The sequence below is a fragment of the Streptomyces mashuensis genome (assembly GCF_014654785.1).
Taxonomy (GTDB): Bacteria; Actinomycetota; Actinomycetes; order Streptomycetales; family Streptomycetaceae; genus Streptomyces; species Streptomyces mashuensis.
On record NZ_BNBD01000003.1, the window covers coordinates 1 to 56,052 of the forward strand.

A 56,052-nucleotide genomic window follows, 5' to 3' on the forward strand; every position below is an offset into this window, starting at 1 on the left:
TCCTTTGTACTCACCCGAGTTTCTCGGGCTTTCCTCCGGGCGCTTCCCTTCGGTGTTTCCCACTCTATCAGGACTTTTCCGCCCCTCTCACCCGCTGTCGTTCGCACGACAACGTCGGAAGAGGAAGTGGGGGTCCCGCCGGTGGGCAGGGACCCGACAGTACATCCCCCTCCGGGGCGAGGCAAATCGATTACGCACCGCACACGGCGACGGGGCTCCTCGCGGGCTCGCGCGCCCGCGCACGCTTGTGCGGAACGGTCAGTTCCTATGACTTAGGCTTCTGATCCAGTGCGCCGTCCAGGACAGGTAGTGACGGCGCGTGATGATTCTCCACCCCTGGGAGGCTTCCCATGACCACCGTGACGTCCCCGATCGCCGGACGTGCCATCGGCCTGGCGGCAGTGCCCGACCCGGTCTTCTCCGGCGCGATGGTGGGCCCCGGTACGGCTGTCGATCCCGTGCGCGAGCCGCACGCCGCCGTCGCCCCCGTCGACGGCGTCATCGTCTCGCTCCACCCGCACGCCTTCGTCGTCGTCGACAGCGAGGGCCACGGCGTGCTGACGCACCTCGGCATCGACACGGTCCAGCTCAATGGCGAGGGCTTCGAGCTCCTCGTCAACAAGGGCGACACCGTCCAGCGCGGCCAGGAGGTCGTGCGCTGGAACCCGGCCGCCGTCGAGGCCGCCGGCAAGTCCCCGGTCTGCCCGGTCGTCGCCCTCGAGGCCACGGCCGACGTGCTGGCCGACGTCCGTGAGGACGGCGACGTCAAGGCCGGCGACGTCCTCTTCTCCTGGCAGTGACCTTTCACCTGCGGTGAATCCCGCCGTCGCGACAGTCCGGCAGCCGCGGTACCGGCGCCGGGCGACGGCACGTACGACATCCCCCGCGACGGCGTCGCCGTCGCACGCAACCGGAGACAGGTGAAATGGAGACAACGCTGCGAGGCGTCGGCGTGAGCCACGGTGTGGCGATCGGCGAGGTCCGGCACATGGGCACGGCGATTCTGGAGCCGCCGGCCAAGCAGATTCCGACGGACGAGGCGCCGCGCGAACAGGGGCGCGCCCGCCAGGCCGCGGAGGCTGTCGCCGCCGACCTCGTCGCACGCGGCAACCTCGCCGGTGGCGAGGCCCAGCACGTGCTGGAGGCCCAGGCCATGATGGCGCAGGACCCCGAGCTGTTGGCCGACGTCGAACGGCGCGTGGCCGTGGGCAGCACCGCCGAGCGCGCGGTGTACGACGCGTTCTCGTACTACCGCGAGCTGCTCGCGGGCGCGGGCGAGTACATGGCCGGCCGTGTGGCCGACCTGGACGACGTGCGCAACCGCATCGTGGCGCGGCTGCTGGGCGTGCCGATGCCGGGCGTGCCGGACAGCGACGAGCCGTACGTGCTCATCGCGCGTGACCTGGCGCCGGCCGACACGGCGCTGCTGGACCCGGCGCTGGTGCTCGGTTTCGTGACCGAGGAGGGCGGGCCGACCAGCCACAGCGCCATCCTGGCGCGGGCCCTGGGTGTGCCGGCCGTCGTGGCGCTGCCGGGCGCGGGCGAGCTGGCGGAGGGCACGGTCGTGGCCGTGGACGGCAGCACCGGTGAGGTGTTCGTCGGCCCCAGCGAGGAGAAGCGGGCCGAGCTGACGCGGGCCGCGGAGGAGCGGAAGGCGGCGCTGGCCGCGTCGTCGGGCCCGGGTGCGACGTCGGACGGGCACAAGGTGCCGCTGCTGGCCAACATCGGTGGTCCGGCGGACGTGCCGGCCGCGGTGGAGGCGGGTGCGGAGGGCGTGGGCCTGTTCCGTACCGAGTTCCTCTTCCTCGACGACGACAAGAAGGCGCCGTCGCAGGAGAAGCAGGTCGAGGCGTACCGCAAGGTGCTGGAGGCCTTCCCCGAGGGCCGTGTGGTCGTGCGGGTGCTGGACGCGGGTGCGGACAAGCCGCTGGACTTCCTGACGCCGGCGGACGAGCCGAACCCGGCGCTGGGCGTGCGGGGGCTGCGGACGCTGCTGGACCACCCGGAGGTGCTGCGGACGCAGCTGGCGGCGCTGGCCGAGGCGGCCGAGGGCCTGCCGGTGTACCTGGAGGTCATGGCGCCGATGGTGGCGGACCGTACGGACGCCAAGGCGTTCGCGGACGCGTGCCGTGAGGCGGGGCTCCGGGCGAAGTTCGGTGCCATGGTGGAGATTCCGTCGGCCGCGCTGCGGGCGCGGTCGATCCTCCAGGAGGTCGAGTTCCTGTCGCTGGGCACGAACGACCTGGCGCAGTACACCTTCGCCGCGGACCGTCAGGTGGGTGCGGTCTCGCGCCTGCAGGACCCGTGGCAGCCGGCGCTGCTGGACCTGATCGCGCTGTCGGCCGAGGCGGCGAAGGCCGAGGGCAAGAGCTGTGGCGTGTGCGGTGAGGCGGCGTCGGACCCGCTGCTGGCGTGTGTGCTGACGGGTCTGGGCGTGACGAGCCTGTCGATGGGTGCGGCGTCGATTCCGTATGTGCGGGCGGCGCTGGCCAAGCACACGCTGGCGCAGTGCGAGCGGGCCGCCGCGGCGGCCCGTGCGACGGACTCGGCCGAGGAGGCGCGTCTGGCGGCGCAGGCGGTGCTGTCGGGCGAGTGACCGCGTCGCGGTGCTCCGGTCGAGGGGCGTCCCACCTTCCGGTGGGGCGCCCCTCGCGCGTTCTGCGGTCGTCGTGCGTCATTCCAGGGGGTGGCCCGCCTCGTACTCCACTCCGGGTTCGGGCGGTACGGGTTCGCCGGTGAGGGGGTCGGTGCAGTAGGCGGCGAAGACTTCGCTCGCCGTCAGGGGGCGCAGGCGGCCGTCGCGGAGCAACCAGCCGCGCACCGTGTCGGGTGTTCCGGTGGTGCGCAGGACGATGCCGCCGGAGGCGCCGGTGGCGAGGCCGGCGGCGAGGACGGTGCTGAAGACGAGGGCGGACGCCTCGCCGAGGGACAGGCGGTCGTGGTCGCGGGTGGTGTGGAGCGCGGCCGTGAGGGTGGTGTCGGGGAGGGGGACGCTGCACACGAAGTGGTGTGTGCCGGGGCCGGCCGCCTCGACGAGGGTGCGCAGCAGGCGCGAGGCGTGGGAGAAGGCGGTGCGTCCGTTGTCCGCGCCGGTGCGGGCGAGGAGGGCGGCGGCGTACTCCCAGGTGGCCTGCTGTTCGGCCTCGTGGACGAGGTCGGGCAGCAGGCGGGTGAGCGGCCGGCCGTCGTAGACGAGGCGGGCTCCGGCGGAGGCGACGTCGGCGGTGTAGCGGGTGCGGCTGGCCGGGGTGTCGGGGTCGAGCCGGAGGCCGGTGCAGTAGTCCTCGTAGTCGGTGGGGTCGAAGAGGGTGACGTTGGTGTGGGTGCCCTGGGCGGCCAGGGCCCGCAGCAGGCCGTCGACCTGCCGCAGGTAGGTGGCGTGGTCGTCGAAGCCGAAGGAGCGGTAGCGCCGCATGGCGGCGAAGTCCCGCTCGTCGGCCAGGACGGCCACGGTGCTGGGTGTCTCGTGGCGCAGTGTGCGTCGCGCGGTCGGTCGCCTTCCCGCGTTCGCCTTTTTCCCCGTGTTGCGTGGGCTGCGTTTGCGGTGGGTGTGCGGCATGGTTTCCCCCTCGGCGCGAGTGATCGACACTCACCGACCGTAACCGCTACCACTGACAACGGTGACCGGCCGCCGCGTCGCCGCAGGTCAGGCGGGCGGGCAGGCAGGCAGGTCGGGCAGGGTCGGTCAGCCGCGTGCCGCCGCCCGCTCCCGGCCCAGGCGCTCGTAGAAGGCCAGCAGCCCGATGTCGTCGACCGAGCCGGGGTTGACCGCCTTCTCCAGCGGGACGCCCTGGAGGAGCCGCTTGACGGGGACCTCGATGCGCTTGCCGGTGAGGGTGTGCGGGACGGCGGGGACCGCGATGACCTCGTCGGGGACGTGGCGCGGGGAGAGCTGCTCGCGGAGGGTGCGCTTGATCTTGTCGCGCAGGGTGTCGTCGAGGGTGGCGCCGGGGGCGAGGTGGACGAAGAGGGGCATCCAGTAGCCGCCGTCGGGTTCCTCGACGCCGATGACGAGGGATTCGCGGATCTCGGGGAGGCGTTCGACGGCTTCGTAGATGTCGGCGGAGCCCATGCGGACGCCCTGGCGGTTGAGGGTGGAGTCGGAGCGGCCGTGGATGACGACGGTGCCGCGCGAGGTGAGGGTGATCCAGTCGCCGTGCCGCCAGACGCCGGGGTAGGTCTCGAAGTAGCTCTCGCGGTAGCGGGTGCCGTCGGGGTCGTTCCAGAAGCGGACGGGCATGGAGGGCAGGGGTGCGGCGACGACGAGTTCGCCGACCTCGTCGACGAGGGGTTTGCCGTGCGGGTCCCAGGCCTGGAGGTCGGTGCCGAGGCAGGGGGCCTGGAGTTCGCCGATGTACACGGGGAGGGTGGGGACGGCGCCGGCGAAGCAGCTGCAGACGTCGGTGCCGCCGCTGACGGAGGCGATCCACATGTCGGCGGAGACCTCGTCGTGGATCCAGCGGAAGCCGTCGGGGGGCAGGGGGGAGCCGGTGGTGGCGACGCAGCGGACGCGGGAGAGGTCGAGGTCGCGGCCGGGGTGAAGGCCGGCCTTGCGGCAGGCCATGACGTAGGCGGCGGAGGTGCCGAAGAGGGTGGTGCCGGTGCGTTCGGCGGCGCGCCACTGGGCGGCGGTGTCGGGGTGGCCGGGGCTGCCGTCGTAGAGGACGACGGTGGTGCCGACGAGGAGGCCGGAGACGAGGAAGTTCCACATCATCCAGCCGGTGGAGGTGTACCAGAAGAAGCGGTCGCCGGGGCCGAGGTCGCAGTGCAGGGTGAGCTGCTTGAGGTGTTCGACGAGGATGCCGCCCTGGGACTGGACGATGGCCTTGGGCAGGCCGGTGGTGCCGGAGGAGTAGAGGACCCACAGGGGGTGGTCGAAGGGCACCTGCTCGAAGAGGGGTTCGTCGCTGCCGGAGGTGACGTCGTCCCAGGCGAGGGCGCCGTCGGGGGTGGGGGTGCCGAGGAGGGGGACGTGGACGACGGCGCGCAGGGTGGGCAGGCCGCGGCGGAGCTCGGCGACCACGTCGGTGCGGTCGTGGCGCTTGCCGGCGTAGTGGTAGCCGTCGACGGTGATCAGGACGACGGGTTCGACCTGCTGGAAGCGGTCGAGGACGCTGCGGGCGCCGAAGTCGGGGGCGCAGGAGGTCCAGACGGCGCCGACGGCGGCGGTGGCGAGGAGCGCCACGACGGCGTGCGGGGTGTTGGGCAGGTAGCCGCTGACGCGGTCGCCGGGGCGGACGCCGAGGCGGCGGAGCTCGGCGGCGAGGGAGCCGACGGCGCGGCGCAGCTCGGCCCAGGTGACGGTGCGCACCTCGAGGGTCTCGTCGGTGTGGAGCAGGGCGGGTTCGGTGGCGTGGGCGGGGTCCTCGGCGTGCCGCAGGGCGTGTTCGGCGTAGTTGAGGGTGGCGCCGGGGAACCAGGTGGCGCCGGGCATGGTGCGGTCGGCGAGGACGCGCTCGTAGGGGTGGCCGAAGCGGACGCCGCACCATTCGGTGAGGGCCTGCCAGAAGTGTTCGGGCTGCTCGACGGACCAGCGGTGGAGGGCGGCGTAGGAGGCGGCGGGGTCGCCGGGTACGGGGGCGGGGGCGCCGTGGTCGGTGGCGGCGCGGGCGTGGAAGCGGGTCACGGCGGCGCGGGCGACGCGGTCCTCGCCGGGGGTCCACAGGGGTTCGGGCCGGCCGGTGGGCTGGGGTGCGGTGGTCATGTGGCTGCTCCCGGGCTGTGCGCGTCGTGGGCGGCTCCACGCGCACGGGCGGGGTGTGCGCGTGGCGTGGCTGTGAGGACGATGCCATGTGATCGACTCCGGCACCAGGGTGGCGGGGGAAGATCGCCGGTGCTGTGGGGCGGCGGGCGGGTGACGGCCGGGGCCCTGCGGGGGTGAACGGTGGAGGAACTGTGCCCGTACCGGTGCGGAGCGGTGGCAGGGTGAGCGGCATGGACGCGGGTGACGTGGTGCGGTCGGCGAAGTGGATGGCCTCGTTGCGGGCGGTGGGCAGCGCCCAGGGGCTGCGGACGGTGCGGTCGGCGTGGCGCAGGCACCGGGTGGATGCGGTGGGCCTGCCGCGGCAGGGGACGGAGCGGGCGCGGGTGCCGGGGCCGGCGGAGGGGGCGGAGCCGGGGCCGGGCGGCGGGGTGGTGCGGTTCGCGCGCTCGTCGCTGCGGGTGCGGGTGACGGTGGGCGGTGCGGTGTTCCTGGGCTGGGACGGGGCCGGGCCGGAACCGTCGTACGCGCTGGCGGGCGCGGCGCCGGAGGCGGACGAGCGGGCGGTGCTGGAGCCGGACACCGACGGGGGCTGGCGGGTGGTGGCCGAGCGGGCACTGGTGGTGGTGTCGCGGCACGGCATGGTGGAGGTGCGCACGCCGGGCGGGGCGTTGTTGCGGCGGGACCTGCCGCCGCGCTGGTGGGAGCCGGCGGCGCGGTCGGGCGGGCGCGGGGGGCGGTGGGTGCAGCGGTCGCAGGTGCCGGCGGACGCCCGGTTCTTCGGGCTGGGGGGCCGGTCGGCGGGGCCGCGGCTGCGGGACGGCTGGTACCGGCTGTGGAACACCGATCCGGGGGGTGCGTTCGAGCCGGGTGACGATCCGCTGTACATCACGATGCCGGTGCTGCTGACGGTGGCGGACGCGGGCACGCACCTGGTGTTCCACGACACCACGTGGGACGGGCGGGTGGCGTTGTGGGAGGGCGAGGAGGGGGCCGGGTCGGGGCACGACCGGCCGGGGCGGTGCGAGGTGCGGATGGACGGCGGTCCGCTGCGCTCGTGGGTGCTGGTGGGGTCGCCGGCGCGGGTGCTGCACGGCTGGGCGGGGCTGACGGGCGGGGCCGCGGTGCCGCCGGCGTGGGCGCTGGGGTACCAGCACGCGCGCTGGGGGTTCGGCAGCGAACGGGAGGTGCGCCGGGTGGTGGCGGGGTACCGGGAGCGGGGGCTGCCGCTGTCGGCGGTGCACCTGGACATCGACCACTTCCGGGGGCACCGGTCGTTCACGGTGGACCGGCGGCGGTTCCCGGACCTGCCGGGGCTGGCGGCGGACCTGCGGGGGCAGGGGGTGCGGCTGGTGTCGATCGTGGACCCGGCGGTGAAGGAGGAGCCGGGGATGGCGGTGTACGACGGCGGGGTGGAGGCGGACGCGTTCGTGCGGGACGTGCGGGGGCGGGTGGTGCGGGGCGAGGTGTGGCCCGGCCCGTGCGTGTTCCCCGACTTCACCGACCCGGAGGTGCGCCGCTGGTGGGGCGGGCTGTACGCGGAGCGGCTGGTGCAGGGGTTCTCCGGGGTGTGGCACGACATGAACGAGCCGGTGTCGTTCGCGGCGTTCGGCGACCCGACGCTGCCGCGGTCGGCGCGGCACTCCCTGGAGGGCCGGGGCGGCGACCACCGGGAGGCGCACAACGTGTACGGCCTGACGATGGCGCGGGCCGGCTACGAGGGGCTGCGGGAGCTGCGCCCGGACGAACGGCCGTTCCTGTTCTCGCGGTCGGGGTGGGCGGGGATGCAGCGGTACGGGGGCACGTGGTCGGGAGACGTGGCGACGGGCTGGCCGGGGCTGCGGGCGTCGCTGGCGCTGGTCCTGGGGCTGGGGTTGTGCGGGGTGCCGTACTCGGGGCCGGACGTGGGCGGCTTCACGGGGTTCCCGTCGCCGGAGCTGTTCCTGCGCTGGTTCCAGCTGGGCGCGTACCTGCCGTTGTTCCGGACGCACGCGGCGATCACGGCGGGGCGGCGGGAGCCGTGGGAGTTCGGCCCGGAGGTGCTGGAGCACGCGGGGGCGGCGCTGCGGGAGCGGACGCGGCTGTTGCCGTACTTCGTGACGCTGGCGCACCTGGCGCAGCGCACGGGGGCGCCGTACGTGCGCCCGGTGTGGTGGCGGTCGCCGGAGGACCGGGCGCTGCGGGACTGCGAGGACGCGTTCCTGCTGGGGGACGCGTTGCTGGTGGCGCCTGTGCTGGAGGCGGGCGCGGACCGGCGGGCGGTGCGGTTGCCGCGGGGGCTGTGGTACGACACGGCGACGGGCCGGGCGCACGAGGGGCCGGGGCAGGTGCTGCTGGACGCGCCGTTGTCGCGGGTGCCGGTGCTGGCGCGGGCGGGTGCGGTGGTGCCGGTGGCGGGTGCGGACGGGGCGGTGGAGCTGGAGGTGTGGCCGCCGGCGCCGGGGCGGACGGGCGGCGGGGTGCTGGTGCCGGACGCGGGCGACGGCTGGAAACGGCCGGACGCGGTGCGGTTCGTGACGCGGTGGCGGGACGGGGTGGTCGCCGTGGAGCGGGAGGGGGCCGCCGAGGTGGGGTTCCGGGTGCGGCTGCGGGGCTGAGCCGCCCCGCGTCTTCCCCACGTCTTCCCCCCTGCGCCGTGCGGCTGGTAAGGAGGCGGCATGCCGAGACTGCGCGCGCTGTGGCGCTCCCTGGTCCTGCCGTTCACCGTGCTGCTGGCCGTGGTGTCCGTTCCGCCGGCCGTCGCGGACGCGCCACCGGCGGGGGTGCCCCGCGGTTTCGTGGCGCTGTCGGACGTGGACCCGACGATCCTCCAGGAGATGCGGTACGTCACGCCGCACAACTTCACCGGGCACCGGGTGACGGGCTACGAGGAGCCGGTGTGCCTGCTGACCCGTCCGGCGGCGCGGGCGCTGCACCGGGCGCAGCTGGCGCTGTTGCGCCGGGGGTACGGGCTGAAGGTGTACGACTGCTACCGGCCGCAGCGGGCGGTGGACGACTTCGTGGCGTGGGCGGAGGACCTGGCCGACGTGCGGATGAAGGGCGAGTTCTATCCGCGCGTGGACAAGTCACGGCTGTTCGCGGACGGGTACATCGCGGCGAAGTCGGGGCACAGCAGGGGCAGCACCCTGGACCTGACGGTGGTGCGGCTGCCCGCGTGGCCGACGCGGCCGTACGTGCCGGGCGAGCCGCTGGTGCCGTGCTTCGCGCCTCGGGGTGAGCGGTTCCCGGACAACTCGATCGACATGGGTACGGGGTTCGACTGCTTCGACACGCTCGCGCACACGCTGGACCCGCGGGTGACGGGCCGGCAGCGGGCGCACCGGCTGCTGCTGAAGTCGGTGATGGAGCAGGCGGGGTTCACCAACCTGCCGGAGGAGTGGTGGCACTACACGCTGCGGGACGAGCCGTACCCGCAGACGTACTTCGACTTCCCCGTGCGTTCTCCACGACGGTGACCAGCACGTCCTTCACCGATTCGCGGTCGCGGGCGTCGCACAGGACGACGGGGACGCCGGGGTCGAGGTCGAGGGCCTCGCGGACGGCCTCCTCGGGGTACCGGGCGGCGCCGTCGAAGCAGTTGACGGCGAGGGTGAAGGGGATGCCACGGCGCTCGAAGTAGTCGACGGCGGCGAAGCAGTCGCGCAGCCGGCGGGTGTCGGCGAGGACGACGGCGCCGAGGGCGCCGGAGGCCAGTTCGTCCCACAGGAACCAGAACCGGTCCTGGCCGGGGGTGCCGAAGAGGTACAGCACCAGCTCCGGGCGGAGGGTGATGCGGCCGAAGTCCATGGCGACGGTGGTGGTGCGCTTGTGCTCGACGCCGGAGGTGTCGTCGACGGGGCGGCCCGCCTCGGTGAGCAGTTCCTCGGTGCGCAGCGGTTTGATCTCGCTGACGGCGCCGACGAAGGTGGTCTTGCCTGCGCCGAAGCCCCCGGCGACCAGGATCTTGAGGGCCACGGGGGCCGGTGCGTGCATGGGCCTTCTCTCCGGGGGTCTCTCAGGGGTCTCTCTGGGATCTCTCTGGGTGTGCGGTGCCGCCGTCCCGCCGGGGGCGTCCGTCACAGGGCGCGCAGGCCGGCGATGACCTCGCGCAGGACGCCCTCGTCGGGGAGTTCCGCCGGCGGGACGGGACGGCTGACGTGGACGTAGCCGGCGGCCAGCAGGTCGCCGACGAGGACGCGGACGACACCGACGGGCAGGTCCAGGCCGGTCGCCAGGTCGGCGACGGACTGCGGGGAGCGCAGGGCCAGGTCGGCGATGTCCAGGTGTTCCGGGGACAGGCTGCGGTCGGTGAGGCCGTGGGCGCCGCCGGGGAGGGAGGTGAGGGGTTCCGCGGCGACGACCAGCGCGATGAGGTCGAGGCGGTCCTCGGCGGTGCTGACGGTGCGGCCGCGGGTCATGGCGTAGGGCCGTACGACCGGGCCGGCCGCGTCGTCGTACCAGCGGCCCGCTCCGTCCTCGGGTGCGGTCATGCCGGCGGTCACTCGTCGGCGGCCCGCGGGGCCGTGGCCATGTGGGCGCCGACGCGCTTGACGAGCAGCGTCATCTCGTAGGCGACCATGCCGATGTCGGCGTCGGCGTCGGCGAGGACGGCCAGGCAGCTGCCGTCGCCGGCGGCGCTGACGAACAGGAACGCCTGCTCCAGCTCGACGACGGTCTGGCGGACCTCGCCGGCCGCGAAGTGCCGGCCCACGCCCTTGGCGAGGCTGTGGAAGCCGGAGGCGACGGCGGCCAGGTGCTCGCCGTCCTCGCGGCCGAGGTCCTTGGACGTGCCGGTGGCCAGTCCGTCGCCGGAGAGGATCAGGGCCTTGCGGATGCTGCCGACGCGCTCGACCAGGTCGTCGAGGAGCCAGTTGAGTTCTCCCGTGCCGGACGGGGAGTTGCGTGTGGCGGCGTTCGGTGCGGTCATCGACCGTCCCCCTCTGTCGTCGTTCCTGGTGCGGTGGTGCCGTCCCGGCCGTCGGAACCGGGCGGGCCGGGCAGGCCGGCGGGGTCTGGGGCGTTCTCCTGTTCGCGGCCGCGCCGCCAGCCGCGCTGGAGGGCCCGCATGCGGGCGCGGGCCGTCTCCGCCTCGCGTTCGGCGGCCTCGTCGGCGGTGGGCGGGGCGGTGGTGGGTTCGGGGCGCGGGCGCGGTGCCTCCTTGAGCTGCGGCACCAGGCTGGCCTGGCGTACGCGCCGGGGCAGGCCGCCGGTGGGCGTCGGGTCGTCGCCGCTGCCCGGGGCGGGTGCGGCGCGGTCCACGGCGGGCGCGTCGTCGGCCTTGTGGTGCTGCTCGGGCGGGTGCACCGGCTTGCGGGGCCGCACCACCGGTACACCGGCGGGGCGGCTGCCGGTGTCCTCGTCGCCGCCCCGTTCCCCTGCGCGCGGCGGGGCCTCGGTGAGCAGGGCGGACGGGATGAGGACGACGGCGGTGGTGCCGCCGTACGCGGAGGGCTGGAGGGAGACGCGCACGTCCTGGCGGCGGGCGAGGCGGCTGACGACGAACAGGCCGAGGCGGTCGGTGTCGGACAGCTCGAACTCGGGTGTCCCGGTCAGCTTGAGGTTCGCCTCCTGGAGCGTCTCGGAGGTCATGCCCAGGCCGCGGTCGTGGATCTCCAGGGTGAAGCCGTTGGAGCCGTTCTCGCCGGTGACCTGCACGGTGCTGTGCGGCGGGGAGAACACCGTGGCGTTCTCCAGGAGTTCGGCGAGCAGGTGGGTGACGTCGGCGACGGCCGGGCCGACCAGGGCCAGGCGCGGCAGGCGGCGCACGTCGATGCGCTCGTACGCCTCGACCTCGGCGACGGCGGCGCGGACGACGTCCATGAGCGGGACGGGGCGGCGCCACTGCCGGGCGGGGACGGAGCCGGAGAGGATGACGAGGCCCTCGGCGTGCCGGCGCATGCGGGTGGTGAGGTGGTCGAGGCGGAAGAGGTCGGCGAGCTCGCCGGTGTCCTCGGTGCGGCGCTCCATGGCGTCGAGCAGGGTCAGCTGACGGTGCAGCAGCACCTGGCTGCGGCGGGCGAGGTTGACGAAGACGTCGGAGACGCCGCGCCGCAGGTCGGCCTGTTTGACGGCGGCCTCGACGGCGGCGCGCTGGAGGGTGTTGAGGGCCTGGGCGACCTGGCCGAGCTCGTCGGGGCCGTGGGTGCGGCGGGGCACTTCGGTGTCGACGTCGACGGTCTCGCCGGCGGCCAGGCGGCGCATCACGCCGGGCAGGCGCACCCCCGAGATCTCGTGCGCCTCCTTGCGGAGGGTGCGCAGGTCGCGCACCAGGCCGCGGCCGATGCGGAACGAGACCACCAGGGAGGCGACGAGGGCGACCAGGCCCAGGACGCCGGCGACGGCCGCCTTGGTGAGGACGCCGAGGGCGACGGGCCGTACCCGGTCGCCGAACCGTTCGACGGCCTCGGTGCTCATCCGGCCGAGGTCGTCGAGGACGGGCCCGGCCACCTGGTCCCAGCGGGCGGGGTCGACGGCGTGCACGGCGCCGGGGGAACCGGCCAGGACGGCGGCGTCCTCGGCGGCGCGCAGGGCACGGGCGTTCGGACCCTCCCAGTAGTCCTGGTAGGCCTTGCGGTCCTCGGCGGGCAGGTCGGCGAGGTGGGTGGCGTAGAGGGTCTCGCGTTCGGCGACACGGTCGGCGACGGTGCGCAGGTCGCGGCGGGCGATGGTGCCGGCGGCGAGGGCGGAGGCGAACAGGGCGTCCTCGCGGGCGACGGCCTCGCGGGCGCGGGCCAGGCCGACGATGGCGCGGCCCTGCCGGTCCATGTCGGCGTCCTGGAGGGCGCCGAGGGTGGCGAGGAAGGCGTAGTACGGCTCGATGAGGCCGTTGTAGCCCTGGTAGGCGGCGTAGCGGGTGAGGTCGTTGTCCTCGGTGCGGCGGCGCAGGGCCTCGATGCCGCCGAGGGCCTTCTCGAATGCGCGGAAGCGGGCGGCGGCCGCGTCGCTCATGTCGGCGCGGACGTCGTTGTCGATGCCGGCCCGGAAGGCGGCGACGGCCTTGTCGGTGGCGCGCTGGTCGGCGCGGAGCTCGGCGAGGGTGTCGGCGCGGCGGGGGTCGGCGAGGTGGATGAGGGCCTGCCGGCGTTCCTTCTGGAGGGTGCGGACCATGTCGCCGGCGGGGTAGCCGACCTTGCTCATGACGTCGGAGACGGACAGCAGGCGGGCGGCCTCGGTGCCGGTGAGGACGGTGGCGAAGACCCACAGCGCGGTCAGGGAGACCAGGGGCACGAGCAGCAGCGCCACGATCTTCCTGCGGATCGTCCTTCCGCGCAGGCGCATGGCCTCCCCCACTCGTGCGGCAACCCCGTGGCGGCCGGAGGCAGTTTCCGACCGCGGTGCGGCGTGAGCCTACTACTGCGGGGTACGCGACTCGAAGACCAGTACGTGTGCGGGGTGCGTGTTCGGGGCGTACGGGGGGAAATGCTGCGCGGGGCGGGAACCTTCGGGCGGCGTGGTTCGCTCTCGTGGTGGGAAGGCCCTCGCTGCGGGCGCTTTTGGGGAGTGCCCCGGCGGGGCAGCCACTGGGGGAGGTGAGCCGCCATGGACGACACCCGTAGGCCGTTGTGGGTCGAGGTACCGGCGCGGAGGCCGAGGTTGCCGGACCCGGTCCGGGCGTCGGCGGTGCGTGCGGTGCTCATTGCCGCGGTCACGCTGGTGCAGACGACGGTGGCGATACTCTTCGCGCTCGCCGGTCTGTGGCTGGCGTTCCCCGCGGTGCTGGTCGCGGTGGCGGGCACCGTCGCGGCGACGTGGGCCGTGCTGGACGTGTGGGTGGCCCGTCAGGTGTGGTTGCAGCGGCACGGCGTGGTGTCCGTGCCGAGCAGCACGGCACGGCCGCTGCGCAGGCAGCGGCAGCGCCGGCCGGGCTTTCCCTGACGGGCCCGTACGCCCCGCGCTAGACGGCGGCGGGGCGGCCGGCGGGCTCCTCGGCGGGGCGGCGGAACATGCGCGTGGCGGTGATCTCGCCGTGCACCTGCTCGGTGGCCTCGGGGTCGGTCTGCGGCAGGCCGGGCCGCAGGTGCTCCTCGACGCTGATGTACTTCAGGCCCGCCCGCAGGTCCGCGTCGTTGCGCAACCGGATGACCAGCGGGAACTCGGCCAGCGCGGTGGTGTCGAAGAGACCGGTGGTGTAGAGCAGCTGGACGCCCAGCGCGTCGGCCACGGCGCGCTGGAGCTCCAGCAGGTAGGTGGCGTTGGCGCGGCCGATGGGGTTGTCGAGGAACAGCGTGCCGGCGTGGCGCTGCTTGTCGCGTCCGCGGTCGTTGCTGCGCAGCGCGGCCATGGTGCAGTACAGCGCGATGGCGGCGGTGAGCAGCTGGCCGCCGGAGAAGACGTCGCCCATCTGGCCGACGGGGACGCGCTCGGCGCGCAGCACGGCGTCGGGCTTGAGGATCTCCACGGCCACGCCGCGCGGCTGGAGGGCGGCGCGGACGCCGCGCAGCAGCAGGGACATGCCGTCGCGGCGCAGGTCGGAGTTCTTCTTGACGGCGGAGCGGGTGGCCTCGTCGATGACCTCGCCGAGCCGCTCGGTGAGGGTGCTCTGGTCGGGGTCCTCGAAGCGGATGCGCAGGAACTCCTGGCCGGACCACTCGCCCAGCCCCTCGGGCAGGCGGGAGAGGCGCTGGGCGGAGCGCAGGGTGGTCAGCGAGGACTCGACGAGGCCGCGCAGCCGGTCGACGATGCTGTCGCGGTTGCGCTCCAGCTGGTCGAGTTCGTCGGTGAGGACGCGCAGCCGGGGTGCGAAGGCCTCGGCCCAGGCGGCGGCGTGCTCGGGCAGTGCGGCGGCGGGCAGTTCGCGGATCTGCTGCCGGGCCGGGGTGCGGACGAGCTCGTAGCGGGTGGAGTTGGCGTGCCGGACGAGGACGTCGCCGGCCTCGCGCACGGCGGCGTCGGCGGCGGACAGGTCGGCGGCGCAGCCGCGCAGGGAGCGGCGGGCCTCGGCGGCGGCCTGCCGGGCCTCCTCCAGCGTCCCGGAGAACGGCTCGGCCTCCTCGGCCTCCTCCTCGGGGGTGTTGTCGCGCAGCAGGTCGCGCAGGAGGGCGGCGGTGTCGTCGAAGCCGGTGGCCGCGTCCTCGGCGGCGCGGTGGGCGCGCAGCAGGTCGGCGTGGGCGGTGCGGGCCTGCTCCAGGGCGTCGGTGCGGGCGGCCAGTTCGGTGGTGGCGCCGCGCAGCAGCTCCTTGGCCCGGTCGGCGTCGGCGGGCACCAGCTCGTCGGGCAGCTCGGTGTGGTGCTCGCCCTCGGCGGGGGCCAGCCGTTCGGCCTCGCCGCGCAGCCGGCCCAGCTGCTCGCTGGCGGCCGAGATGCGGCTCTCCAGCATCTGGACGAGGGCTTCGGCGCGGGCGGCGGCGGCCTGGCGGGAGGGCCCGTCGGCGCCGTCGGTGCCCTCCAGCAGCTGGGCGGCGCGGGTGCGGACCTTGTTGGTGAGGCGGTCGAGTTCGGCGCGGGCGGCGGACTCGTCGCTCTCGGCGCGTGCCTGCTCGGCGCGCAGGTCGGCGCCGACGCCCACCTTCTCGTACAGCTGGGAGGCGGCGCGGTAGGCCTCGCGGAGTGCGGGCAGGGAGGCGGTGGGGGCCTCGGTGCCGCCGGTGACGTCGTCGGGGGCGCCGGCGATCTCGGCGCGCTCGGCACGCAGGGCGCGGGCGGTGCGGCGGGCGTCGTCGGCGGCGCGCTGGGCGGCGCGGCGGTCCTCGTCGGCGGCGCGGGCCCGGTCGACGCAGACGGCGGCGCGTTCCTCGGCCTCGGCGGCCTCCTCGGCCAGTTCGCGGAGCCGGCTCTGCCAGTTGGCGCGTTCGCGGAGCCGGTGGGCGAGGCCGGCGAGGGCGTCGGCGACGCGGCGGGCGCGCTGGGCGGTCTCCTGCCGCTCGTCGCGGACCCGGGCGGTCTCGGTGGCGGTCTCCTCGGCCTCGGCGCGGGCGGTACGGGCCTCCGCCAGCGCCTCGCGGGCGGCGTCGGCGGCCGTCCGGGCGTGCTCGGCCGCGGCGGCCAGTTCGGCGAGGCGCCCGGCGGGGCAGCCGGCCCGCCAGGACGTGAGGCGGGCGGCGAGGGTGCGGTCGGCGGCGAGCCGGGCCGCCACCGCGCGGATCTCGGCGTCGCGGGCCGCGGCCCGCTCGCGCAGGGCGTGCCGTTCCTCGTCGGCGGCCCGCTCGTCGTGCATGGCCGGGTTCGGCGGCACGAGGAAGACGTCCGTCTCGCCGTCGGTCCGCTCGGGGGCGGGTGCGAGCAGGGCGGCGGCGGTGCCGACGGCCACGGCGGAGCGCGGCAGCAGGGAGGCGGCGGCGAGCGCCTCGCGGGCGCGGGCGTGGGACCCGGCGTCGGTGATGACGACGCCGTCCACCAGCTCGGGGCGCGCGGCCAGCACGTCGGCGTGCCGGGCGGGGTCGACGGACTGGGCGAGGTAGCGCCAGCCCGGCAGGGCGGGGATGCCGTGCTCGCCGAGGAACTCGACGGCGGCCAGCACGTCGGCGCTGGGCGGCAGCAGGCCGCCGTCGCCCAGGGCGCCGAGGATGCGGGAGTCGTCGGCGGCCGCGGTGCGCAGCTCGAAGAGCTGCCGTTCGGCGGTGGCGACGTTGTCGTCGAGCAGTTCGCACAGCGCGTCGGCGTTGCGGTCGAGTTCCTCGGCGGTCAGCGGGCCGGAGGCGGCGCGGCGCGCGCCGTTCTGCGGGGTGCCGGTGGTGTCGTCGGCGGTGCGCTGGCGCGGCAGGTCGCCGGCGGTGTCCGGGCCGGGCAGGCCGAGGAGTTCGACGAGGCGCTGCTCGGCGCCGATGGCCTCGGCGGCGCGTCGCTCCGCGTCGTACGCGGAGCCGGCCGCGGTGGCGGCGTCGGCGGCGCGGGCGGCGGCGAGTTCGGCGCGGCTCTCGGCGGCGGCGGCCTCCTTGGCGCGTTCGGCGGCGGCACGGGCCGCCTCCCGGGCGGTCTCGTACGCGGCGACGGCGGGCTTCTCGGCGTCGCTGGCGGCGAGCGCGGCGCGGGCCGGGTCGGCGTCGGGGCCGCTCGCGTCGATCCAGCCGGCGCGGACGGCCTCCTCGGTCTCCTGCTCGACCTCGGCGAGGCGCTGGCGCAGGTGCTCGGCCTCGCTGCGGGCGCGCTGCGCGTCGGTGGCGGCGGCGGTGGCGTCGCGGTGCGCGGCCTCGCCGGCCTCCTGGAGGGCGGCGGAGCGCTCCTCCTGCTCGTTGGCGACCCGCTCGCCCTCCTCGGCGGCGGCGTTGAGGGCGCGGACGAGGGCGGCGGCGGCCTGGGCGCGGGCGGCCAGGGCGGGGGCGGCGTCCCGTTCGGCCTCGTGGATGGCGGCGGCCACGCGGGCCGAGCGGTCGGCGGCGGCGCGGTGCCGCAGCACGGTCTCGGCGGCCTGCCAGGCGGCGTGCAGGGTACGGGCGTCGTTGAGCTCGCGGCGCTGGGCGGCGGCGGCCTTCTCCGCGGCGGCCAGCGCCAGGGAGGCATGGCGGTAGGCGAGTTCGGCGGCGATGAGGGAGCTGCGGCCGCGGGCGGTCTCCGCGTCGGTGACGGCGTGCGCGGCGGCGGCGACCTGCCCGGCCAGCTCCGCGGCCCGGCCGCGCTCCAGGGCGCCACGGGCGGAGAGGCCGCGGGCGAGGGTGCGGGTGCGGCGTTCGGCACCGGCGTGCACGCCGCGGGCCTGGTGGCGCCGGTCGGCGGCGTCGGCGATGCGCTGGAGGAGATCGAGGGAGCCGGCGGTGAAGTCGCGTTCGGCCTGGAGCTCGGCGCGGCGGCCGAGCTTGTGGGCGAAGCCGTGCACGAGGTCGGCGAGGCCGTCGGTGTCGCGGGTGTCGGTGACGGCGCGCAGCAGCAGGTCGGTGAAGTCGGAGTCGTTCTTGACGGCGAACAGGCCGGCGGCCTCGCCCTCGTCGGCGTTCATCTCGCGCTGGTAGCGGAACAGCTCGGGGTCGAGCCCGAGTTCGCCGAGGTGCTCGTTCCAGCGTTCGTGGATCTCCTCCCACACCACGTCGAGGTGCGGGTAGTTCTTGCCGGCGTCGGTGAGGGCGTCGCGGAAGCCCTTCATGGTGCGGCGGCGGCCGCGGGCGCCGGAGGCGCCGTCGGCGCGGGGGCGCATCGCGGAGGACTCGGCGACGGGCAGCGAGTCGAGGCTCATGCCGGGGCCGGGGCGGAAGGAGTACCAGGCCTCGGCGAACTTGCGCGGGTCGTTGGAGACCTGGCGGCCGCGCCACTCGCTGACCTTGCCCACGACGACGGTCTCGCCGGTGAGGACGTGCTGCCACTCCAGGGCGACGTGGCCGCAGTCGTCGGCGAGCAGGAACTTGCGGAGCACGCCGGAGCTGGCGCCGCCGAGGGTGTTGCGGTGGCCCGGCAGCATCACCGAGAAGATCAGCTTGAGCAGGACGGACTTGCCGCCGCCGTTCTCCAGGAAGAGCACGCCGGCCGGGGCGGGGCGGCGCGGCGGCCCGACGGGCTCCTCCTCGAAGAACTCCGCCTGCGCGGGTGCGGGCGTGGGCACGGGGGCGCCCACTCCGCGCAGGTCCAGCACGGTGTCGGCGTAGCGCGCGCCGGCGGGCCCGATGGAGTAGAGGCGGACCCGGGACAGCTCGTACATGGCGGCGGCTCTCGTTGCTCGGTGGTTCGGGGGTGGGCAGGGGGATCTCAGGAGTGGAAGGGCAGGCCGGCGTCGGCGACGAGGTCCAGGTCGTCGCTGTCGTCGGGCGGCAGGAGGGTGGCGCTGCCGTCGCCGACCGGTACGACGCCCAGTTCCAGCAGCTCGGCCATGGCGGCGCTGCCGGCCATGTCGCGGACCTGGAGCTGGTAGCGGGGGGTGGTGCGGTAGGTGCCGCCGGCGTCGTCGCCGGTGCGCTGGAGGAAGCCGGAGTCGACGAGGAAGGTGACGGCCTTGGCGACGATGCCGGTGGTGGAGCCGGCCAGGCGGCGGGCGTCCTTGGTGGCGCCGGTGGCGCTGCGGCGCGCGTAGACCCGCCAGGCGGCCTCCAGGCCGGGCGCGCCGCTGGTGGGGTCGGTGTTCTCGCCCTGTTCGGCGGCGCGTTCCTCCAGGCGGCGGCAGGCCTGGCGGACGAAGGCGTCGACGCCGTTGACGGTGACGCGGCCGATGTAGCCGTCGTCGGCGAGGTCGTCGGGCCGGGGGAAGGCGAGGGCGGCCACGGCGAGGTGGGCGAGGCCGTGCAGGAAGCGGTCGCCGGAGTCGGCGGTGGCGCGACGCGCGTAGTCGCCCATGCGGACGGCGAAGACGGAGTCCTCGGCGGCGGTGACGGCCATGCCGGCCCGGGTGGAGACCTCCAGGACGACGAGGCCCAGGCCGGCGGCGACGGCGTCGGTGAGCCGGGCGAAGGCGGGGTCGTCGCGGTGCCGGCGCAGCAGCTCGGTGTACTCGGTGTCGCGGGCGGGCTGCAGCTTGGGCTGGAGCCCGAACGCGACGAGGCGGGCGGCGTCGGCGGCGTCGGCGGGCGTGACGGTGCCGGTGCCGCTCGCGGCCCGGGGTTCGCCGGTCTCGCCGGTGCCGGCGGTCTCGCCGTCCAGGGCCTCGGCGTCGTACTCGGTCACGGTTGCTGCTCCTGCGGGGTGTTGCACGGGAGGTGGGGGTGGTGGCGGGTGGGGTGGCGCCGGGCGGCGGTCACGATCCCTCCTGGCGGTCCGCCGCCATGCCGGCCGCGTCCAGGAGGGCCGTGCCGACGATGAGGTCGGCGCCGCCGAACTCCGGGTCGTCCAGCCGGGTGCCGTCGTCGACGGCGAAGAGCAGGGAGCGCTCGCCCTGGCGGTAGGCGGTGCCCACGGCCGGGCTCGCCGCGTGGACGGCGAGCAGCGCGACCAGGTACGGCAGGTCCGGGTCGCGGCGGCGGGCCTCGGCCAGCAGGCCGGACAGGCGGCGCGGCGCGTCCGGCGGCAGGGCCAGCAGCTCCATGGCGGTGGCCAGCTGTTCCTCGCTGAAGCGGCTGTCGTCCGGGGTCTCGACGAGGTCGGGCTCGGGCATCTCGGCGCCGAGGTGCTCGCGCTCGGCCGGCGGGGTCAGCAGCATCTCGACGAGGTCGGCGACGCGTACGGAGGCGGGGGTGCGCAGCCCGGTGCCGTGGGTGAAGAAGGCGTCGGTGACGCGCGTCGCCTGCTCCAGCGGCAGCGGCAGGACGGGCGCGAGGAGCTGCCCGTACAGGTCGAGGCCGGCGCGTGCGGAGGGGACCGCGAAGGCCTGGCGGTCCTGCTCGGCGCGGAACAGCGGCCCGGCCTCCAGGAGCCGCGACTGGAGCTGGGTGTGGCGGCGGATGCAGTCCTTGACGATGTCGACCAGCTCGGCGGCGCGCCGCTTGTGCTCGGGCTCCTCGGCCTCGTCGCGGGCCTTGCGGATGTTCGTGAGGATCGCGTTCTCGTGGCGGTAGCGCTCGGCGACGTGCTCCAGCGCCTCGGCGATCATGTCGGGGACGGTGCGCAGCCAGTCGACGGCGCGGACGTTGCGCCGGGTCGCGTCGAGCGTCTTGCGCAGCGTCTCGGCGTACTGGACGGTGCGGTAGCGGGCCTGCTCGGCGGCCAGCTGGGCGTCGGCGAGCCGGCCGCGGCTGATGAGCACCTCCAGCTTCACCTCGGCGGCGATCTGGGCGCTGGTGACGTCGGTGTCGAGGGCGCCGACGAGGACGTTGACGGCCTCGTCGGTGGTGCGCAGGAAGACGGTGCCGCCGGGGCCGGGGACCTCCTCGACGAGCTTGAAGTCGTAGTCGCGGCGCACGTAGACGCCGTCGGCGCCGAACGTGCCGTAGACGGCGCGGAAGCCGCGGTCGACGCTGCCGACGTTGATGAGGTTCTCCAGCACCCAGCGCGCGACGCGCTCGTGCTCGGCGGCGGGCCGCTCCGGCGCCTGGGCGGCGACGCGGGGCAGGAGCCTGGTGACTATCTGCTCGTGGTCGGCGCCCGTGTCGAAGTCCATGTTGAGCGTGACCAGGTCGATGGCGGCGAGGGCGACCTCGGCCATCGCGTAGACGCCGTACTCGCCCGCCAGGTTGGCCTTGCGCGCGTCCAGGTCGTGCAGCGGGGCGGTGCAGGCGAGCGCGCGCAGGCGCCGGGCCAGGCCCTCGTCGGCGGCCGGGCCCGGGGCAGGGCGCGTGGTAGGCCCGTTGAGCTGGGGCGGGACGGCCGCCGGGGCTGGAGATGTCACGTCGCACAGGGTAGGCGGTCGCCCGGACAACGGACGAAACGACTCCCCCTCAGACCGCAAAACCGGACATGATGGCGATATTGCAGGCAAGAAGGATCAAAGCGGTGGGAATCTGGGCCTTGATGGGCCCGTACTGGTCCTTCAGCTCCAGCAGTGCGGCGGGGACGAGGTTGTAGTTGGCGGCCATCGGCGTCACGAGGGTGCCGCAGAACCCGGCGAGCATGCCGACCGCGAGCACGGCCGCCGCGTTGCCGTGGAACTGCTCGACCAGCACCGGCCAGCCCACGGCCGCCGTCATGACGGGGAAGGCGGCGAAGCCGTTGCCCATGACGACGGTGAACAGGAACATGCCCACGCAGTAGACGACGACGGCCGCGAAGGCCGACCCCCCGGGCAGCACGGCCGTGGTGACGCGCCGGACCTGTTCGCCGACGCCGGCCACGGAGAAGATGGCCCCCAGCGTGGCGAGCAACTGCGGCAGCAGCATCGCCCAGCCCATCGACTCCAGCATCGAGCGCCCGGCGTGGAGCGGGGTGGCCAGGCTGCGCTCGCGCAGCATCACCATGCCCAGGACCAGGGCGACGAGCGACCCGATGCCCAGGCCGAGCACGGTCTCGCTGCCCTTCTGCAGCACCGGCTCCCCGCCCACGGACAGCCGCTTGACGCCCACCGCGCAGATCAGCGCCACGGCCGGGATCGTCAGGGCGGGCACGAACAGCCGGCCGCCGAAGCGCGCGGCGCCGGCCGCCCGCTGCTCGTCCGTCGCGACGCGGGCCCCGCCGCGGCCGGTGAACCCGAAGCCGGCGAGGCCGATCATGACGAGCACCGCCGCGCCCAGCGGTTCCGGCGGCGCACTCTTGTCGGCCACCCACGTGCCGTAGACGAAGCCCAGGCCCAGCAGGCCCCAGAACGCGGCGGTGCCGAAGCGCCGCGGGTTGGTGCGGTCGGTGAGCATCTGCCCGGCCATCACCAGGAAGACGCCGCCGACGAGCCAGAAGAACCACTCCGCCTTGATCACCGGACCGCCCCGTCCTTCGCGACACCGCCGGCGACGGCCGCCGTACGCTCCTGCGCCAGGTCCCGGGCCAGCGCGCGGTCCAGCCGCAGCAGCCGCCAGCCGTGCACCGCCAGCGCGCACAGCGCCGTCGGGACCGCCCACAGCGCGAGGTCCAGCGGCTCCAGGTGCGTGTGGTACGTCGTGTTGACGAACCCGGTGATCAGCAGGATGGAGCCGACGGCCAGGAAGACGTCCTCGCCGAAGAACAGGCCGACGTTGTCCGCACTGGCCGCGAACGACCGCACCTTCTCGCGCGCCCTGCCGGTCAGCGGGCCGTGCCGGCGCTCCGCCGCGCCCTCGGCCATGGGGGCGGCCAGCGGCCGCACCGTCTGGGCGTGCCCCAGCACGCCGTTGAGGCCCAGCGCCGCGGTGGCCTGGCGCAGCAGCAGGTAGAGGGCGAGGAAGCGCCCGGCGGTCAGCCCGGCGAAGCGGGTGACGAGCACGCGGGCCTGCTCCTGGAGGCCGTACCGCTCCAGCAGCCCGATGACCGGGAGCGTGATGGCGAAGACGGTCACCGCGCGGCTGTTGGCGAAGCCGGTGCCGAAGGCCGCGAGCACCTCCCGCGGGGAGAGCCCGCCGAGCAGGCCGGTGACGATGCCCGCCGCCCCCACGACCAGAAGGGGGTTGCGCCGTAACGCGAACCCCGCCACCACCACGGCCACACCCACCAGTACGAGCACGCGTCCGCCCCGCCTTCCTCGTCGTCTCCGGGGCGTCGCCCCGGGCGAGGAGGCTAGGATATTGTTGAACAATCCTCAATGGACAAGCAGGAAAAGCAAGTTCAGGCAGCACGTCCGGCGCCCCCACGACCTCCGGGAGAGGCCATGGCCCTGTCCACCGCGCAGCGCGCCGCCACGGCACTGCGCGACCGCATCCAGGCCGGCGTCCTGCCGCCCGGCAGCCGCCTGTCGGAGGAGGCGCTGGGCCGCGACCTCGGTGTCTCCCGCAACACGCTGCGCGAGGCGTTCCGGCTGCTGGCGCACGAGAGCCTCGTCGAACACCGCCTCAACCGCGGGGTGTTCGTCCGCGTCCTGGACGCCGACGACGTCCGCGACGTCTACCGCATGCGCGCCGTCCTGGAGGGCGCCGGCGTACGGGCAGCGGCCGGGGCACCCCCGGCGCTGCGCGCGGCCGTGGGCGCGGCGGTCGACGAGGCCGAGCGCGCCGCGGCCGCCGGCGACTGGCGCGAGGTCGGCTCGGCCGACCTGCGCTTCCACCGCGCCCTCGCGGCGCTCGCGGGCAGCGCCCGGGTCGACGCGGCCATGGACCGGCTGCTGGCCGAACTCCGCCTGGCCTTCCACACGATGCCCTCGCCGCGCCGCTTCCACGAGCCCTTCGTGGCCCGCAACCGGACGCTGGCCGGGCTGCTGGACGGGGGCGACGCGGCGGCCGCCGAGGCCGAACTGGCCGACTACCTGCGGCACGCCCTGCGACTCATACTCGACGCGATGCGGGAGGCAGACCGATGACCGACCCCTGGGCGGACCCCATGTCGGCCCCCGTTCTCGACCTCAACGCCGACCTCGGCGAGGGGTTCGGGCGCTGGCCGCTCACCGACGACGAGGCCCTGCTGTCCGTCGTCACCAGCGCCAACGTGGCCTGCGGCTTCCACGCCGGCGACCCCACCACCATGCGCTGGGTCTGCGAGCGCGCCGCCGAGCGGGGCGTGCGCATCGGCGCCCAGGTCTCGTACCGGGACCTGGCCGGCTTCGGCCGCCGCGCCATGGACGTGCCGCCGGACGAACTGGCCGACGAGATCACCTACCAGGTGGGCGCCCTGCGGGTGTTCGCCCAGGCCGCCGGCACCGACGTCGCCTACGTCAAGCCGCACGGCGCCCTGTACAACCGCGTTGTCACCGATGCCGAGCAGGCCGCCGCGGTGGTCTCCGGCGTGCTGCAGTCCGGCGGCCTGCCGGTGCTGGGCCTGCCCGGCTCCTGCCTGCTGGAGGCGGCCGCGCACGCCGGGCTGGCCGTGGTGACCGAGGCGTTCGCCGACCGCGCGTACACCGCCCACGGCACGCTCGTGCCGCGCCGCGAACCGGGCGCGCTGGTGCTCGACCCGGACGCCGTCATCGCCCGCTCGGTGCGCATGGCCTGCCTCGCGGCGGTCACGGCCGTCACCGGCGAGGAGGTGCCGATCCGCGCCCGCTCGCTGTGCGTGCACGGCGACAGCCCCGGCGCCGCGCTCCTCGCGCGCCGGGTGCGCGAGGGGCTGGAGTCCGCCGGCGTACGGATCGAGGCGTTCGCGTGACGGCGGCGGGCCGGGCGGCGCCGCGCGCCCTGCCGGTGGGGCGGCACGCCCTGCTGCTGGAGGTCGGCACCGCCGCCGAGGCCCAGGACCTGCACGCCGAGCTGCTGCGCCGCCGGGCCGCCGGCACGCTGCCGCCCGTACGGGAGATCGTGCCGGCCGCCCGGACCGTCCTGCTGGACGGGCTGGCCGACCCCTCCGCGCTCGCCGCGGACGTCGCACGGTGGGAGGTGCCGCCGCAGGCGGGCGCCGGGCACGCGCCCGTCCTCACCGTGCCGGTCCGCTACGACGGGGCCGACCTCGCCGACGTCGCCGCGCTGTGGGGCGTGGCCGAGGACGAGGTGGCGCGGGTGCACAGCGCGCTGGAGTTCCGGGTGGCGTTCTGCGGCTTCGCACCCGGCTTCGGCTACCTCACCGGGCTCCCCGAGCACCTGCACGTGCCGCGCCGGGCCACGCCCCGCACCGCCGTGCCGGCCGGCGCGGTCGCCCTGGCCGGCCCGTACACCGGTGTCTACCCCCGCTCCTCCCCCGGCGGCTGGCAGCTCATCGGGCGCACGGAGGCGGTGCTGTGGGACCCGGCGCGCGAGCCGGCGGCGCTGTTCGCGCCCGGCACGCGGGTGCGCTTCGAGGTGTGCGCGTGAGGTTCCTGACCGTCGTCCGGGCGGGTGCGCTCACCACCGTGCAGGACCTGGGCCGGCCCGGCCACGCCCATCTGGGCGTCCCCCGCTCGGGCGCCCTGGACCGGCCCGCGCACCGTCTGGCCAACCGCCTGGCCGGCAACCCGGAGGACCGCGCCACCCTGGAGACCACCGCGACCGGCTGCGCGCTCCGCGCGGAGACGGCCGTGACCGCCGCCGTGACCGGCGCGCCCTGCCCGGTACGGGTGGACGGGCGCCCCGCGGCGTGGGGCGCGCCGGTGCGGGTGCCCGCGGGGGCCGTGCTGGAGGTGGGGGCGGCGACCGCCGGGCTGCGCAGCTACGTGGCGTTCGCCGGGGGCGTGGCCGTGCCGCCGGTGCTGGGCAGCCGGTCCCACGACGTGCTCTCGGGGCTGGGGCCCGCGCCGCTGGCCGACGGGGCGCGGCTGCCGCTGGGCGCGCCGTGCGGCCCGGCGGGGGCGGTGGACGCCGTGCCGTGCGCCGCGCCGCCGGCGGAGCTGGTGCTGCCGGTGGTCCTCGGGCCGCGCGACGACTGGTTCACGCCGGGCGCGCTGCGGGTGCTGGCCGGGGGCGGGTTCACCGTGTCGGCCGCGGGCAACCGGGTGGGGCTGCGCATGGACGGGCCGGCCCTGGAACGGGCACGGGACGGCGAACTGCCCAGCGAGGGCGTGGTGCTGGGCGCCGTGCAGGTGCCGCCGGACGGGCGGCCCGTGGTGTTCCTGGCCGACCACCCCACCACCGGCGGTTACCCGGTGGCCGGCGTGGTGGCGGGGGCGGCCCTGGCCGCCGCGGCGCAGGCGGTGCCGGGCACGCCCGTGCGCTTCCTGCCGACGGCGGCCTGAGCGCCGGCCGGGTGCTCCGTGCCGTCAGTCGATGCCGCGGATGATGTGCGGCTCGGGATCGTCCTCGTCCAGGGTCTGCCCGGCGTGGCGGTCGGTCTGCTCCTCCACCGTCTCGCCCCGGCCCTGCGGCCGGCCCGTACGGCTCTCCGGTTCCTTCATGGGTCTCTCCTCCCCCCTGACGTACCGGTCTGACCCCTAAGCCTTCCCCGCCCGGACGCCCGATACGCCACGTCTCCGGACCAGGTGTCACTTCCTACCGCTATTAGGGTGAATTGCTACCCAAGTGGGTTAAAATGCAAGCAGGTCCGACTCTGCACACTGAAAGAAGGTGGCTGACGTGACCGCCCCTGCGTCATCCCGGATCGATCAGCACCCGGACATCCTGGCGCTCCGCGCCCACTCCGAGGAGACGACCGCGCGCCCCGCCGGTCAGGCCGCCGAGGCCCTCGCTCTCCTCTGCGGCGTCTACCTCGCCGCTTCGCCATGGATCGTCGGCTTCAACGTCGTGACCACCCTGGCGATCAACAACCTGATCACCGGTATCGCCTTCGCCTGCCTGGTCGGCGTGGGCGGCGTCGGAACCGCCTACGAACGGACCCACTCGATGAGCTGGGCCGCGATCGGGCTGGCCGTCTGGACGATCATCGCCCCGTGGGTCGTCTACGGCCACGCGGTGGTCGCGGCGTTCGCCACGCGCGCCCAGGTGAGCAACGTCGTCGTCGGCGTCGTGGCCTGCCTGACCGCGCTCGCCCTGGCGGCCATGGGCACCGTACGCGGCACCGGGACCACCGGTGGCGCCACCCGCCGCCGGACGCGCTCCGCGCGCTGACCCCGGCCCCTCCCGGGCCCTGCCGCCGCAACGGCGGCGGGGCCCTTTTCCGCCCCGGGCGGGCTACTGGCCGGCCGCCGGTGCCGGGTCCCCGGTCGTGGGTTCGTGCTCCCGCCCGGGGGCCGGCGAGCGGCCCCCGAGGCCGGGGCCGTCCCCGGTCACGGCCCAGCCCGCCGGGTCGTCGAGCGCCCGCCGGGCCCGCTTGCGCAGCTGCGAATCCATGTCCCGTCGAATACGTCGGATGATCTCATCCATGTCTGGCATGCGGGCGACGGTAGAACCCGGCGGGCGGGCGTACGGCGCAGGCCAGAGGGTATTCACCCGCGCGGATGAATCGTCAGGTGATCTTCGCGGACGGTGTCTTCCCGCCGTTCCGGCGGGCAATGCTCCCCCTCCGGCCGGCCCCGGTCCCCCGGCCCCGGCCCTCCCCCCGGAACCTCCCGCACGGAGCTGCCCATGACGCTGTCCCTGGAGACCCCGCGCCACCCGCTGGCGACCGCCCTGCCCGCGGCGTCACGCGGCGAGAACCTCCGGTTCCGCCTCGGATACCTCCTGCCGCAGTACCTGCGGGCCGCCCTCCGCACCCGTCCGTACGCCGCCCGCCTCGTGGACCGGCTCGACCCGGACCGGCGCGGCCTGGAGCAGATGCGCGAGCTGCGCGCCCGGCACGGCAGCGGCCCGGTGCTCGTCCGCGGCCTGCTGGGCCCCGCCCTGCTCGTGCTGGACGCCCAGGACGCCCGGAAGGTGCTGGACGGGCCCGTCGCGCTGTACGCCGTGGACACCCGGGAGAAGACCGCCGGGTACGCCGCTCTCCAGCCCGCGGCCCTGGCCGTCTCGCACGGCCGGCAGCGCACGGCGCGCCGGGCCTTCACCGACGCGGTACTGGAGGCGGGGGTGCCCGTGCACCGGCTGGGCGGGCACTTCCTGCGCGTCGCCGGCGAGGAGGCACGCGCGCTGCTCGGCCCCCGCGCGGAACAGGGGCTCACACCGGACGTGATCGGCGAGCGGGTCGAGCGGATGGGCCGGCGCTGCTTCCTGGGCGAGGCGGGCGCCGACGACGGCGAGCTGGCCCGGCTGCTCGGCGCCCTGCTGGCCGAGGCCGACCGGGCGCTCGGCCGGCCCTGGCGCCCGGCGCGGGCCCGCCGCCTGCGCCGCTCCCTGATGCGCCGTCAGGCCCGGTACGTGTGCGAGGCCGACCCGCGCAGCCTCACGGGCCTGTTCCGGCTCGCGCCCAAGGGACCCGAGACCTCGCCGGAGGCCCAGCTGACGTCCTGGCTCGCGGCCCTCGGCATCGTGCACACCACCGTCGTCCAGGCCCTGGCGCTGCTCGCCACCCACCCCGCGCAGCACCGGCTGGCCGCCGAGGAGGTGGCGACGGCGGACCGCTGCCAGGGCATGCGCACGGCCGCGGGCTACGAGGCGATGCCGTACGTGCGGGCGTGCGTGCTGGAGGCGGCGCGGCTGTGGCCCCCGGTGCCGGTGCAGACGCGGCGCACCACGGCGGAGACGTCGTGGCGGTCGGCGGTGGCGCCGGCCGGCACGGAGCTGCTGGTGCCGACCGCGTTCCACGCGCGGGACGAGGAGCGCCTGGACCACGCCCACCGGTTCGCGCCCGACGCGTGGCTGGACGGCTCGGCGGTGCGGCACCGGGCGGCGCACCCGTTCGGCGTGGGCGAGGCGCGGTGCAGCGGCTCGGAGCTGGCGCTGCTGCTGGCCACGGGGTTCGTGGCGGAGTTCCTGCGCGGGGGCGAACTGGCCGCCGCGGGAGTGCGGATGGGGCCGCGCCGGCCGCTGCCGGTGTCGTTCGACACCCGCCGGCTGCGGATCGGCTACCGGGCGTACCGCACCCACCGCGACGGCTGAGGGCGCCGCGGCGTCCGGCACCAGGGGGCACCGGCGGGCGGTGGCCGGGGGCGCCTCTGACGCCTGCGCCGAACCGTCGCCTACGTCCTGGGGCGTGTCCGGCGGATCTTCGTCACGCGCCACCACGGCGCCCCGTAAGGGGCGCGGGGAACTGCGCGATCGGCCGGCGACGGCCCGCAGCTGACACGCCACCCGGGCTCCGGGCCATCTGCGGGGCACGTCGTGGCTTGTCGCGCCCACGCGGCGGCAGCCGCAGATCGACACCGCCCCGCGCCCCTACGGGGCCCTAACGGCCCGCCGCTCCCTCCGCCGCCGGGGCCGTGGCGTACCAGCGGTCGCCGCGCAGTTCGGCCAGGCCCTGGCCCGCGAGGCCGTTGACGTGTTTGAGGACCGTGCGGGCCTGGTAGCCGACCGCGGCGCTCAGCTCCTCGACGGAGGCCCCGCCGGTGCCGAGGGCGCGCAGCCCTTCCCAGGTGCGGGCCTCGTGCCGGCCCAGGCGAGGGGCGGAGGCGGCGTGGACCACCGCGGTGCCGGGGCGGGGGCGGGGCGGGCCGGCGGGGCGCGGGGTGCGGTTGACCCGGCGGTGCCGGCGGCCCTTCTGGCGCTTGCTCATGACCGGACCCTTCCACGAAGTGTACGGAGGATCACCTTCCGTCACTCCATCTGCGGGGCCGGGCCGGGCGGGGCACGATGGAGGGCATGTTGCTGGCGGAGCTCGCACGGGTGTCCGGGGAGGTGGCCGCGACGAGCGCGCGGTCGCGGAAGGTGGAGCTGCTGGCGGGGCTGTTCCGGGACGCGCAGCCGGACGAGGCCCCCGTCGTCATCCCGTACCTGGCCGGGCGGTTGCCGCAGCGCCGGACCGGGGTGGGCTGGAGCACGCTGCGGGAGGCCCCGGCGCCGGCGGCGGAGCCCACGCTGACGGTGCGGGAGGTCGACCGGCGGCTGGGCGAGATCGCGGCGGTGTCCGGCAAGGGAGCGCAGGCGGAACGCAAGCGCCTGGTGGGGGTGTTGCTGGCGGCGGCCACGGCGGAGGAGCAGTTCTTCCTGTTCCGGCTGATCGGCGGGGAGCTGCGGCAGGGCGCCCTGGACGCGCTGGCCGTGGAGGGGCTGGCGGCGGCCGTGGGCGCGCCGCCGGAGGAGGTGCGGCGGGCGGTGATGCTCGGCGGCTCGCTGGGCGCGGTGGCGCGGGCGCTGCTGGCCGGGGGCCCGGCGGCACTGGCGGCGTTCCGGCTGGAGGTGGGGCGGCCGGTGCAGCCGATGCTGGCGCAGAGCGCCAAGGACCTGGACGAGGCGCTGGACCGGGCGGGGCCGTGCGCGGTGGAGGAGAAGCTGGACGGCATCCGCGTGCAGGTGCACCGGGAGGGCGCCCGGGTACGGGTGTTCACCCGCACGCTGGACGAGATCACCGAGCGGCTGCCCGAACTGACGGCGGTGGCGCTGGGTCTGCCGGTGTCCTCGGCGGTCCTCGACGGCGAGGTCATCGCGCTGGACGAGCACGGCCGGCCGCACGCGTTCCAGGACGTCGCCGGCCGGGTCGGCACCCGCCCCTCGGCGGCGGGCGGCGGGCCGGGCGCGGGGCTGCCGCTGTCGCCGGTGTTCTTCGACGTGCTGGCGGTGGACGGGCAGGAGCTGCTGGACCTGCCGACGGCGGAGCGGCACGCGGTGCTGGAGCGGGTGGTGCCGGGTCCCCTGCGGGTGCGGCGGCTGGCCGTGCCCGACCCGGCGGACGGGGCGGCGCGGGCGGCGGCGCGCGCGTTCGCCGACGACGTGCTGCGGCGCGGCCACGAGGGCGTGGTGGTCAAGGCGCTGGGCGCGCCGTACGCGGCGGGCCGGCGCGGGGCCGCGTGGCTGAAGGTGAAGCCGGTGCTGACGCTGGACCTGGTGGTGCTGGCGGCGGAGCGGGGGCACGGCCGGCGCAGCGGATGGCTGTCCAACCTGCACCTGGGGGCGCGGCGGCCGGACGGCACGTTCGCGATGCTGGGCAAGACCTTCAAGGGCATGACCGACGCGATGCTGGAGTGGCAGACCGGGCGGCTGCGCGAGCTGGCGGTGGCCGACGACGGCCACGTGGTGACGGTGCGTCCGGAGCTGGTCGTCGAGATCGCCTTCGACGGCCTGCAGCGGTCCACGCGCTATCCGGCGGGCGTGGCACTGCGGTTCGCCCGGGTGGTGCGGTACCGGGAGGACAAGCCGGCGGCCGAGGCCGACACGGTGGAGACCGTGCTGGCGCTCGGCCGCCGCGAGGCACCCCCGGAGTGACCCGGAGTGACGGAGCGTCACTTCGCGTCGGGGCCGGCCTCCGTACCGGTCCCGCCGCCCTGAAGCAGCTCCAGCAGGTCCTGGCGGGCGAACATGGCGGCGGTGTCCAGCGCCGAGGGCACGCCGGCGGCCGGGTCGGCGCCGTGGTCCACGAGGATGCGGACCACCTCGGTCTCGCCCTTGAACACGGCGCCCGCGAGCGGCGTCTGCCCCCGGTCGTTGGGCCGGTTCGCGTCGGCGCCCCGCTCCAGCAGCGCGGTGACGGTGGCGGGGTGGCCGTGGTAGGCGGCCAGCATCACGAGCGAGTCGCCGCGGTCGTTGGTGAGGTTGACCGGCACGCCCGCGTCCACGTAGGCGGCCAGGGTGTCGGTGTCGCCGTGGCGCGCGAGGTCGAAGACCTTGGCGGCGAGCTGGAGCACCTCCGGGTCGTGTGCGGGCTCGCTGGTCTCGGGAGTCGGCTCGGGCATGGTCGTCGATCCTCCGTACGGGTGTATCACCGGTTGCCGTATCACTGCGTTCTGTGAAGCTGGAGGGACCCATGGTGACCGCCCCCAGTTCCAGGAGATTCCCATGATCCTCTCCATCTCGGGCGTCGTTCTGCTCGGCATCGTCGTGTTCCTGTTTTTCCGCAAGGACGGCATGAAGGCCAGCCACGGGCTGGTGTGCTCGCTCTTCGGCTTCTACCTCTCGAGCACCGCGATCGCACCCAGCATCCGGGCGGGCGGGGCGAGCCTCGCCAGCCTGCTCGGCGGGATCCGGTTCTAGCCGCCCCGCCACGGGCCGGCACGCCCCACCCCCGGACACCACCCGGACACACCCCCGGACACCTGGAGGCCGACGTGGGCCGCCGAGGACTCCCCCGCACGCCCGCCGCCGGCGCCGCGTTTCCCGGCGGCCGGGAACTGGCGCAGACGGTCGCCGACAGCGCCCGGGACGTGCTCCACCCCCTGCTGGTCGTGGCGCGCGGGCTGCGCGTGCTGGCCGGTGCCGCGCGGCGGAAATGGGACCGCACGCCGCGGGACCGGCGCGGGCCCGCCCTGCTCCTGCTGGCCTCCTCCCTGGTCATCGTGGCGCTGCTGCCGTACGGGCCGACGCTGGGCTCGGCGGCGCTGCTGGCCGCCGGGGCGTGGGCCGGCCGGGAGCGGGACGGCGGGGGCGGCGCACGGGGGCGGCGGGACGCGCCCGCGGAGGAGGACGACGGCCGCCTCCAGGCGCTGTACGAGGCCCTCGTGCCGTACTTCTCCACGCCGGACGACCCGGCGCCGCTGTACGCGCACGGCGGCGACCGGAAGACGGTCTTCGAGCAGTACGAGGTGGACGAGCAGGGCCGTACGGCGCTGCTGCGGCTGCGCTACCCGGGCTGGTTCACCGACGGCGAGGAGGAGTCCCGCGCCCGGATCGAGCAGCTGCTCCAGCGGAAGGCGGGGCGCGGCCGGGAGTACCGGTTCGACTGGGACGAGGGGGCCAACCGGCTGACGCTGACGGCGCTGCCGCCGCTGCCCACCGACCTGGCGGCGCAGCCGTTCGTGACGGCGCCCGGCGAGACGGTGCTGGGCTTCACGGACCCGTCGGCGGTGCAGCGGATGCTGCCGGTGACGGACGGGGAGGGGGTGCGGGACGAGCCGCCGGTGGTGTGGCGCACGGGCCAGCGCTCCACCGAGCCGCACCTGCTGGTGCTGGGCCGGGCCGCCGCGGGCACCACGACGCTGCTCCGGTCGGTGCTGCTCCAGGCGCTCCAGCACGGCGACGCGGTGGTCGTGGACGGCGCGGGGACCGGCGAGTTCGCGTCGCTGGCGGGGCGGGAGGGGGTGCTGGCGGTGGAGTCGTCGGTGCCGGGCGCGCTGGCGACGCTGGAGTGGGCGGCCCGGGAGACCGAGCGGCGGCTGCTGGCGGCGGGCGGGGCACGGCGCGCCGGGCAACCGGTGCCGGACGACGTGCGGCGGCCGCTGTGGATCGTCGTGGACCGCCCGGCGGCCCTCGCCCACCTGGCCGCCGCGGAGGGCTGCCAGGACCCGGGCGCGCTGCTGGAGGTGCCGCTGCGGCACGGCGCGGCGGCACACGTGACGGTGGTGGCGGGCGAGCGGCTGGAGGGGGCGGGGCTGCTGGGCGGCGCGCTGGTGGCGCACACGGCGGCACGGGTGGTGCTGGGCGCGGTGCAGCCCGAGGAGGTCCGTGCGGTGCTGGGCGCCGCGCCGCTCACCACGCCCCCGGAGCACGTGCCACCCGGACGGGGGTACGCGCGCCTGGGCGCCGGCCCGGTGCTGCGGTTGCAGGTGCCGGCCGCGCCGGACCCGTACGACCTGGACACCTGCGAGGCGCACCGGCAGGCGGTGCTGGAGCTCCTGCCGGCGCGCATCGCCTAGGGCGGGCTCAGGCCACGTACGTGCGCGGTGTCTCGACGGCGGCCGTGGCGCCGCTGGCCACCAGGCGGGCCGCCTCCGCGAGGCGCGAGGCGGCCTCCTCGGCGACGGGGGGCGCGACCGTGAAGGGCAGGCGTACGTAGCCCTCGAACGCGCCGTCCACACCGAACCGGGGCCCGGACGGCACCCGTACGCCCAGCCGCTCCCCCGCCTCGGCGATCCGCGAGCCGGACAGGCCACCCGTGCGGGCCCACAGCGTGAGGCCGCCGCGGGGCACGGTGAAGTCCCAGTCGGGCAGGTGCCGCCGCACGGCGGCCACCACCGCGTCGCGGTTCTCCCGCGTCTGGGCCCGCCGCAGGGCGATGGCCTCGTGCCAGCCGCCGGTGGTCAGCAGCCAGGTGACGGCCAGCTGGTCGAGCACCGGCGTGCCCAGGTCGGCGTAGGCGCGGGCGGCGACCAGGCCGCGGATGACGTCGGGCGCGGCCCGCACCCAGCCGATGCGCAGCCCGGCCCAGAACGACTTGCTGGCGGAGCCGACGGTGATGACCGCGTTGCCCGCCGGGTCGAAGGCGCAGACGGGCCGCGGCAGCTCCAGCCCCGGTTCGAGGGCCAGTTCGGACATGGTCTCGTCGGCGACCAGCAGGGTGCCCGCGGCGCGGGCCGCCTCGACCAGCTCGCGGCGCTGCTCCTCGGGGGCCAGGGCGCCGGTGGGGTTGTGGAAGTCGGCGATGACGTACGCCATGCGGGGCGCGGCGTCGCGCAGCACCTGCCGCCAGGCGGGCAGGTCCCAGCCGGCGAGGTCGCGGGCCATGGCGACGGGCACCAGGCGGGCGCCGGCCTCGCGCATGAGCTGGAGCACGTTGGCGTAGGACGGGGACTCCACGGCGACGCGCTCGCCGCGCCCGGCCATGAGCCGGGAGATCGCCGCGACGGCGCCCATGGCGCCGGTGGTGACCATGATCTGCTCGGGCATCGTGGGCACGCCGCGCGCGGTGTAGCGGTCGGCGAGGGCCTGGCGGAGCGCGGGCAGCCCGGCGGGGTAGTCGCCGTGGGTGTGGGCGTAGGGCGGGAGCTCCTCCAGCGCGCCCTGCACGGCGCGGGTGAGCCAGGGCTCGGGCGCGATGGCCGCCGCGCAGCCGAGGTCGATCATCGATTCGCCGGCCTCGGGCGGCAGCGGGTCCAGGGCCCGGGTGGGCAGGGGGCTGCCGGCGGGCACGGCGGTCCAGCTGCCGGCGCCGCGCCGGGACTCCAGGAAGCCCTCGCCGCGCAGCGCCTCGTAGGCGGCGGCGACGGTGGTGCGGCTGACGGACAGGGCGGCGGCCAGCTCCCGCTCGGCGGGCAGCCTGGCGGCGACGGGCACGCGGCCCTCCAGGACGAGCAGCCGGATGCCGTCCGCGAGGGAGCGGTAGGCGGGCGTGCGGCGGCCGCCGAGGGGCGTGACCGTGCCGCGCCCGTGCTGGGAGCCGAGCAGCCGGGCGAGCTGCGGGGCACCCACGGATGAGGTCCACCGGGTCATGCGATCCAGTCCACCTTTCGGGAATTGGCCATGGATCTTTCCGTACTCCAGTCCACAGACTGTCATGCCAGGGGCCATTGGCACCACTGCACCATGACACCACCACCAGGGGAGGCTTTTCGTGTCCGGAACCGGGGGACCTTCGGAAGCACCGGAGGACCGAGGGGGGCGGCGGCTCGGCCGTCGCCTCGTGCAGCTGTACGTGGGGCTTGCCCTCTACGGGGTGAGCCTGGCGCTGAACCTGCGCGCGGGGCTCGGCCTGTCGCCGTGGGACGTGCTCAGTCAGGGCATCGTGCGGCACACGGGGCTGACGATGGGCACGGTGACGATCGCCGTCGGCGCGCTCGTGCTGCTGCTGTGGATACCGCTGCGGCAGCGGCCGGGCCTGGGCACGGTCTCCAACGTGGTGGTGGTCGGGCTGGCGGTGGACGCCGCGCTGGCCGTGGTGCCGCCGGCGCCGGGGTCACTGTGGGTGCGGGTGCCGCTGCTGGTGTTCGCGGTGGTGCTGTGCGGCGCGGCCACGGGGCTCTACATCACGCCACGCTTCGGGGCCGGCCCGCGCGACGGGCTGATGACGGGGCTGCACCAGCGGACGGGGCGGTCGGTGCGGGCCGTGCGGACCGCGATCGAGCTGACGGTGCTGGTGGCGGGTTTCGCCCTCGGCGGCTCGGTGGGCGTGGGCACGGTGATCTTCGCCCTGGCGATCGGCCCGCTGGCCCAGGTGTTCCTGCGGCTGTTCGGGGAACCTGCACGTCCGGCGCCGGAGGACAAGGGCGCCTCGCACGCCACGGGGGCACTTCCGGACGCTTCGTCCCCCACCTCTTCACGCGAAGTGCCGGACCCGGTGTAGGCCGCCCTCACGTGGGGGGGTAGTGTACGCCTTCGACCTACCGGGCGGACCGTTACTGCGCGTTCAAGCAGGGAAAACACAGGGTGACATCTGTTGCCAGATGTGACAAAACGGGCGCTGGTGGGTACAAAAAGGGGCGGCACGACGGGCGACGCATGTCCCTCAACGGGGAATCTTCACCGCCGACCGGACGTTGACCGGATGACGACGACAGCGACACCTGTCCTGTGGGCGACCAAGCCCGGGAGGCACGATTCATGAGTGAGCGAGCTCTCCGCGGCACGCGACTTGTGGTTACCAGCTACGAGACCGACCGCGGCATCGATCTGGCCCCGCGCCAGGCGGTGGAGTACGCATGCCCGAACGGCCATCGATTCGAGATGCCGTTCTCGGTGGAGGCGGAAATTCCGCCGGAGTGGGAGTGCAAGGCGTGCGGCGCCGTGGCGCTCCTGGTGGACGGCGACGGGCCGGAGGAGAAGAAGGCCAAGCCCGCGCGTACGCACTGGGACATGCTCATGGAGCGCCGGACGCGTGACGAGCTGGAGGAGGTCCTGGCCGAGCGGCTGGCGGTCCTGCGCTCCGGCGCGATGAACATCGCCGTGCACCCGCGGGACAGCCGCAAGTCCGCCTGACGCGGGACGCACAGCACCGAGCACCGACGAGGGCCGGGCCACCACGTGAAGTGGTGGCCCGGCCCTCGTCGTGTCGTCGTGCCGTCGTGTCCCGGGTCCGGGTCCCGGGCGGTGGCTCAGCGCGGCGGCAGCTGCTGCCGGTGCGCCTCGGGGCGGGGCCCGGCGGGCCCGTCCTCGCGGATCACCTCGCCCTGGACCACCTTGCCGTCCGGGTACTGCATCCGCGCCTGCCGGAAGGCGTCCCCGAGCCCGGCGGTGCGCTTCAGGCGCCGGCCGAGCGTACGGCGCAGCAGCGCCCGGGTCGGCGGGAAGAGGCACAGCAGGCCGGCGGCGTCCGAGAGCAGGCCCGGCACCATGAGCAGCAGGCCGCCCAGCATCGTCAGGGCGTTGCCGCCGCCCCCGTCCGGCTGCTCGGCGCCGGGCGACTGGAGGGAGCGGGTCAGCCGCTCCCAGGCGCGCCGCCCGGCCCGCTTGATGACCACGGAGCCGGCCACGACGCCGGCGACCAGCAGGAGCAGCACGGTGAACCCGCCCGCCGCGTCCGCCACCAGCGTGAGCAGCCAGATCTCCAGGACCACCCACGCGGCCACGCCGAGCGGGAGGAGGCTGCGGGCCCGGCCACGCCGCTGCGGCCGGCCGGCGGTCGTCTGCTGCTGATCTCCGGTCGTCATGCCTCAAGTGTGCCCGGACGGCCGGGAAACGGGCGGACCGGCCTTAAGCGGCACTTATACCGGGCCGCCAGGGGCGCTCAGGCCGGACGGCCGGGCTCCTGCGGCCCGCTCTCCCTGCCCAGCGCCCGGGCCACGCGCGAGCCCACGCCCCACGAGGTGACCCGCCACAGCGCCTCGGCGACGATGTCGCGGCTCATCTTGCTGTCGCCCAGCTCGCGCTCGACGAAGGTGATGGGGACCTCGACCACGTGGAAGCCGGCCTTCACCGCGCGCCAGGCCAGGTCGACCTGGAAGCAGTAGCCCTGGGAGGCCACCTCCTCCATGCCCAGGCCCTCCAGCGTCTCGCGGCGGAAAGCGCGGAAGCCGCCGGTGACGTCGCGGATCGGCACGTCCAGCATCAGGCGCGAGTAGGTGGAGCCGCCGCGGGAGAGCAGCTCCCGGGACTTGGGCCAGTTCACGACGCGTCCGCCGGGCACCCAGCGGGAGCCCAGCACCAGGTCGGCGCCCTTGAGGGCGGTCAGCAGCCGGGGCAGCTCCTCGGGCTGGTGGGAGCCGTCGGCGTCCATCTCGACCAGCACGCCGTACCCGTTCTCCAGGCCCCAGCGGAAGCCGGCGAGGTACGCGGCGCCCAGCCCCTCCTTGCCCTTGCGGTGCAGGACGTGGACGTGCGCGTCGTCGGACGCCAGCTCGTCGGCCAGCTTGCCCGTGCCGTCCGGGCTGTTGTCGTCGGCCACGAGGACGTGCGCCTCCGGCACGGCCTTGCGCACCCGGGCGACGATGGGCTTGATGTTCTCCGCCTCGTTGTAGGTCGGGATGATCACCAAGGTCGTGCCCAGCGGACCGTATCTCCGCTGACCGCCGTCGTTCACTGCTGGCCCTTCTTGTCCGTTGCTTCCTTCGGCCCGGCGGGCCGTGTCCGACGGCCGGTCAGCACCCCGGCCGCGCAGGACAGGAGCCCCACGATAGCGAGCGCCCATTCGGGCGCCGCACCCACGCGGTCGGCCACGGTCGTCGCGTCGCGCAACGGCACCCGGGCGGTGATCACGTCGCGGGTGAACTCCTCGCTGCGCTGGAGCACCCGCCCGTCGGGCGCCACCACGGCGCTGATGCCGCTGGTGGCCGCGGTGACCACGGCGCGACCGTGCTCGACCGCCCGCAGCCGGGACATCGCCAGCTGCTGCTCGGGCTGGCCCGTGCGGCCGTACGTGGCGTTGTTGGTCTGGACGACGAGCATCCGGGCGCCGGCCCGCACGGTGTCGTGCACGATCTCGTCGTAGGCCACCTCGAAGCAGATGACGTCGCCGATCCGGACCGGGCCGGCCTGCATGACGCCCTTGCGGTCGCCGGGCCAGAAGTCGCGGGGCACCCGCTGGAGCCGCGTGATCACCTTGCTCAGCTGCTCCCGGAACGGCACGTACTCGCCGAACGGGACGGGGTGCTGCTTGGCGTAGGAGGCGCCGGGGCCCGTGCGCGGGTCCCAGACGATGCCCTTGTTGTCGATGTAGCCGGGCTTGCCGGGGTGGTCGACGAGCGCGCCGACGAGGATGGGCACGCCCACCGCCCTGACCGCCTTCTCGATGCGGTCGTACGCCTGCGGGTACTGGAAGGGGTCGAGGTCGGAGGAGTTCTCCGGCCAGATCACCAGGTCCGGGCGGCGGACCTTGCCGGCGTCGATGTCCCGGGCCAGGTCCAGGGTGGCCTGGACGTGGTTGTCGAGGATCATCAGCGGCCGGCCGAGGAAGTCCATGCCCGCGTGCTGGACGTTGCCCTGCACGATGGCGATGTTCGCCGTGTCGTCCGCCTTCACCGGCACCGGGACCGCCAGGCCCGCCGCCACGACGGCCGCGGCGAGCACCGTGCTCGCGGCGGCCGGCAGCAGGGCCCGTACGGCCGGGCCGCCGGTACGGCGCCGCAGCGCCCGGCGCGCGGCGACCGCGGCCAGGGCCAGCAGGCCGCCGGCCAGCGCGGCGGCGAAGGTGACGAGGGGCGCGCCGCCGAGGGCGGCCAGCGGGGTCAGGGGCGAGCCGGTGTTGGCGAAGGCCAGCCGGCCCCAGGGGAAGCCGCCGAAGGGCAGCCGGTCGCGGGCCCACTCCTGCGCCACCCACAGGCAGGCGCCCCACAGCGGCCACGCGGGCAGCCGGGAGGTGACGGCCAGGCCCGCGGCCATGACGGCGAGGAACAGCGCCTCCACGACGGCCAGGCCGACCACGGCGTCGTAGCCGACCACGTGCAGCCAGCGCAGCAGCAGGAAGAAGAAGGGCCAGCCGAAGGCGAAACCGGTCCAGGCACCCTGGCGGGCGGTGCGCCCACGGGTCAGCAGCGCCAGCGCGGCCACGGAGACCACCGACAGCGGCCACAGGCCGTACGGCGGGAAGGCCAGGGCGAGCACGAGCCCGGCCACCGCCGCGAGGGCGGTGCGCGGGGCGCCGCGGCGCACGGCGCGGGCCGCCCGGACGGCGCGGCGGGGCCGCGCCGGGGCGGTGCCGGGCGCGTCGGCGCCGGGCAGGGTGGTGGTTCCCGGGGGCACGGTCGTCTCTTCCTGAGCGTGCGGGTGTGTCAGCAGACCGTACCTCGGTGGGGGACGGTCGTGCCCCGGGGGTGGGAAGGGGGCGGCCGGGGAGGGCCCGGGAAAGGGCAGCAGGGCCCGGCGTCCTTCGGGCCGGCCCGGGATGCGCTGGCTGCGCATCGACCGAGAGCCGTTGTCTACTGAACGCCGGGCCCCGCCCGAGTCGCACCTGCACCTGCCGGCCCGGCGGAGGATGCGCCGGCCGGACGTCCTGTGGTGGACAGCGCCGAACCTACCGGCCGCCGCCCGTCCCCTGTCAACACCCCCGCCACCTGCGCGCCTCGCTCAAATCAGCAGGTCAGTACGGCAGATGGCGAGGTAAGGGGCGGGCGGAGGGCACGTCGTTCGGCGGTACGCGGGCCGCGCCGCATCACTCGTTCGGCCGCGCGTACACCGTCCGCCCCGCCACCACGGTGCGCAGGCACACCGGCAGGGGCGTGCCCGGGGTGAGGTCGGGCAGGCCGGGGGTGCCGGAGCGCGGGTCGGTGGACCAGTTGGCGACGCGGTCGTCCGGGACCTGCACCACGAGGTCGCCGGCCGTCCACACCGCGTAGTCGGCGGGCGCCCCGGGCACGAGCACGCCGGCGTCGTCCCGGCCGGTCGCGCGCCAGCCGCCGCGGGTGTGGGCGGTGAAGGCGGCGCGGACGGAGACGCGGTGCGCGGGGGTGCGGTGGAAGGCGGCGGCCCGCACGGTGCCCCAGGGGTCGAGGGGCGTGACGGGGCTGTCGGAGCCGAGGGCGAGGGGCACGCCGGCGCGCAGCAGGGCCGCGTACGGGTTGAGGGTGGCGGCGCGCTCGGCGCCGAGGCGCTGGGCGTACAGCGCGTCCTCGCCGCCCCAGGCGGCGTCGAAGGCCGGCTGCACGGAGGCGGTCAGGGCGCACTCGGCGAAGGCGGCGATGTGCTCGGGGGTGAGCATCTCGGCGTGCTCGACACGGTGCCGGGCGGCGCGGACGCGGGCGAGCCCGACGCGGTCGGCGGCGGCCCGTACGCCCTCGGTGACGGCGGTGAGGGCGGCGTCACCGATGGCGTGGAAGCCGGCCTGGAGGCCCGCCTCGGTGCAGGCGGCGACGTGTGCGGCGACGGCCTCGGCGTCGAGGTGGGCGGTGCCGGTGCCGGGGGCGTCGGCGTACGGCTCGTGGAGCCAGGCGGTGTGGGAGCCCAGGGAGCCGTCGACGAAGAGGTCGCCGGCCGCGCCGGCGGCGCCCAGCTCGCGGACCCGCTCCGCGTCCTTGGCGTCGGTGAACGCCTCGGCCCAGTAGCCGGTGACGCGCGGGCCGGGCTCCTCGGCGGCGAGCCGCAGGAGGCCCGTCAGGTCGTCCTCGGAGGAGATCTCCGGGCCGGCGCACTCGTGCACGGAGCCGATGCCGAGGGACACGGCGCGGGCCAGGGCGGCACGCTGGGCCTCGGTGCGCTGGGCCGGCGTCACCTCTCCGTACGCGGCGGCGCGGACGGCGTGGTGGGCGGCGCCGGTCAGCGGCGCGTCGGGGGCGTAGCCGGGCAGGCCGGTGACGCCGGGGACGCGGTCGAGCAGGGCCGTGGTGACGACGGCGGAGTGGACGTCGGCGCGCGTGAGGTAGAGCGGCCGGCCGCCGGTGGCCTCGTCCAGTTCCCGGCGGGACGGCGGCCGGCGTTCGGGCCAGGCGCTGGCGTCCCAGCCGTGGCCGAGCAGCACGCGGTCGGCGGGCCGGGCGGCGGCGTGCGCGCGGACGCGGTCGAGGGCCTCGGCGAGGCCGGCGACGCCGGTGAGGTCCAGGCCGGTCAGGGCCAGGCCGGTGGCCGTGGTGTGCACGTGCGCGTCGGTGAAGGCGGGGGTGACCAGGGCGCCGTCGAGGTCGACGATCTCGTCGACGCCGTCGGCGAAGGAGTCCGCGGCGCCCTCGGAACCGACCCAGGCGACGCTGTCGCCCTGGACGACCATCGCGGTGGCGAAGGGGTCGGCGGGGCTGTGCACGGTGCCGCCGCGCAGCAGGACGGTGTGCGATTCGCTGCTCATGGGGTCATTCTCCCCAGCCCCGCCCCTCCCCCGGTGCCGGGGTCGCCGGGGGGGGGCCGGGGCTCAGCCGATGCGCGGCGGCCTGGCCTCGTAGGGCGTCGACAGGACGATGGTGGTGCGGGTCGAGACGCCCGCGAGGGAGCGGATGCGCGCGAGCAGGTGCTCCAGCTCCAGGGGCGTGGCCACGCGCACCTTGAGGATGTAGTTCTCGTCGCCCGCCACGCTGTGGCACGCCTCGATCTCGGGGATCTCCGCGAGCCGGTCGGCGATGTCGTCGGGCGCACTGGGGTCGAAGGGCTTGACCGAGATGAACGCGGTCAGGGGCAGCCCGACGGCCTCCGGGTCGACCACGGCGGCGTAGCCGCGGATGACGCCCCGCTGTTCGAGCCGGCGCACGCGCTGGTGCACCGCCGAGGTGGACAGGCCGGTGGCCTTGCCCAGGTCGGTGTAGCTCATCCGCCCGTCCTTGACGAGCAGTTCCACGATCTCTTTGTCCAGCTCCTCCACATGGTTCAACCTACTGGGTCACGGTGCGCACGGCCCAGTCGGCGGCGCCGCGGGGCGCACGGGTCATGTGATGAATGCCACAGGTGTGCGCCCGTGTCCTCCCGGGCGGGGTGATTACCGGCCCGGCGGCACGGGAAGTGCTTGCTGTGGCCGAGGCCGAGGTGCGTGCCCGGCCGGCCCATCCGAGGGGGAGAAACACTATGCCCAGCCTGGAACGCCTGGAATACGACGGCGACGGCGGCGTGGACGAGACCGGGACCGAGACGTACGAGATGTTCCGGGTGACGTGCCCGGACTGTGCGCGGCCGATCGCGCTGCTCGCGGACGAGGAGGTCCTGCCGGAGCACGCCCTGTGCCCGTCGCCGTGGAACCCGTTCGTCCTCACCGTCTGCCCCGGCTCCGGGCGCGGCGTCGAGGACGCCGCGCCGGCCGGCGGGTCGGCGGACACCCAGGACCTGGACGCGGCGCTGCTGCTGACGCTGCCCGAGGGCCTGGACTGGCGCACCCAGCCGTTCTCGCACGCGGGCGGCCCGGGGTCGCGTCCGCTGCGGGTGCCGGAGCCGCCGCGCCGGCCCTGACCGGGGTGTGACCGGAGGACGATGCGACGGGGGTGACGGCCGGGCGGCCGCCACCCCCTGTTTCCGTTCCGGGGCGGCCCTGCGGGCCCTCCCTCAGCGGCTCTCGGGGCGGCTCTCGGGGCCCGCGAGGTGGCGGGCGATGACGAGGCGCTGGATCTGGTTGGTGCCCTCGACGATCTGGAGCACCTTGGCCTCGCGCATGTAGCGCTCGGCGGGGAAGTCGGCGGTGTAGCCGTAGCCGCCCATGAGCTGGACGGCGTCGGTGGTCACGCGCATCGCGGCGTCGGTGCAGAAGAGCTTGGCCATGGCCGCCTGCCGGGAGAAGGGGCGGCCCGCGTCGCGCAGCCGGGCCGCGGCGAGGTAGAGGGCGCGGCCCGCCTCGATCTGCGTGGCCATGTCGGCGAGCATGAAGCGGAGCCCCTGGAAGTCGACGAGCGGGCGCCCGAACTGGCGGCGGTCCCGGACGAACGTCAGGGCCTCGTCCAGCGCGGCCTGGGCCAGGCCCACGGCGCAGGCGGCGATGCCGAGGCGGCCGGAGTCCAGGGCGGCCAGGGCGATGGAGAAGCCCTGGCCCTCGGCGCCGATGCGCCGGGCGTCGGGGACCTCGACGCCGTCGAAGTGCAGCTGGGCGGTGGGCGATCCCTTCATGCCCATCTTGCGCTCGGGCGCGGCGGCGGACAGCCCGGGGGCGTTGCCGGGCACGAGGAACGCGGTGATGCCGTGCGCGCCGTCGTCGCCGGTGCGGGCCATCACGGTGTAGAAGTCGGCGATGCCGCCGTGGGTGATCCACGCCTTGGTCCCGTTGAGGGTCCAGGTGTCGCCGTGGCGCACGGCGCGGGTGCGCAGGGCGGCGGCGTCGGAGCCGGACTGGGGCTCGGAGAGGCAGTAGGCGCCCAGCAGGCCGCCGCCGAGCATGGCGGGCAGGTGCTCGGCGCGCTGTTCCTTGCTGCCGAAGCCGGCCAGGCCGTGGCAGGCGAGGGTGTGGACGCTGACGCCGAGGCCCACGGTGAGCCGGGCGGCGGCCAGCTCTTCCAGAACCTGGAGGTAGACCTCGTACGGCTGGTCGCCGCCGCCGAACTCCTCGGCGTAGGGCAGGCCCAGCAGCCCGGAGGCGGAGAGGAGACGGAAGACCTCGCGCGGGAAGTGGCCGGCTTCCTCCTCCTGGGCCGCGTGCGGGGCGATCTCCCGCTGGATCAGGTCGCGCACCAGGGCGATCAGGTCCCGGGCTTCCTCGGTGGGCAGCTGACGGTCCACCGGCTGCGGTCCGTGGTCGGTCATGACGCGGCTCTCCTCCCTGTAAGGGCGTTGCGGCGACGGGCGCACGGAGGGTGTCGGCGCCGCCCCCGGTCGGTGCTCGGCCGATGGTCCCGTGCCGGGTCGCGGACTCCGGTGACCTGCGGCGGTGGCGGCTTGGAGTATGCCCGATCGGGTGGCCGTCGTCACGGGTTGACGGATCATGGAATTTCTCCCCCGCGATGCGGGCGGTCGCGGGCGGTTGTTTTGGTCCGAACCATTGACCGTATTGGTCTAGTCCTTCTACGGTTTCCCCACTGTTCAGCTGTTCAGCGTGCGCATGCCAAAAGCCGGGCCGGGAACGGCCCGCCCCCTCCCTCCCCCACCGAGGAGAACCATGCCCGGAACACGCACCCGTCTCGCCGCCCTCGTCGCCGGCCTCGCCCTCGCCGCCACCGGCCTGGCCGCCGCCCCCGCCGGCGCCGACGGCCCCCCCGACGACACCACGACCGACACCACCGCCGGCCACCGCGTCGCCGGGTACTTCACCAACTGGGGCGTCTACCAGCGCAACTACCACGTCAAGAACATCGAGACCTCCGGCTCCGCCGCCCGCCTCACCCACATCAACTACGCCTTCGGCAACGTCACCGGCGGCACGTGCGCCATCGGCGACTCCTACGCCGACTACGACCGCTTCTACGACGCGGCCGGCAGCGTCGACGGCAAGGCCGACACCTGGGACGACGGCGCCCTGCGCGGCAACTTCAACCAGCTGCGCAAGCTCAAGAAGATGCACCCGGGCCTCAAGGTGATCTGGTCCTTCGGCGGCTGGACCTGGTCCGGCGGCTTCGGCGAGGCCGCGAAGAACCCGGCCGCCTTCGCCGAGTCCTGTTACGGCCTCGTCAAGGACCCGCGCTGGGCCGACGTCTTCGACGGCATCGACATCGACTGGGAGTACCCCAACGCCTGCGGCCTGACCTGCGACAGCAGCGGCCGCACCGCCTTCCGCGACGTCATGGCCGCGCTGCGCGCCCGGTTCGGGCAGAAGGCGCTGGTCACCGCGGCCATCACCGCCGACGCCTCGGCCGGCGGGAAGATCGACGCCGTGGACTACGCCGGCGCCGCCCGCTACGTCGACTGGTACAACCCCATGACGTACGACTACTTCGGCGCCTGGGACGCCAAGGGCCCGACGGCCCCGCACTCGCCGCTCACCTCCTACCCCGGCCTGCCCAAGCAGGGCTTCACCGCCGAGGCCACGATCCAGAAGCTCACCTCCCTCGGCATCCCGCCGGCCAAACTCATGCTGGGGCTCGGCTTCTACGGCCGCGGCTGGACCGGGGTGACCCAGTCCGCGCCGGGCGGCAGCGCCACCGGACCGGCCAAGGGCACCTCCGAGGACGGCTTCGAGGACTACCGGGTGCTGAGGACCAAGTGCCCCGCCACCGGCACCGTGGGCGGCACCGCCTACGCCAAGTGCGGCAGCGACTGGTGGAGTTACGACACGCCGGCGACCGTGGCCGCCAAGACCGCCTGGAAGAACCGGCAGGGCCTGGGCGGCACGTTCTTCTGGGAGCTCGGCGGGGACACGCCCGACGGAGAACTGATCAAGGCGATCGGCTGACCCGTCCCCCATTACGCTGAGGCGGTCCGCGACCGTGACAGGAGCCGCCGCCATGACCGTCACCCTCGACCTGGAGTTCTTCCGCCGCTTCGTGGAGCGCGCCACACGGGCCGTCACCGAACGGGCCGCGTACCTCACCGACCTGGACGCCGCCATCGGGGACGCCGACCACGGCGCCAACCTCAAGCGCGGGTTCGGCTCGGCGGCGCAGGCGGGGGTGACGGACGGCGCCACCGCGCCCGGCCCGCTGCTCACCGCCGTCGGCGTGCATCTCACCAACACCGTCGGCGGCGCCTCCGGCCCCCTGTACGGCACGGTGCTGCGCCGCATGGGCAAGGTGCTCGGCGACGACGCCGTGGTCACGCCGGAGCGGCTCGGGGAGGCGCTGGCCGCGGCCGTGGCGAGCGTACGGCGGCTCGGTGACGCGGCCCCCGGCGACAAGACGATGGTCGACGCGCTCCAGCCGGCCGCCGACGCCTACGCCGCCGCCCTGGCCGCCGGCGGCACGGCGGCCGACGCCCTGCGGGCCGCCGCCGAGGCGGCCCGCGCCGGCGCGGAGGCCACGGTCCCGCTCCAGGCCCGCCGCGGCCGCGCCAGCTACCTGGGCGAACGCAGCATCGGGCACAAGGACCCGGGCGCCGCCTCCTCCGCGCTGCTGGTCACCGCCCTGCACGAGGCCGGCGACCCGCAGCTGTGCGCCACCGCGCCCGTCGCACCCGAGGAGGAACCGGCGCCCGCGGAGGCCGCCCCCGCGGCGGCCCCCGGCCCCGTCGGCCTCGTCCTCGTCTCGCACAGCCGGGAGGTGGCCGGGGCCACCGCGGCCCTGGCCCGCGCCCTCGTCGGCAGCGGCGAGCCGGCCCCGCTGGAGTGCGCCGGCGGCCTGCCCGGCGGCGGCGTCGGCACGGACGCCGGGCTGGTGCGCCGCGCGCTCGCCGCGGCCGACCGGGGCTCCGGCGTGGTCGCGCTCTGCGACATGGGCAGCGCCGTCCTGACGGTCAAGACGCTGCTGGCGGAGGCGGAGGCCCCCGCGGGGCACGTACGCATCGCCGACGCGCCCTTCGTCGAAGGCGCCGTCGCGGCCGCGGTCACCGCCTCGGCCGGCGGCGACCTCGCGGCCGTCCTGGCCGCCGCCGAGGACGCACGCGACTACCGCAAACTCTGAACGCCGACACGGGGCGGGACACGGGCATTCGCCAGGAAAGTCTGGAATGGTCTACGTGTTCGTTTTTCCTGCCGTCCCCTGCTGTCCCCTGCCGGCGTGGAGGTCCTCCCCGGTGTCGCGTCCCCTGCCGCAGTCGCCCGGCCTCTCCTTCGCGCTCGTCATGGCCTATCTGCTGGCCGTCGTGGCCGTCGACCTGAAGACCCCGTCCTACCTGCGGCTCGACGTGTACGCGGCGCTGGCCCCGATGACCGCCGCCGCGCTCTGCGGCTACCGGCAGACCGTGTTCGTCGGCGCCGTCGACTTCTGCCTGATGGCGGCCCACCACGGCGTCCTCGGCCCCGAGACGTCCGCGGTCAACCGCGTGGGCGCGGTGCTGGGCAACCTGCTCATGGTGGGCGCCAGCATCGTCGTGGCGCGGCTGCGGCGCGACGGCGACGCGCTGCTGGAGCGGGTCCGGGCCACCGGCGAGGCAGCGCAGCGGGCCCTGCTGCGGCCGCTGCCGCTGCGCACCCGCGGCATGGTCGTCGACGGCTTCTACGTCTCGTCGCAGCGCGAGGCGCTCGTCGGCGGCGACATCTACGAGGTGGTGGACACCCCCTACGGGACGCGGGTGCTCATCGGCGACGTGCGCGGCAAGGGCCTGGGCACGCTCGGCGCCGGCTCGGCCGTCCTCACCGCGTTCCGCGAGGCCGCGTACCACCGGCGCGACCTGGAGAGCGGTGTCGTCGCGATGGAACAGGGCCTCCAGCGCTACCACGGCTCCCCCGAGTACCAGGCCCGCAGCCAGGACGCGCACCCCGCCGAGGAGTTCGTCACCGCACTGGTCCTCGGCACCGAGGACGGCCCGCAGGGGCGGCCCCACGGGGACGTGCCGCTGGTCTTCGTCGACTGCGGGCACCCGCCGCCCTTCCTCATCGGCGCGGACGGCGGCGTCCGCGAGCTGGCGCCCGAGGGGCCCGGCCTGCCGCTGGGCCTCGGCGACCTGGCGGGCATGCCGCGCACGGTGCACCGCGTGCCGCTGCCGCCCGGCGGCCGGGTGCTGGCCTGCACCGACGGGGTGACCGAGGCCCGTTCGGCGGACGGCCGCTTCTACCCGCTGGCGCGGCGGCTGGACGCGTGGGCGGCGCTGCCCACGCACGAGTTGCTGGCGCGGCTGCGCGCCGACCTCGCGGCGCACGTGGGCGGCCGGCTCCAGGACGACGTGGCCGTCCTGGTCGTGGAGCGCGCCCCCGCTCCCCCTCCCCCGGCGCGCCGCCCGGCCGGTGCGCGGACGCGGGCGGTGCGGGCGCGCCGCTGAGGCGTGCCGCGTCCGGGTCAGGCGGTGCGGAACAGTTCGAACGCCACGCCCGGCCGGCCGCCGAAGCGCGGTGCGACGGCCGCCATCGCGCCGTCCAGGAACGTCCGGCAGTACTCCTCCGGGTCCTGGTCGGTGAGCGCCTCGATGTACGTGCGGTGGCACAGCAGCGAGGCGACGGCGCGGTCCCGGCCGGGCGTCGCGTCGACGGCGTGGGTGGGCTGCGGCGAGCCGGCCACGGCCACGTACCGTACGCCGCCCCAGGGCTCCGGCCCCTCCCCCGGCGGGCCGGCGAAGATCCAGCGGTTGCCGGCGTCCGCCACCGCGTCCAGGGCGGCGCGGCCCACGTTGCGGTGGTCGGGCGTGTTCCAGTGGGTGCCACCGGGCCAGGTGTCGTGGTGGTTGAGGGTGACGACCAGCTCGGGGCGGTGCCGGCGGATCGCGAGGGCCAGGTCGCGGCGGAGCGCCGTGCCGTACTCGACGACGCCGTCGGGGTGGCCGAGGAACTCCACGACGCGCACGCCCACCGCGGCGGCGCTCGCCCGCTGCTCGCGCTCGCGCAGCGGGCCGGCCTCGGCCGGGGACAGGGTGTCGATGCCGGCCTCGCCGGAGGTGGCCAGCACGTAGGCGCACTCCTTGCCGGCGTCGGTCCAGGTGGCGACGGCGGCGGAGGCGCCGTACTCCAGGTCGTCGGGGTGGGCGACGATCGCCAGGGCGCGCTGCCAGTCGGTGGGCATCCCGGCCAGGGGCGGCAACTCCGGCTGCTTCTGCTGCGGCGTCTCCTGCTGCGTCTCCTGCGGCATGGGCGCAGGCTACGCCGGGTGGCCGGGCGCGGCACCCCTTTCCGTGCGACACGCGGGAACCCGGCGGGGGTGCGGTGCGACTACCTGGTCCGGGCCCGGACCCTCCGTGCCCTCCCCGACCCTGTGGAGTGTGAATGATGCGCCCTCGTGCGTGGTGCGGCGTGCTGGCCGCGGTGGCCCTGTCGGCGACGGCCTGCGGCGGCGGTGGCGGCGAGTCCGGCAGGACGGCTGACGCGGCGGACGCCGCGGCCCGTCCCGGCTTCCCGGTGAGCGTCACCGACTGCATGGGGTCCCGGACCACGTTCGACGCGGCGCCGAAGCGCATCGTCACCGCCAACGCCGCCGGCCTGGAGCTGCTGATGTGGCTCGGCGCGGGCGACAAGGTCGTCGGTACGGGCTTCCCGCCCGGCAAGGGCGTGCTGCCCGCCGAATTCGCGGACAAGGCCGGGAAGGTGCCGGTGCTGGGGAAGACCGTCATCCCGAAGGAGAAGCTGCTGGGGTCGGGCGCCGACCTCTACCTCGACGCGTTCTCCTCCATGAAGAACATGGGAAAGACGGGCGACGCCCCGACGGCCGAGGAGTTCAGGGCCGCCGGCATCAAGCACGTGTACCTCAAGTCGACCGCCTGCGCCGCCATGAGCAAGGCGCCCCGCACCGACCTGTCCGGCGTGGAGGGCGACATCGAGGAGCTGGGCCGGGTGACGGGCACCTCGCAGCGCGCCGGCGAGCTGGTCGCCGGCATGCGGAGGAAGACGGGCGAGGTGCGCGAGGCGCTCAAGGACGTGCCCGAGGACAAGCGGCCCACCTACTTCCTCTTCGACTACGACGCCGGCACCAAGCAGCCGATGGCGGTGTGCAACCGGCAGGTCGCCAACGCCGTCATCACGCAGGCCGGCGGCCGCAACGTCTTCGCGGACTGCGACGGCGACTTCAAGCCGGTCGGCTGGGAGGACGTGGTGGCGAAGAACCCGGACTTCATCCAGCTGGCGGTGCGCAACCGGGGCAGCGCGGAGGCCAACGAGAAGGCGTTCGCGGAGGCGGAGGCGTTCCTGCGCGAGTTCCCCGCCACGAAGGACCTCACGGCCGTGCAGGAGGGCCGTTTCCTGCGCATCGGCTCGGAGCGCACCACCATCGGCGGCGTGCGCAGCGCCGACACGGTGCAGGAGATCGCCCGGGTGCTGCACCCCGGCAAGGTCAAGTAGATGACGGCGCTCGCCACGTCCCGCGGGGAGGAGCGGGAAGAACGGGACGGGCCGTGGCGCCCGGCCGCCGGCCAGGTTTGTGCCGTGCTGGGCGTGGCCCTGCTGGTGGCGCTGACCGCCTCGGTCTGCCTGGGTTCCACGCGCGTGCCGCCCGGGGAGGTGTGGTCCGCGGTCGTACGGGGCGTGTCCGGGCAGGACGCGGCGCCCGGCACTCAGGACCTGATCGTGTGGCGGCTGCGGGTGCCGCGCGCCCTGCTGGCAGCCGTGGTCGGCGCGGGCCTCGGCCTGGTCGGCACGGCCGCCCAGGCCCTGGTGCGCAACCCCCTCGCCGACCCGTACCTGCTCGGCATCTCCAGCGGCGCCTCCCTGGGGGCGGTGGCCGCGCTCGTGCTGGGGCTGGGCGCGGGCGGGGCCCTGGGGCTGGGCCTGTCGGCGGCCGCGTTCGCCGGCGCCCTCGCCTCGTTCGCGCTGGTGTGGGCCGTCGCCCGGCGCGGCGGCGGGTTCCGGCCGCTGCGGCTGGTCCTGGCGGGCGTGGGCATCGGGCAGTTCCTGTCCGGCTTCACGCACTACCTGGTGCTCCAGGCCGGGGACGAGCAGCAGACGCACAGCGCGCTGTTCTGGCTGATGGGCTCGCTCGGCGGCGCCCAGTGGGCCACGCTCGCGCTGCCCTCCGCCGCCGTCGTGCTGGGCGCGCTCGCGCTCCAGGCGAAGGCGCGCGCCCTCAACGCCCTGCTGATGGGCGACGAGACCGCCGCCGCGCTGGGCGTGGACGTGGCCCGGCTGCGGCGCGTGCTGTTCGTCGTGACGAGCCTGCTGACGGGCGTCCTGGTGTCCGTGTCGGGGGCCATCGGCTTCGTGGGGCTGATGGTGCCGCACGCATGCCGCATGGTCGTCGGCGGCGACCACCGCCGGCTGCTGCCGGTGGCCGGGCTCTTCGGCGCGGTGCTGCTCGTCGTCGTCGACCTGGTGGCCCGTACCGCGCTCACCGACCAGGAACTGCCCGTCGGGGTCGTCACCTCGCTGATCGGCGCGCCCGCGCTGCTGTACCTGCTGGACCGCCGCCTGGAGAGGGAGCACTGAGATGAGGACGGCCATCGAGGACCTCCAGGTGACCCTGTCGGGCCGCACCGTGGTCTCCGGGGTGCGGATCGTCGCCGGGGAGGGGGAGGTCGCCGGGCTCGTCGGGCCCAACGGCAGCGGCAAGTCGACCGTGCTGCGCACCGTCTACCGGCACCTGCGGCCGCACGCCGGCCGGGTCGTGGTCGGTGACCGGGACGTCCGCGAACTGACCGCGGCCGAGGCCGCGCGCCGGGTGGCGGCGCTGCCGCAGGAGCGCGGCTCCGACTTCGAGCTGTCGGTGCGCGAGGTGGTCGCCATGGGCCGTACGCCGTACAAGCGGGCGTTCGCCGGCGACGACGGCCGGGACGCCGCCGTCGTCGCGGAGGCGCTGGAACAGGTGGGCATGGCCGGCGAGGGGCGGCGGCGGTTCTCCGCGCTGTCCGGCGGCGAACGGCAGCGCGTGCTGCTGGCGCGGGCCCTGGCCCAGGACCCGTCGGTGCTGGTGCTGGACGAGCCCACCAACCACCTCGACGTACGGCACCAGGTGGAGCTGCTGGCGCTGCTGCGGCAGCAGCGGCGCACGACCCTGATCGCCCTGCACGACCTCAACGCGGCGGCCTCGGTCTGCGACCGGCTGCACGTACTGCACCGGGGCGCGGTGGTGGCCTCGGGCACGCCGCGCGAGGTGCTCACGCCCGCGCTGCTGGCGGAGGTGTTCGGGGTGCGGGCGGCGGTCGTCGAACACCCGCTGACCGGGGACCCGCTGATCGCGTTCGACCACCGGAGCCCTGTGGCGCGGGAGGTGCCCGTCGCCTAGCGGGGGCCGTGTGCTCCGTGAGTGGTCACCGCCGAGGAGCCGGCGTCACCCGATGCCATGACCGGGCGGCCGGCACCATGCCCCGCCCGGTTCCCGGCTCGTTGTCCCGGACGTGTCACACGACCCGGGAGCGCCCACGCGGCGCACGTTCCTGACCACCGCGGGCGGCCTCGGCAGCGGCCTCGCACTGACCCGCGCCACGGGGCCCGCGCACGCCGCGCCCCCCGGCCGCGCGGCCCGGCACGTCGCCGTCCTCGGCGGCGGCGTCTCCGGGCTCAGCGCCGCCCACGAACTCGCCGAACGCGGCTACCGCGTCACGGTGTACGAACGGAACGACGCGCTCGGCGGCAAGGCCCGCAGCATGGACGTCCCCGGCACCGCCACCGCCGGGCGCCGCCCCCTCCCCGGGGAGCACGGCTTCCGCTTCTTCCCCGGCTTCTACCGCAACCTCCCCGACACGCTGCGCCGCATCCCCGTGCCCGGCGGCCGGGGGACCGTGCACGGCAACCTCGTGAACGCCACCGAGGAGCTGACCGTGCGCGACGGCGGCCGCCCCGACCTGCGGCTGCCCTTCCGCACCGTGACCGCCCCACCGGACCTGAACGCCCTCCGTCCCGACGCGCTCCTGCAGACCCTGACCGGCACCCTCGACACGCTCCTGCACCTGCCGCCCACCGAGGCCGCTTACTTCGCCGGCCGCATGCTGGTCCACCTCACCAGCTGCGAACGCCGCCGCACCCGGCAGTGGGACCGCGTCCCGTGGTGGGACTTCATCGGGGCCGGCCGCATGTCCCGCGACTACCAGCACCTCCTCGGCACCGGCGCGACCCGCAACCTCGTCGCCACCCGGGCCGAGCAGGCCAGCACCCGGACCATCGCGCGCATCCTGGAGGCGTTCGTCCACAACGTCCTCGGCCGCGACAACGACGGCGAACCGGACCGCGTCCTCGACGCGCCCACCAGCGAGGCCTGGATCGGCCCCTGGGCGGAGCACCTCCGCTCCCTGGGCGTGACGTTCGTCCTCGGGGCGGAGGTCCGCGAGTTCCTCTACGACGACGGCCGGATCACCGGCGTCCGCCTGGCCGCGCCCGGCGCCGGCGGGCCCGCCCGTACGCGTACCGTCTCGGCCGACCACTACGTGTGCGCCATGCCCGTCGAACACGCCCGCGCCACCTGGGGGCCGGAGCTGCGCGCCGCCGACCCGCAGCTGGCCCGCTGCGACCGGCTGAGGACCGACTGGATGGTCGGCATCCAGTTCTACCTCCGCCGGCGCACGCCGATCGTGCACGGGCACGTCAACCACGTGGACACGCCGTGGGCCCTCACGTCCATCAGCCAGGCCCAGTTCTGGCCCGGGCGCGACCTGCCCGCCCAGTACGGCGACGGCCGGGTCGCCGAGAGCCTCTCGGTGATCGTCTCCCAGTGGGACACGCCCGGCATCCTGTACGGCAGGCCGGCGCTCGCCTGCACCCGGCGGCAGGTGGCCGAGGAGACGTGGGCCCAGCTCAAGGCCGGCCTGAACGACACCGGGCGGCGCGTCCTGGACGACGCCGACCTCCACGGGTGGTTCATGGACCCCGCCGTCACCGGCCTCGGCGGCCCGGCGCCCGCCAACCGGGAACAGCTCCTCGTCCACCCGGTGGGCACTCTCTACGACCGCCCCACCAGCCGCACGGCCGTGCCCAACCTGTTCCTCGCCGGCGACTACGTGCTCACGGACATCGACCTCGCCACCATGGAGGGCGCGAACGAGTCGGCCCGCCGCGCCGTCAACGCCCTCCTCGACGCCGACGGCTCGCCCGCGCCCCGCTGCCGGGTGTGGCCCCTCTTCCGGCCGCCCGAGCTGGAGCCCCTCAAGGCCCAGGACGAGGCCCGGTTCCGGGCCGGCCTGCCGAACGTCTTCGACCTCGGATGACAGCGGGACGACAGCGGGACGGCAGCGGGACGACAGCTATGCGGCGAGGTAGTGGCTGGGGCGTCCGTCCTTGTGGACGAGGCGCCCCAGCCGTTCCGCGTCGGCGCGGCGCAGCAGGCGCGGGGCGGGCCCGGCGCCCAGCAGGACGGTGGTGTGCCAGGGCGTGGCCCAGGCGTCGTCGGCCTCCAGGAGGCGGATGCCGAACTTCGGTGCGCCCGCCGGCTGCGGGTGGATGGACAGGCGTACGGCGTCGGGGTGGTGCGCGGCGACGAGCGCGCCCCAGGCGCGGCTGCGGGCGATGACCTCGTAGGCGCGCTGCCGGCAGTGGCGCTGGAGCTGCGAGCGGGTGCCGTCGAACTCCGCCGTGTCCTCCACGAGGAAGCGGGTGATGCCGCGGTAGAGCCGGGCCGTCTCCTCGTCGGTGCGCACCTGCGCGCGCAGCTCCTCGGTGGTGGGGGCGTACGCCCGGGTGACCAGCTCGCGCTTGGTGTCGTAGGGCAGGTCGCCGTGGACGTGCCGCAGGTCGAAGGTGCTCAGGCGGGTGTGGCCGCCCCGCTCGACCATGGCGCGCAGTTCGTCGCCGTACGCGTCGATGTGGTCGTCCGGCACGCCGATGACGTCGCCGAAGATGTGGCCGTCGGAGCAGATGACGATGCGGGCGCCGGGCTCGTACGTCTCGGCGATGCGGGCGCAGAGCCCGTCGAGGAAGGCGAGGGAGAGCCGTTCGCCCTCGTCGGGGAGGTGGCCGAGGACCTTCTCGGGGTTCGGCGACTTGCAGGGGAAGCCCGGCAGGGTGAGCACGACGGGCGCACCGCGGTCGGTGAAGTGCCGTATCCGGCGCAGCTGCTCGGCGTGGGCGGCCGGATCGGGCACGGCGGGGCCGGTGGTGCGGTGGTACGGCAGGAGCAGCTCGAGGATGCGGGCCTCGACGGTCGTGCTGGGGCTCTGGGTGAGGGTGTGCGGCATGGGGTGGTCGTCATCCACGGGAGTGGGGGCAGCGGGCGGGGGCGGTGGTGGGGGCGGTCCGGGCGTCGTAGGCGACGGGCAGGCGGGAGGTGCCGCGGCCGAGCACGGCCGGGATCCAGGGCAGTTCGGCCTCGGGCACGGCCAGGCGCAGGCCGGGCAGCCGGCCAATCAGCGTGCCGAGGGCGACCTGGAGCTCCGTGCGGGCCAGGGAGGCGCCGGGGCAGAAGTGGATGCCGTGCCCGAAGCCGAGGTGCGGGCCCTGGTCGCGGTCGAGGTCGAGGGTGTCGGGGTCGGGGAACCGCTCGGGGTCGCGGTTGGCGGCGCACAGCGAGACGATCACGGAGTCGCCGGCCGGGACGCGGGTGCCGTGCAGGTCGGCGTCCTCGGCGAGGAACCGCCAGGTGGTGAGCTCGAAGGCGCTGTCGAGACGCATGAGTTCCTCCACGGCGCGCGGCCACAGGGCCGGCTCGGCGCGCAGCCGGCCGAGGGCCTCGGGGTGGCGCAGGAGGGAGACGAGGGCGGTGGTGATCTGGTTGGTGACGGGTTCCTGTCCGGCGACGAGCAGCTGGAAGACCATGGAGTCGAGCTCCTCGGCCGTCAGTTCGCCCGTGTCGCGCGCGGTGACGAGGCGGGACAGCAGGCCGTCGCCGGGGTGCGCGCGCCGGTCGGCGACGACCTCGGCGATGTAGTCCTGGAGTTCGCGCAGCAGCGCCTCGTAGGCGGGGCGCCCGGGGTCGGTGGGGCCGACGGGGGCCACCACCTTGCCCCAGTCGCGCCGGAAGCGGGCGGCGAGGTGCGGCGGCAGGCCGATGACCTCGGCGAGCACCTGGAAGGGGAAGCGGGCGGCGAAGCCCTCGACGAGGTCGGCCCCGGCCGGCCCGGCCGGCAGCGCGTCGACGAGGGCGTCGGCCAGCTCCTGGAAGCGCGGCCGCAGCGCGGCGACGCGGCGCGGCGCGAACGCGTCGGTGACGAGCCGGCGCATGGCCGTGTGCTTCGGCGGGTCCTGGTGCAGCAGGTGCACCTGGAGCTGGGAGTGCTGGGGCTCCGGCATGATCGAGGCGCGGGCGCGCCAGCGGTCGTTGCCCCGCGCGTGGTTCTTGCCGAGCCGCGGGTCGGCGAGGGTGGCCTGCGCGGCGGCGTGCCCCGTCACCAGCCAGGCGGTGACGCCGCTGGGGAAGAGCACCCGGTGCACGGGCCCGGCCTCGCGCAGGCGCGCGTAGAGGGGGTACGGGTCGCGCTTGTACTCGGGGCCGTAGAGGGGTACGGGGTCGGGCAGCTGCACGAAGGGGCTCCTCACGGGTGTCGTGGACCCCTGAGAAGTCGTACGGCGGCAAGGCCGGGTTCCCGGCTCTTCCGGAAAGCGGGGCGGTGGGACCGGGTGGTGAAGGAGCCCGTATCGCCAGGTAGTCGGGCGCGGCGGGCCCCGGGTTCCCGGGGACGGAAGGGATAATCCTCACGCGCCGGGAAGCGGGTGAACCGCCCGGCCGCGCGGCCGGGGCGTGTCACGATGCGGCGATGAGCGAAGCGGCGAAGACCCCTCCCCCCGCTCCCCCCGCCTACACGGTCCTGATCGGCTTCGTGCTGCTGCTCGCCGCGCTGTTCGGTGCGGCGTACGCGGCCGGTGCGGCGGCCGGGCCCGTGGCGCCGGGCCTGCACCGCACGGACGGCGGCACGAGCAGCCCGGACGGGACAGGCGGAACGGGCGGCACGGGCGGCATGGGCGGGATGAGGCACTGATGAGTACGACGACGC

General features: G+C 75.6%; 50 protein-coding genes and 2 pseudogenes (1 of these 52 only partly in view). 27 read left to right on the plus strand and 25 right to left on the minus strand.

All coding sequences use genetic code 11. From position 1 onward, the window contains the following. Positions 1–350: 350 nt before the first annotated feature. Together IE305_RS09245 and ptsP are read left to right on the plus strand one after the other, a co-directional pair. Positions 351–800 (plus strand): PTS sugar transporter subunit IIA, encoded by a 450-nt coding sequence (locus IE305_RS09245; protein ID WP_190129019.1) that lies wholly within the window; start codon positions 351–353, stop codon positions 798–800. 125 nt (positions 801–925) lie between these two features. Continuing rightward, positions 926–2,596, plus strand: coding sequence for a phosphoenolpyruvate--protein phosphotransferase (gene ptsP / locus IE305_RS09250; protein WP_190129020.1), 1,671 nt, complete (start codon positions 926–928; stop codon positions 2,594–2,596). Positions 2,597–2,674: 78 nt separating this feature from the next. Here the strand turns inward: ptsP and IE305_RS09255 are convergent, their stop codons facing one another. Next, complete coding sequence (locus IE305_RS09255) at positions 2,675–3,559, minus strand: DUF8829 domain-containing protein (RefSeq protein ID WP_190129424.1); 885 nt, start codon at positions 3,557–3,559, stop codon at positions 2,675–2,677. 126 nt (positions 3,560–3,685) lie between these two features. Further along, complete coding sequence (locus IE305_RS09260; RefSeq protein ID WP_190129021.1) at positions 3,686–5,704, minus strand: acetoacetate--CoA ligase; 2,019 nt, start codon at positions 5,702–5,704, stop codon at positions 3,686–3,688. A 230-nt stretch (positions 5,705–5,934) separates the two neighbouring features. Between IE305_RS09260 and IE305_RS09265 the strand changes: the two genes are divergently transcribed. Together IE305_RS09265 and IE305_RS09270 are read left to right on the plus strand one after the other, a co-directional pair. Next, the gene (locus IE305_RS09265; RefSeq protein ID WP_190129022.1) at positions 5,935–8,298 is read left to right on the plus strand and encodes a glycoside hydrolase family 31 protein; all 2,364 of its coding nucleotides are present in this window, start codon (positions 5,935–5,937) and stop codon (positions 8,296–8,298) included. A gap of 60 nt (positions 8,299–8,358) precedes the next feature. Further along, a complete protein-coding gene (locus tag IE305_RS09270; RefSeq protein ID WP_190129023.1) occupies positions 8,359–9,156 on the plus strand; it encodes a M15 family metallopeptidase in 798 nt (265 codons plus the stop codon). Here the strand turns inward: IE305_RS09270 and IE305_RS09275 are convergent. The 4 genes from IE305_RS09275 to IE305_RS09290 all read right to left on the minus strand — a co-directional run bounded on the left by IE305_RS09275 (position 9,059) and on the right by IE305_RS09290 (position 12,958). After that, complete coding sequence (locus tag IE305_RS09275; protein WP_190129024.1) at positions 9,059–9,673, minus strand: GTP-binding protein; 615 nt, start codon at positions 9,671–9,673, stop codon at positions 9,059–9,061. The two genes, IE305_RS09270 and IE305_RS09275, sit on opposite strands and share 98 nt — an antisense overlap. A gap of 83 nt (positions 9,674–9,756) precedes the next feature. Continuing rightward, a complete protein-coding gene (locus tag IE305_RS09280) occupies positions 9,757–10,170 on the minus strand; it encodes a DUF742 domain-containing protein (RefSeq protein WP_190129025.1) in 414 nt (137 codons plus the stop codon). An 8-nt stretch (positions 10,171–10,178) separates the two neighbouring features. Continuing rightward, entirely contained in the window at positions 10,179–10,607 is a 429-nt protein-coding gene (locus tag IE305_RS09285; protein ID WP_190129026.1) for a roadblock/LC7 domain-containing protein, read from the minus strand. Next, positions 10,604–12,958, minus strand: coding sequence for a sensor histidine kinase (locus IE305_RS09290; protein ID WP_190129027.1), 2,355 nt, complete (start codon positions 12,956–12,958; stop codon positions 10,604–10,606). Before IE305_RS09290 ends, IE305_RS09285 begins: the two co-directional genes overlap by 4 nt. Positions 12,959–13,219: 261 nt before the next feature. Between IE305_RS09290 and IE305_RS09295 the strand changes: the two are divergent. Next, positions 13,220–13,537: pseudogene (locus IE305_RS09295) on the plus strand (hypothetical protein); the annotation flags it as partial. 37 nt (positions 13,538–13,574) lie between these two features. Here IE305_RS09295 and IE305_RS09300 read toward each other — a convergent pair. The 5 genes from IE305_RS09300 to IE305_RS09320 all read right to left on the minus strand — a co-directional run bounded on the left by IE305_RS09300 (position 13,575) and on the right by IE305_RS09320 (position 22,532). After that, entirely contained in the window at positions 13,575–18,242 is a 4,668-nt protein-coding gene (locus tag IE305_RS09300) for a coiled-coil domain-containing protein (protein WP_190129029.1), read from the minus strand. Positions 18,243–18,289: 47 nt separating this feature from the next. Further along, the gene (locus IE305_RS09305) at positions 18,290–19,198 is read right to left on the minus strand and encodes a hypothetical protein (protein ID WP_373311550.1); all 909 of its coding nucleotides are present in this window, start codon (positions 19,196–19,198) and stop codon (positions 18,290–18,292) included. Between the two features lie 70 nt (positions 19,199–19,268). Beyond that, positions 19,269–20,795, minus strand: a complete 1,527-nt coding sequence (locus IE305_RS09310; RefSeq protein ID WP_190129030.1) for a hypothetical protein — start codon at positions 20,793–20,795, stop codon at positions 19,269–19,271. 49 nt (positions 20,796–20,844) lie between these two features. After that, complete coding sequence (locus tag IE305_RS09315) at positions 20,845–21,813, minus strand: DUF979 domain-containing protein (RefSeq protein ID WP_190129031.1); 969 nt, start codon at positions 21,811–21,813, stop codon at positions 20,845–20,847. Further along, positions 21,810–22,532 (minus strand): DUF969 domain-containing protein, encoded by a 723-nt coding sequence (locus IE305_RS09320; protein WP_190129032.1) that lies wholly within the window; start codon positions 22,530–22,532, stop codon positions 21,810–21,812. The genes IE305_RS09315 and IE305_RS09320 overlap by 4 nt, the downstream gene beginning before the upstream one ends. Before the next feature lie 144 nt (positions 22,533–22,676). On the opposite strand from IE305_RS09320, the gene IE305_RS09325 reads away from it, so the two are divergent. Genes IE305_RS09325 through IE305_RS09340 form a run of 4 tightly spaced genes read left to right on the plus strand, consistent with a single transcriptional unit; the run spans position 22,677 to position 25,598 of the window. Next, the gene (locus tag IE305_RS09325) at positions 22,677–23,321 is read left to right on the plus strand and encodes a GntR family transcriptional regulator (protein WP_190129033.1); all 645 of its coding nucleotides are present in this window, start codon (positions 22,677–22,679) and stop codon (positions 23,319–23,321) included. Next, positions 23,318–24,103: a LamB/YcsF family protein gene (locus tag IE305_RS09330; RefSeq protein ID WP_229890762.1), complete on the plus strand. Its 786-nt coding sequence runs from the start codon at positions 23,318–23,320 to the stop codon at positions 24,101–24,103. The genes IE305_RS09325 and IE305_RS09330 overlap by 4 nt, the downstream gene beginning before the upstream one ends. Then, on the plus strand, positions 24,100–24,741 hold the full coding sequence (locus IE305_RS09335) for a 5-oxoprolinase subunit B family protein (RefSeq protein ID WP_229890764.1): 642 nt from the start codon (positions 24,100–24,102) through the stop codon (positions 24,739–24,741). The genes IE305_RS09330 and IE305_RS09335 overlap by 4 nt, the downstream gene beginning before the upstream one ends. Continuing rightward, positions 24,738–25,598, plus strand: coding sequence for a 5-oxoprolinase subunit C family protein (locus IE305_RS09340; RefSeq protein WP_373311551.1), 861 nt, complete (start codon positions 24,738–24,740; stop codon positions 25,596–25,598). Before IE305_RS09335 ends, IE305_RS09340 begins: the two co-directional genes overlap by 4 nt. Positions 25,599–25,622: 24 nt before the next feature. Here IE305_RS09340 and IE305_RS33445 read toward each other — a convergent pair whose 3' ends face one another. Beyond that, the gene (locus IE305_RS33445) at positions 25,623–25,757 is read right to left on the minus strand and encodes a hypothetical protein (protein ID WP_268255894.1); all 135 of its coding nucleotides are present in this window, start codon (positions 25,755–25,757) and stop codon (positions 25,623–25,625) included. Positions 25,758–25,935: 178 nt separating this feature from the next. On the opposite strand from IE305_RS33445, the gene IE305_RS09345 reads away from it, so the two are divergent. Continuing rightward, entirely contained in the window at positions 25,936–26,427 is a 492-nt protein-coding gene (locus IE305_RS09345) for an SPW repeat protein (RefSeq protein WP_190129036.1), read from the plus strand. Positions 26,428–26,490: 63 nt separating this feature from the next. On the opposite strand, the gene IE305_RS09350 is transcribed toward IE305_RS09345, so the two are convergent. Beyond that, entirely contained in the window at positions 26,491–26,691 is a 201-nt protein-coding gene (locus IE305_RS09350) for a hypothetical protein (protein WP_190129037.1), read from the minus strand. A 192-nt stretch (positions 26,692–26,883) separates the two neighbouring features. Here IE305_RS09350 and IE305_RS09355 point away from each other — a divergent pair, with 192 nt between their 5' ends. After that, complete coding sequence (locus IE305_RS09355) at positions 26,884–28,290, plus strand: cytochrome P450 (RefSeq protein WP_190129038.1); 1,407 nt, start codon at positions 26,884–26,886, stop codon at positions 28,288–28,290. Positions 28,291–28,576: 286 nt separating this feature from the next. Here the strand turns inward: IE305_RS09355 and IE305_RS09360 are convergent, their stop codons facing one another. Continuing rightward, entirely contained in the window at positions 28,577–28,903 is a 327-nt protein-coding gene (locus tag IE305_RS09360) for a hypothetical protein (protein WP_190129039.1), read from the minus strand. 86 nt (positions 28,904–28,989) lie between these two features. Here IE305_RS09360 and IE305_RS09365 point away from each other — a divergent pair, with 86 nt between their 5' ends. Next, on the plus strand, positions 28,990–30,549 hold the full coding sequence (locus IE305_RS09365; protein ID WP_190129040.1) for an ATP-dependent DNA ligase: 1,560 nt from the start codon (positions 28,990–28,992) through the stop codon (positions 30,547–30,549). A gap of 17 nt (positions 30,550–30,566) precedes the next feature. Here the strand turns inward: IE305_RS09365 and IE305_RS09370 are convergent, their stop codons facing one another. Next, on the minus strand, positions 30,567–31,016 hold the full coding sequence (locus IE305_RS09370; protein WP_190129041.1) for an ankyrin repeat domain-containing protein: 450 nt from the start codon (positions 31,014–31,016) through the stop codon (positions 30,567–30,569). A 103-nt stretch (positions 31,017–31,119) separates the two neighbouring features. Between IE305_RS09370 and IE305_RS09375 the strand changes: the two genes are divergently transcribed. Then, complete coding sequence (locus IE305_RS09375) at positions 31,120–31,314, plus strand: hypothetical protein (protein ID WP_190129042.1); 195 nt, start codon at positions 31,120–31,122, stop codon at positions 31,312–31,314. A 74-nt stretch (positions 31,315–31,388) separates the two neighbouring features. Further along, positions 31,389–32,912: a hypothetical protein gene (locus IE305_RS09380; protein WP_190129043.1), complete on the plus strand. Its 1,524-nt coding sequence runs from the start codon at positions 31,389–31,391 to the stop codon at positions 32,910–32,912. 7 nt (positions 32,913–32,919) lie between these two features. Here the strand turns inward: IE305_RS09380 and IE305_RS09385 are convergent, their stop codons facing one another. Further along, complete coding sequence (locus tag IE305_RS09385; RefSeq protein ID WP_190129044.1) at positions 32,920–34,425, minus strand: SCO1417 family PLP biosynthesis transcription factor; 1,506 nt, start codon at positions 34,423–34,425, stop codon at positions 32,920–32,922. Positions 34,426–34,546: 121 nt separating this feature from the next. Between IE305_RS09385 and yczE the strand changes: the two genes are divergently transcribed. After that, on the plus strand, positions 34,547–35,275 hold the full coding sequence (gene yczE, locus IE305_RS09390; RefSeq protein WP_229890766.1) for a membrane protein YczE: 729 nt from the start codon (positions 34,547–34,549) through the stop codon (positions 35,273–35,275). Positions 35,276–35,532: 257 nt separating this feature from the next. Continuing rightward, entirely contained in the window at positions 35,533–35,907 is a 375-nt protein-coding gene (locus tag IE305_RS09395; protein WP_190129045.1) for an RNA polymerase-binding protein RbpA, read from the plus strand. Between the two features lie 116 nt (positions 35,908–36,023). Here IE305_RS09395 and fxsA read toward each other — a convergent pair whose 3' ends face one another. The 5 genes from fxsA to IE305_RS09420 form a co-directional block, all read right to left on the minus strand. Continuing rightward, on the minus strand, positions 36,024–36,578 hold the full coding sequence (gene fxsA, locus IE305_RS09400) for an FxsA family membrane protein (RefSeq protein ID WP_190129046.1): 555 nt from the start codon (positions 36,576–36,578) through the stop codon (positions 36,024–36,026). Between the two features lie 77 nt (positions 36,579–36,655). Continuing rightward, the gene (locus tag IE305_RS09405) at positions 36,656–37,447 is read right to left on the minus strand and encodes a polyprenol monophosphomannose synthase (RefSeq protein WP_190129047.1); all 792 of its coding nucleotides are present in this window, start codon (positions 37,445–37,447) and stop codon (positions 36,656–36,658) included. Further along, positions 37,444–39,105: an apolipoprotein N-acyltransferase gene (gene lnt / locus IE305_RS09410; protein WP_229890768.1), complete on the minus strand. Its 1,662-nt coding sequence runs from the start codon at positions 39,103–39,105 to the stop codon at positions 37,444–37,446. Before lnt ends, IE305_RS09405 begins: the two co-directional genes overlap by 4 nt. A 409-nt stretch (positions 39,106–39,514) precedes the next feature. Beyond that, positions 39,515–41,137: an amidohydrolase gene (locus IE305_RS09415; RefSeq protein ID WP_190129049.1), complete on the minus strand. Its 1,623-nt coding sequence runs from the start codon at positions 41,135–41,137 to the stop codon at positions 39,515–39,517. Positions 41,138–41,200: 63 nt separating this feature from the next. Continuing rightward, positions 41,201–41,644: an Lrp/AsnC family transcriptional regulator gene (locus IE305_RS09420; protein WP_190129050.1), complete on the minus strand. Its 444-nt coding sequence runs from the start codon at positions 41,642–41,644 to the stop codon at positions 41,201–41,203. A 200-nt stretch (positions 41,645–41,844) separates the two neighbouring features. Here IE305_RS09420 and IE305_RS09425 point away from each other — a divergent pair, with 200 nt between their 5' ends. After that, complete coding sequence (locus IE305_RS09425; protein ID WP_190129051.1) at positions 41,845–42,222, plus strand: hypothetical protein; 378 nt, start codon at positions 41,845–41,847, stop codon at positions 42,220–42,222. A gap of 93 nt (positions 42,223–42,315) precedes the next feature. Here IE305_RS09425 and IE305_RS09430 read toward each other — a convergent pair whose 3' ends face one another. Further along, complete coding sequence (locus IE305_RS09430; RefSeq protein WP_190129052.1) at positions 42,316–43,500, minus strand: acyl-CoA dehydrogenase family protein; 1,185 nt, start codon at positions 43,498–43,500, stop codon at positions 42,316–42,318. 352 nt (positions 43,501–43,852) lie between these two features. Between IE305_RS09430 and IE305_RS09435 the strand changes: the two genes are divergently transcribed. The 4 genes and pseudogenes from IE305_RS09435 (at position 43,853) to IE305_RS09445 (ending at position 47,541) form a co-directional block, all read left to right on the plus strand. Next, complete coding sequence (locus IE305_RS09435; protein ID WP_190129053.1) at positions 43,853–45,082, plus strand: glycoside hydrolase family 18 protein; 1,230 nt, start codon at positions 43,853–43,855, stop codon at positions 45,080–45,082. Positions 45,083–45,134: 52 nt separating this feature from the next. Then, positions 45,135–45,761: pseudogene (gene dhaL / locus IE305_RS32905) on the plus strand (dihydroxyacetone kinase subunit DhaL); the annotation flags it as partial. 12 nt (positions 45,762–45,773) lie between these two features. Beyond that, complete coding sequence (locus IE305_RS32910) at positions 45,774–46,244, plus strand: PTS sugar transporter subunit IIA domain-containing protein (protein ID WP_268255918.1); 471 nt, start codon at positions 45,774–45,776, stop codon at positions 46,242–46,244. Between the two features lie 112 nt (positions 46,245–46,356). Beyond that, complete coding sequence (locus tag IE305_RS09445) at positions 46,357–47,541, plus strand: PP2C family protein-serine/threonine phosphatase (protein WP_190129055.1); 1,185 nt, start codon at positions 46,357–46,359, stop codon at positions 47,539–47,541. A 17-nt stretch (positions 47,542–47,558) separates the two neighbouring features. Here IE305_RS09445 and IE305_RS09450 read toward each other — a convergent pair whose 3' ends face one another. Beyond that, the gene (locus tag IE305_RS09450) at positions 47,559–48,275 is read right to left on the minus strand and encodes a PIG-L deacetylase family protein (RefSeq protein WP_190129427.1); all 717 of its coding nucleotides are present in this window, start codon (positions 48,273–48,275) and stop codon (positions 47,559–47,561) included. 203 nt (positions 48,276–48,478) lie between these two features. Between IE305_RS09450 and IE305_RS09455 the strand changes: the two genes are divergently transcribed. The 4 genes from IE305_RS09455 (at position 48,479) to IE305_RS09470 (ending at position 53,334) form a co-directional block, all read left to right on the plus strand. Then, complete coding sequence (locus tag IE305_RS09455; protein ID WP_190129428.1) at positions 48,479–49,543, plus strand: ABC transporter substrate-binding protein; 1,065 nt, start codon at positions 48,479–48,481, stop codon at positions 49,541–49,543. Continuing rightward, positions 49,544–50,623, plus strand: coding sequence for a FecCD family ABC transporter permease (locus IE305_RS09460; protein ID WP_190129056.1), 1,080 nt, complete (start codon positions 49,544–49,546; stop codon positions 50,621–50,623). It begins immediately after the preceding gene. A gap of 1 nt (position 50,624) precedes the next feature. Then, positions 50,625–51,419, plus strand: a complete 795-nt coding sequence (locus tag IE305_RS09465; protein WP_190129057.1) for an ABC transporter ATP-binding protein — start codon at positions 50,625–50,627, stop codon at positions 51,417–51,419. A gap of 112 nt (positions 51,420–51,531) precedes the next feature. After that, entirely contained in the window at positions 51,532–53,334 is a 1,803-nt protein-coding gene (locus IE305_RS09470) for a hydroxysqualene dehydroxylase (protein ID WP_190129058.1), read from the plus strand. Between the two features lie 36 nt (positions 53,335–53,370). On the opposite strand, the gene IE305_RS09475 is transcribed toward IE305_RS09470, so the two are convergent. Next, positions 53,371–54,300: an L-tyrosine/L-tryptophan isonitrile synthase family protein gene (locus IE305_RS09475; RefSeq protein WP_190129429.1), complete on the minus strand. Its 930-nt coding sequence runs from the start codon at positions 54,298–54,300 to the stop codon at positions 53,371–53,373. A gap of 10 nt (positions 54,301–54,310) precedes the next feature. Then, positions 54,311–55,582, minus strand: coding sequence for a cytochrome P450 family protein (locus IE305_RS09480; protein ID WP_190129059.1), 1,272 nt, complete (start codon positions 55,580–55,582; stop codon positions 54,311–54,313). A 233-nt stretch (positions 55,583–55,815) separates the two neighbouring features. On the opposite strand from IE305_RS09480, the gene IE305_RS09485 reads away from it, so the two are divergent. Then, positions 55,816–56,037: a hypothetical protein gene (locus IE305_RS09485; protein WP_190129060.1), complete on the plus strand. Its 222-nt coding sequence runs from the start codon at positions 55,816–55,818 to the stop codon at positions 56,035–56,037. Continuing rightward, on the plus strand, positions 56,037–56,052 hold the beginning of the coding sequence (locus IE305_RS09490) for a heavy metal translocating P-type ATPase (protein ID WP_190129061.1). 2,276 nt of this gene lie beyond the right edge of the window; only the first 16 of its 2,292 coding nucleotides appear in the window; it begins with the start codon at positions 56,037–56,039; its stop codon lies beyond the right edge, outside the window. Before IE305_RS09485 ends, IE305_RS09490 begins: the two co-directional genes overlap by 1 nt.

Excerpts from the sequence above, each read along its gene's own strand:
- IE305_RS09245 (WP_190129019.1), top strand. The coding sequence starts at position 351 with ATGACCACCGTGACGTCCCCGATCGCCGGACGTGCCATCGGCCTGGCG.
- ptsP (WP_190129020.1), top strand. The coding sequence starts at position 926 with ATGGAGACAACGCTGCGAGGCGTCGGCGTGAGCCACGGTGTGGCGATC.
- IE305_RS09255 (WP_190129424.1), bottom strand. The coding sequence starts at position 3,559 with ATGCCGCACACCCACCGCAAACGCAGCCCACGCAACACGGGGAAAAAG.
- IE305_RS09260 (WP_190129021.1), bottom strand. The coding sequence starts at position 5,704 with ATGACCACCGCACCCCAGCCCACCGGCCGGCCCGAACCCCTGTGGACC.
- IE305_RS09265 (WP_190129022.1), top strand. The coding sequence starts at position 5,935 with ATGGACGCGGGTGACGTGGTGCGGTCGGCGAAGTGGATGGCCTCGTTG.
- IE305_RS09270 (WP_190129023.1), top strand. The coding sequence starts at position 8,359 with ATGCCGAGACTGCGCGCGCTGTGGCGCTCCCTGGTCCTGCCGTTCACC.
- IE305_RS09275 (WP_190129024.1), bottom strand. The coding sequence starts at position 9,673 with ATGCACGCACCGGCCCCCGTGGCCCTCAAGATCCTGGTCGCCGGGGGC.
- IE305_RS09280 (WP_190129025.1), bottom strand. The coding sequence starts at position 10,170 with ATGACCGCACCCGAGGACGGAGCGGGCCGCTGGTACGACGACGCGGCC.
- IE305_RS09285 (WP_190129026.1), bottom strand. The coding sequence starts at position 10,607 with ATGACCGCACCGAACGCCGCCACACGCAACTCCCCGTCCGGCACGGGA.
- IE305_RS09290 (WP_190129027.1), bottom strand. The coding sequence starts at position 12,958 with ATGCGCCTGCGCGGAAGGACGATCCGCAGGAAGATCGTGGCGCTGCTG.
- IE305_RS09300 (WP_190129029.1), bottom strand. The coding sequence starts at position 18,242 with ATGTACGAGCTGTCCCGGGTCCGCCTCTACTCCATCGGGCCCGCCGGC.
- IE305_RS09325 (WP_190129033.1), top strand. The coding sequence starts at position 22,677 with ATGGCCCTGTCCACCGCGCAGCGCGCCGCCACGGCACTGCGCGACCGC.
- IE305_RS09330 (WP_229890762.1), top strand. The coding sequence starts at position 23,318 with ATGACCGACCCCTGGGCGGACCCCATGTCGGCCCCCGTTCTCGACCTC.
- IE305_RS33445 (WP_268255894.1), bottom strand. The coding sequence starts at position 25,757 with ATGAAGGAACCGGAGAGCCGTACGGGCCGGCCGCAGGGCCGGGGCGAG.
- IE305_RS09350 (WP_190129037.1), bottom strand. The coding sequence starts at position 26,691 with ATGCCAGACATGGATGAGATCATCCGACGTATTCGACGGGACATGGAT.
- IE305_RS09355 (WP_190129038.1), top strand. The coding sequence starts at position 26,884 with ATGACGCTGTCCCTGGAGACCCCGCGCCACCCGCTGGCGACCGCCCTG.
- IE305_RS09360 (WP_190129039.1), bottom strand. The coding sequence starts at position 28,903 with ATGAGCAAGCGCCAGAAGGGCCGCCGGCACCGCCGGGTCAACCGCACC.
- IE305_RS09365 (WP_190129040.1), top strand. The coding sequence starts at position 28,990 with ATGTTGCTGGCGGAGCTCGCACGGGTGTCCGGGGAGGTGGCCGCGACG.
- IE305_RS09370 (WP_190129041.1), bottom strand. The coding sequence starts at position 31,016 with ATGCCCGAGCCGACTCCCGAGACCAGCGAGCCCGCACACGACCCGGAG.
- IE305_RS09375 (WP_190129042.1), top strand. The coding sequence starts at position 31,120 with ATGATCCTCTCCATCTCGGGCGTCGTTCTGCTCGGCATCGTCGTGTTC.
- IE305_RS09385 (WP_190129044.1), bottom strand. The coding sequence starts at position 34,425 with ATGACCCGGTGGACCTCATCCGTGGGTGCCCCGCAGCTCGCCCGGCTG.
- IE305_RS09395 (WP_190129045.1), top strand. The coding sequence starts at position 35,533 with ATGAGTGAGCGAGCTCTCCGCGGCACGCGACTTGTGGTTACCAGCTAC.
- fxsA (WP_190129046.1), bottom strand. The coding sequence starts at position 36,578 with ATGACGACCGGAGATCAGCAGCAGACGACCGCCGGCCGGCCGCAGCGG.
- IE305_RS09415 (WP_190129049.1), bottom strand. The coding sequence starts at position 41,137 with ATGAGCAGCGAATCGCACACCGTCCTGCTGCGCGGCGGCACCGTGCAC.
- IE305_RS09425 (WP_190129051.1), top strand. The coding sequence starts at position 41,845 with ATGCCCAGCCTGGAACGCCTGGAATACGACGGCGACGGCGGCGTGGAC.
- IE305_RS09430 (WP_190129052.1), bottom strand. The coding sequence starts at position 43,500 with ATGACCGACCACGGACCGCAGCCGGTGGACCGTCAGCTGCCCACCGAG.
- IE305_RS09435 (WP_190129053.1), top strand. The coding sequence starts at position 43,853 with ATGCCCGGAACACGCACCCGTCTCGCCGCCCTCGTCGCCGGCCTCGCC.
- IE305_RS09450 (WP_190129427.1), bottom strand. The coding sequence starts at position 48,275 with ATGCCCACCGACTGGCAGCGCGCCCTGGCGATCGTCGCCCACCCCGAC.
- IE305_RS09455 (WP_190129428.1), top strand. The coding sequence starts at position 48,479 with ATGCGCCCTCGTGCGTGGTGCGGCGTGCTGGCCGCGGTGGCCCTGTCG.
- IE305_RS09460 (WP_190129056.1), top strand. The coding sequence starts at position 49,544 with ATGACGGCGCTCGCCACGTCCCGCGGGGAGGAGCGGGAAGAACGGGAC.
- IE305_RS09465 (WP_190129057.1), top strand. The coding sequence starts at position 50,625 with ATGAGGACGGCCATCGAGGACCTCCAGGTGACCCTGTCGGGCCGCACC.
- IE305_RS09475 (WP_190129429.1), bottom strand. The coding sequence starts at position 54,300 with ATGCCGCACACCCTCACCCAGAGCCCCAGCACGACCGTCGAGGCCCGC.
- IE305_RS09485 (WP_190129060.1), top strand. The coding sequence starts at position 55,816 with ATGAGCGAAGCGGCGAAGACCCCTCCCCCCGCTCCCCCCGCCTACACG.